This is a genomic window from Vibrio sp. JCM 18905 (genome assembly GCF_055393305.1).
This window is the reverse complement of the sequence record NZ_AP043879.1, coordinates 980,276-1,037,946: the sequence shown is the minus strand read 5'-3', so window position 1 is coordinate 1,037,946 and position 57,671 is coordinate 980,276. Positions and strand designations below refer to the sequence as shown.

The 57,671-nt window shown below is 44.7% G+C and carries 47 protein-coding genes and 1 other RNA gene (2 of these 48 running past the window's edge); 21 read left to right on the top strand and 27 right to left on the bottom strand.

Going from position 1 to position 57,671, the window contains the following annotated elements:
* From dinG to xthA, 5 genes are all read left to right on the top strand, one after another.
* On the top strand, positions 1-1,888 hold the 3' portion of the coding sequence (gene dinG, locus ACZ5ZC_RS13040) for an ATP-dependent DNA helicase DinG (protein ID WP_464931968.1). 188 nt of this gene lie to the left of the window's left edge; the window shows 1,888 of its 2,076 coding nt (coding positions 189-2,076); its start codon lies off the left edge, out of view; the stop codon is at positions 1,886-1,888.
* A 14-nt stretch (positions 1,889-1,902) separates the two neighbouring features.
* On the top strand, positions 1,903-2,688 hold the full coding sequence (locus ACZ5ZC_RS13035; RefSeq protein ID WP_005390688.1) for a sulfite exporter TauE/SafE family protein: 786 nt from the start codon (positions 1,903-1,905) through the stop codon (positions 2,686-2,688).
* Positions 2,685-3,230 (top strand): primosomal replication protein, encoded by a 546-nt coding sequence (locus ACZ5ZC_RS13030; RefSeq protein WP_012841995.1) that lies wholly within the window; start codon positions 2,685-2,687, stop codon positions 3,228-3,230. The genes ACZ5ZC_RS13035 and ACZ5ZC_RS13030 overlap by 4 nt, the downstream gene beginning before the upstream one ends.
* Positions 3,230-3,394 (top strand): pleiotropic regulatory protein RsmS, encoded by a 165-nt coding sequence (rsmS, locus tag ACZ5ZC_RS13025; RefSeq protein ID WP_005378432.1) that lies wholly within the window; start codon positions 3,230-3,232, stop codon positions 3,392-3,394. The genes ACZ5ZC_RS13030 and rsmS overlap by 1 nt, the downstream gene beginning before the upstream one ends.
* 94 nt (positions 3,395-3,488) lie before the next feature.
* Positions 3,489-4,295 carry an exodeoxyribonuclease III gene (xthA, locus tag ACZ5ZC_RS13020; protein WP_258432300.1) on the top strand — a complete coding sequence of 269 codons (807 nt, stop codon included), beginning with the start codon at positions 3,489-3,491 and terminating at the stop codon, positions 4,293-4,295.
* Between the two features lie 97 nt (positions 4,296-4,392).
* Here xthA and ACZ5ZC_RS13015 read toward each other — a convergent pair whose 3' ends face one another.
* From ACZ5ZC_RS13015 to ACZ5ZC_RS12990, 6 genes are all read right to left on the bottom strand, one after another.
* A complete protein-coding gene (locus ACZ5ZC_RS13015) occupies positions 4,393-7,113 on the bottom strand; it encodes an ImpA family metalloprotease (protein ID WP_464931967.1) in 2,721 nt (906 codons plus the stop codon).
* Positions 7,114-7,268: 155 nt separating this feature from the next.
* Positions 7,269-7,946 (bottom strand): ABC transporter permease, encoded by a 678-nt coding sequence (locus tag ACZ5ZC_RS13010; protein WP_005390676.1) that lies wholly within the window; start codon positions 7,944-7,946, stop codon positions 7,269-7,271.
* A gap of 3 nt (positions 7,947-7,949) precedes the next feature.
* A complete protein-coding gene (locus ACZ5ZC_RS13005) occupies positions 7,950-8,690 on the bottom strand; it encodes an ABC transporter permease (RefSeq protein ID WP_006742137.1) in 741 nt (246 codons plus the stop codon).
* Between the two features lie 81 nt (positions 8,691-8,771).
* The gene (locus ACZ5ZC_RS13000; protein ID WP_054867730.1) at positions 8,772-9,542 is read right to left on the bottom strand and encodes an ABC transporter substrate-binding protein; all 771 of its coding nucleotides are present in this window, start codon (positions 9,540-9,542) and stop codon (positions 8,772-8,774) included.
* An 82-nt stretch (positions 9,543-9,624) separates the two neighbouring features.
* Positions 9,625-10,395: an ABC transporter ATP-binding protein gene (locus ACZ5ZC_RS12995; protein ID WP_005378438.1), complete on the bottom strand. Its 771-nt coding sequence runs from the start codon at positions 10,393-10,395 to the stop codon at positions 9,625-9,627.
* A gap of 241 nt (positions 10,396-10,636) precedes the next feature.
* The gene (locus ACZ5ZC_RS12990; protein ID WP_054867728.1) at positions 10,637-12,100 is read right to left on the bottom strand and encodes a hypothetical protein; all 1,464 of its coding nucleotides are present in this window, start codon (positions 12,098-12,100) and stop codon (positions 10,637-10,639) included.
* A 456-nt stretch (positions 12,101-12,556) separates the two neighbouring features.
* Here ACZ5ZC_RS12990 and ACZ5ZC_RS12985 point away from each other — a divergent pair, with 456 nt between their 5' ends.
* From ACZ5ZC_RS12985 to ACZ5ZC_RS12945, 9 genes are all read left to right on the top strand, one after another.
* The gene (locus tag ACZ5ZC_RS12985) at positions 12,557-14,104 is read left to right on the top strand and encodes a DUF3360 family protein (RefSeq protein ID WP_005390668.1); all 1,548 of its coding nucleotides are present in this window, start codon (positions 12,557-12,559) and stop codon (positions 14,102-14,104) included.
* A 305-nt stretch (positions 14,105-14,409) separates the two neighbouring features.
* A complete protein-coding gene (gene pflB / locus ACZ5ZC_RS12980; RefSeq protein WP_114322523.1) occupies positions 14,410-16,686 on the top strand; it encodes a formate C-acetyltransferase in 2,277 nt (758 codons plus the stop codon).
* A 152-nt stretch (positions 16,687-16,838) separates the two neighbouring features.
* Positions 16,839-17,816, top strand: coding sequence for a lipid A deacylase LpxR family protein (locus ACZ5ZC_RS12975; RefSeq protein ID WP_464931966.1), 978 nt, complete (start codon positions 16,839-16,841; stop codon positions 17,814-17,816).
* 211 nt (positions 17,817-18,027) lie between these two features.
* Positions 18,028-18,768 carry a pyruvate formate lyase 1-activating protein gene (gene pflA, locus ACZ5ZC_RS12970; RefSeq protein ID WP_005390663.1) on the top strand — a complete coding sequence of 247 codons (741 nt, stop codon included), beginning with the start codon at positions 18,028-18,030 and terminating at the stop codon, positions 18,766-18,768.
* Between the two features lie 154 nt (positions 18,769-18,922).
* Positions 18,923-19,588: an energy-coupling factor ABC transporter permease gene (locus tag ACZ5ZC_RS12965; RefSeq protein WP_054867727.1), complete on the top strand. Its 666-nt coding sequence runs from the start codon at positions 18,923-18,925 to the stop codon at positions 19,586-19,588.
* Between the two features lie 136 nt (positions 19,589-19,724).
* The gene (locus ACZ5ZC_RS12960; RefSeq protein ID WP_005390659.1) at positions 19,725-20,225 is read left to right on the top strand and encodes a YfbU family protein; all 501 of its coding nucleotides are present in this window, start codon (positions 19,725-19,727) and stop codon (positions 20,223-20,225) included.
* A gap of 486 nt (positions 20,226-20,711) precedes the next feature.
* Positions 20,712-22,646, top strand: coding sequence for a PrkA family serine protein kinase (locus tag ACZ5ZC_RS12955; RefSeq protein ID WP_005390658.1), 1,935 nt, complete (start codon positions 20,712-20,714; stop codon positions 22,644-22,646).
* Between the two features lie 47 nt (positions 22,647-22,693).
* Positions 22,694-23,965 carry a YeaH/YhbH family protein gene (locus tag ACZ5ZC_RS12950; protein WP_005390656.1) on the top strand — a complete coding sequence of 424 codons (1,272 nt, stop codon included), beginning with the start codon at positions 22,694-22,696 and terminating at the stop codon, positions 23,963-23,965.
* Positions 23,966-23,976: 11 nt separating this feature from the next.
* A complete protein-coding gene (locus ACZ5ZC_RS12945; protein WP_226422019.1) occupies positions 23,977-25,536 on the top strand; it encodes a SpoVR family protein in 1,560 nt (519 codons plus the stop codon).
* A 77-nt stretch (positions 25,537-25,613) separates the two neighbouring features.
* On the opposite strand, the gene kdsB is transcribed toward ACZ5ZC_RS12945, so the two are convergent.
* From kdsB to ACZ5ZC_RS12920, 5 genes are read right to left on the bottom strand one after another with little or no spacing between them, the layout of a single operon-like run.
* Positions 25,614-26,369 carry a 3-deoxy-manno-octulosonate cytidylyltransferase gene (gene kdsB / locus ACZ5ZC_RS12940; protein WP_104974308.1) on the bottom strand — a complete coding sequence of 252 codons (756 nt, stop codon included), beginning with the start codon at positions 26,367-26,369 and terminating at the stop codon, positions 25,614-25,616.
* Positions 26,369-26,548 carry a Trm112 family protein gene (locus ACZ5ZC_RS12935; RefSeq protein WP_005390649.1) on the bottom strand — a complete coding sequence of 60 codons (180 nt, stop codon included), beginning with the start codon at positions 26,546-26,548 and terminating at the stop codon, positions 26,369-26,371. The genes kdsB and ACZ5ZC_RS12935 overlap by 1 nt, the downstream gene beginning before the upstream one ends.
* The gene (gene lpxK, locus ACZ5ZC_RS12930; RefSeq protein ID WP_395200614.1) at positions 26,529-27,536 is read right to left on the bottom strand and encodes a tetraacyldisaccharide 4'-kinase; all 1,008 of its coding nucleotides are present in this window, start codon (positions 27,534-27,536) and stop codon (positions 26,529-26,531) included. The genes ACZ5ZC_RS12935 and lpxK overlap by 20 nt, the downstream gene beginning before the upstream one ends.
* 5 nt (positions 27,537-27,541) lie before the next feature.
* Positions 27,542-29,290, bottom strand: coding sequence for a lipid A ABC transporter ATP-binding protein/permease MsbA (gene msbA, locus ACZ5ZC_RS12925; RefSeq protein ID WP_005390646.1), 1,749 nt, complete (start codon positions 29,288-29,290; stop codon positions 27,542-27,544).
* Positions 29,291-29,321: 31 nt separating this feature from the next.
* Positions 29,322-31,580 (bottom strand): DNA internalization-related competence protein ComEC/Rec2, encoded by a 2,259-nt coding sequence (locus ACZ5ZC_RS12920; RefSeq protein WP_464931965.1) that lies wholly within the window; start codon positions 31,578-31,580, stop codon positions 29,322-29,324.
* Between the two features lie 8 nt (positions 31,581-31,588).
* Here ACZ5ZC_RS12920 and ACZ5ZC_RS12915 point away from each other — a divergent pair, with 8 nt between their 5' ends.
* Positions 31,589-32,098: a DUF2062 domain-containing protein gene (locus ACZ5ZC_RS12915; protein ID WP_005390643.1), complete on the top strand. Its 510-nt coding sequence runs from the start codon at positions 31,589-31,591 to the stop codon at positions 32,096-32,098.
* A gap of 148 nt (positions 32,099-32,246) precedes the next feature.
* Here the strand turns inward: ACZ5ZC_RS12915 and lolE are convergent, their stop codons facing one another.
* From lolE to lolC, 3 genes are read right to left on the bottom strand one after another with little or no spacing between them, the layout of a single operon-like run.
* Positions 32,247-33,491 (bottom strand): lipoprotein-releasing ABC transporter permease subunit LolE, encoded by a 1,245-nt coding sequence (lolE, locus tag ACZ5ZC_RS12910; protein ID WP_464931964.1) that lies wholly within the window; start codon positions 33,489-33,491, stop codon positions 32,247-32,249.
* Positions 33,492-33,493: 2 nt separating this feature from the next.
* Positions 33,494-34,201 carry a lipoprotein-releasing ABC transporter ATP-binding protein LolD gene (lolD, locus tag ACZ5ZC_RS12905; RefSeq protein WP_053807148.1) on the bottom strand — a complete coding sequence of 236 codons (708 nt, stop codon included), beginning with the start codon at positions 34,199-34,201 and terminating at the stop codon, positions 33,494-33,496.
* A complete protein-coding gene (gene lolC / locus ACZ5ZC_RS12900) occupies positions 34,194-35,402 on the bottom strand; it encodes a lipoprotein-releasing ABC transporter permease subunit LolC (RefSeq protein WP_464931963.1) in 1,209 nt (402 codons plus the stop codon). The genes lolD and lolC overlap by 8 nt, the downstream gene beginning before the upstream one ends.
* Positions 35,403-35,651: 249 nt before the next feature.
* Here lolC and ACZ5ZC_RS12895 point away from each other — a divergent pair, with 249 nt between their 5' ends.
* From ACZ5ZC_RS12895 to ACZ5ZC_RS12880, 4 genes are all read left to right on the top strand, one after another.
* Positions 35,652-36,221, top strand: coding sequence for a hypothetical protein (locus tag ACZ5ZC_RS12895; protein WP_006742154.1), 570 nt, complete (start codon positions 35,652-35,654; stop codon positions 36,219-36,221).
* 5 nt (positions 36,222-36,226) lie between these two features.
* Positions 36,227-39,688 carry a transcription-repair coupling factor gene (mfd, locus tag ACZ5ZC_RS12890; protein ID WP_464931962.1) on the top strand — a complete coding sequence of 1,154 codons (3,462 nt, stop codon included), beginning with the start codon at positions 36,227-36,229 and terminating at the stop codon, positions 39,686-39,688.
* Positions 39,689-39,695: 7 nt separating this feature from the next.
* Positions 39,696-40,466 (top strand): peptidoglycan binding protein CsiV, encoded by a 771-nt coding sequence (locus ACZ5ZC_RS12885; RefSeq protein ID WP_074191059.1) that lies wholly within the window; start codon positions 39,696-39,698, stop codon positions 40,464-40,466.
* Positions 40,467-40,629: 163 nt separating this feature from the next.
* Positions 40,630-41,178, top strand: a complete 549-nt coding sequence (locus tag ACZ5ZC_RS12880; RefSeq protein WP_048626173.1) for a GNAT family N-acetyltransferase — start codon at positions 40,630-40,632, stop codon at positions 41,176-41,178.
* A gap of 84 nt (positions 41,179-41,262) precedes the next feature.
* On the opposite strand, the gene ACZ5ZC_RS12875 is transcribed toward ACZ5ZC_RS12880, so the two are convergent.
* The 7 genes from ACZ5ZC_RS12875 to hinT all read right to left on the bottom strand — a co-directional run bounded on the left by ACZ5ZC_RS12875 (position 41,263) and on the right by hinT (position 47,482).
* Positions 41,263-42,552: an NAD(P)/FAD-dependent oxidoreductase gene (locus tag ACZ5ZC_RS12875; protein ID WP_006742157.1), complete on the bottom strand. Its 1,290-nt coding sequence runs from the start codon at positions 42,550-42,552 to the stop codon at positions 41,263-41,265.
* A gap of 539 nt (positions 42,553-43,091) precedes the next feature.
* Entirely contained in the window at positions 43,092-43,631 is a 540-nt protein-coding gene (gene ycfP / locus ACZ5ZC_RS12870; protein WP_012842003.1) for an alpha/beta hydrolase YcfP, read from the bottom strand.
* A gap of 75 nt (positions 43,632-43,706) precedes the next feature.
* Positions 43,707-44,588: a thiamine kinase gene (thiK, locus tag ACZ5ZC_RS12865; protein WP_203342231.1), complete on the bottom strand. Its 882-nt coding sequence runs from the start codon at positions 44,586-44,588 to the stop codon at positions 43,707-43,709.
* Positions 44,589-44,612: 24 nt separating this feature from the next.
* Positions 44,613-45,203 (bottom strand): penicillin-binding protein activator LpoB, encoded by a 591-nt coding sequence (gene lpoB, locus ACZ5ZC_RS12860; RefSeq protein WP_005378467.1) that lies wholly within the window; start codon positions 45,201-45,203, stop codon positions 44,613-44,615.
* Between the two features lie 66 nt (positions 45,204-45,269).
* Positions 45,270-45,662 (bottom strand): YcfL family putative periplasmic lipoprotein, encoded by a 393-nt coding sequence (locus ACZ5ZC_RS12855; RefSeq protein WP_054867719.1) that lies wholly within the window; start codon positions 45,660-45,662, stop codon positions 45,270-45,272.
* Positions 45,662-47,059: a COG3014 family protein gene (locus ACZ5ZC_RS12850; protein WP_258643911.1), complete on the bottom strand. Its 1,398-nt coding sequence runs from the start codon at positions 47,057-47,059 to the stop codon at positions 45,662-45,664. Before ACZ5ZC_RS12850 ends, ACZ5ZC_RS12855 begins: the two co-directional genes overlap by 1 nt.
* Before the next feature lie 72 nt (positions 47,060-47,131).
* Positions 47,132-47,482: a purine nucleoside phosphoramidase gene (gene hinT, locus ACZ5ZC_RS12845; RefSeq protein WP_005390611.1), complete on the bottom strand. Its 351-nt coding sequence runs from the start codon at positions 47,480-47,482 to the stop codon at positions 47,132-47,134.
* Positions 47,483-47,749: 267 nt separating this feature from the next.
* Between hinT and ACZ5ZC_RS12840 the strand changes: the two genes are divergently transcribed.
* Positions 47,750-49,741 carry a methyl-accepting chemotaxis protein gene (locus ACZ5ZC_RS12840; RefSeq protein WP_005390610.1) on the top strand — a complete coding sequence of 664 codons (1,992 nt, stop codon included), beginning with the start codon at positions 47,750-47,752 and terminating at the stop codon, positions 49,739-49,741.
* 163 nt (positions 49,742-49,904) lie between these two features.
* Positions 49,905-51,065 carry a DUF1887 family protein gene (locus ACZ5ZC_RS12835; protein WP_005390608.1) on the top strand — a complete coding sequence of 387 codons (1,161 nt, stop codon included), beginning with the start codon at positions 49,905-49,907 and terminating at the stop codon, positions 51,063-51,065.
* A gap of 156 nt (positions 51,066-51,221) precedes the next feature.
* On the opposite strand, the gene udp is transcribed toward ACZ5ZC_RS12835, so the two are convergent.
* The 6 genes from udp to ACZ5ZC_RS12805 all read right to left on the bottom strand — a co-directional run.
* Positions 51,222-51,980 carry a uridine phosphorylase gene (gene udp, locus ACZ5ZC_RS12830; RefSeq protein ID WP_012842006.1) on the bottom strand — a complete coding sequence of 253 codons (759 nt, stop codon included), beginning with the start codon at positions 51,978-51,980 and terminating at the stop codon, positions 51,222-51,224.
* Positions 51,981-52,286: 306 nt separating this feature from the next.
* Positions 52,287-54,593 (bottom strand): zinc/cadmium/mercury/lead-transporting ATPase, encoded by a 2,307-nt coding sequence (locus ACZ5ZC_RS12825; RefSeq protein WP_464931961.1) that lies wholly within the window; start codon positions 54,591-54,593, stop codon positions 52,287-52,289.
* A gap of 180 nt (positions 54,594-54,773) precedes the next feature.
* Positions 54,774-55,193 (bottom strand): CBS domain-containing protein, encoded by a 420-nt coding sequence (locus ACZ5ZC_RS12820; RefSeq protein ID WP_005390603.1) that lies wholly within the window; start codon positions 55,191-55,193, stop codon positions 54,774-54,776.
* 245 nt (positions 55,194-55,438) lie between these two features.
* Positions 55,439-56,173, bottom strand: coding sequence for an RNA methyltransferase (locus tag ACZ5ZC_RS12815; protein WP_005390601.1), 735 nt, complete (start codon positions 56,171-56,173; stop codon positions 55,439-55,441).
* A 208-nt stretch (positions 56,174-56,381) separates the two neighbouring features.
* Positions 56,382-56,478, bottom strand: an RNA gene (gene ffs, locus ACZ5ZC_RS12810) — signal recognition particle sRNA small type.
* A 137-nt stretch (positions 56,479-56,615) separates the two neighbouring features.
* A protein-coding gene (locus ACZ5ZC_RS12805; protein ID WP_464931960.1) for a diguanylate cyclase crosses the window boundary here: on the bottom strand, positions 56,616-57,671 show its 3' portion. It continues 948 nt past the right edge of the window; the window shows 1,056 of its 2,004 coding nt (coding positions 949-2,004); its start codon lies beyond the right edge, outside the window — the gene reads right to left on this strand; its stop codon occupies positions 56,616-56,618.

Genomic DNA, 57,671 nt, shown 5'->3' with positions numbered 1-57,671 from the left:
GCTCTCCTATCTAATGGCTGCCATCCCCGTGGCTGTACATAACAATAGAAAAGTGGTTATCTCAACGGCGACCGTAGCTCTGCAAGAGCAGCTCATAAATAAAGACCTCCCTCTTTTTCGTCGGATTACCGACCGAGAGTTTTCTTTTATTCTGGCAAAAGGCCGTCAACGCTATTGTTGTGCAGAAAAACTTGCTTCAGCTTGTGGTGCTGATGGTGGTCAGTTAGCCATGTTCGAAACCAAGCCTAAGCAAAAAGATATAGAGCTGTTGGAAACAATGCATCGCTCTCTTGCGCAAGGTAAATGGGACGGTGACCGTGATTCTTGGCCTAAAACCATCGATGATAAGCTTTGGCAACTGATTGTTAGTGATAAACACAGTTGTAATAACAGCTTACCCGGCCATCGCGGATGCCCATTTCAAAAAGCGCGCTCGGAGCTGGATAAGAATGATGTCATCATTGCGAACCACTCTCTCGTCATGGCAGACGCAGACTTGGGGGGCGGAGTAATCTTACCTGAGCCAGAAAACACGATATACGTCTTTGACGAGGCACATCACTTGCCTCATGTCGCCCGCGATCATGCTTCAGCATCTGCGAGCTTAAAAGGTGCGGCAGCGTGGCTTGAGAAGTTAAATCAGTCGATTAGCAAGTTTTCATCGCTCGCACACGAGAAACGCGTAGCTCGATTTCGCAACGACCTTCAAGACGCGGTTCAGAACTTGATACCAGCACTGACTCAACTGCCTAAACAGTTCGATCCAGCTCAATTTGAAGAAGGCATCTACCGCTTTGAGCACGGTGAACTACCAGAATGGCTAGAGAACCAATCCAAAGAGTTAAAGCAGTTCAGTAAAAAAGCAAATCAAAGTGTGGCAAAAATTGCCGACCTTATTGCGGAAAGAGTAAAAGATGGGGAGCTTGCGACAAGATTGGCTGAACCAGCGCTTGCAGAGCTCGGCTTCTACATTCAAAGGTTAGAAAACCTAGCGCAAGTCTGGCACTTGATGGCTGAGCCAACTCGTGAAAAAGGTGCGCCTTTGGCTCGCTGGTTAGAAACCCACCCCGATCGCGAGGGTGATTTCATTGTGAGTGTTTCTCCGCTTGAAATTGGATGGCAACTCGACCAACAAATTTGGAGCAGGTGCATTGGCGCCATTTTAGTTTCCGCAACGATGCGTGCATTAAACTCCTTCCATTACTTTTGCCATCAGGTTGGTATTGATGGAAAACCAGAATCAGGCACACAGTTTTTAGCGCTTGCGTCACCATTCGATTACCAAAACCAGGCAGAATTGCTCATCCCTGCGATGAAATATGAACCACCAGCGCCTCAATTTACTGAATATCTTATCGAGATATTGCCTAAGTACTTGGAAGACAAGAAAGCCAACTTAGTATTATTCTCATCCTATTGGCAGATGAACCAAGTTGCGAAGGCGCTGTCTTCGGAGTTCATAAAAAAAGGCTGGGCGTTGCAAGTTCAAGGCGAAAGCTCACGTCAAGAAATTCTAAAAAAACATAAAAAGCTAATAGAATCAAATAAAACCAGCATCTTATTTGGTACTGGCAGTTTCTCTGAGGGGCTAGATTTACCTGGCGAATTACTTGAAAACTTGGTGATTACAAAAATTCCATTTGGTGTTCCAACCTCTCCTGTCGAACAGGCTCACTCCGAATATATCGAGAAAAAAGGTGGGAACCCGTTTATGCAAATAACTGTACCTGACGCAAGCAAAAAGCTGATCCAGAGCGTAGGTCGCTTACTGCGTAAAGAGAGAGATTCTGGTAGAGTAACGATTCTTGATCGACGCCTAGTCACTAAGCGATACGGACAAGCCTTAATCGACTCACTACCTCCATTTAAACGTAAAATAGAATATTAGAAGAATCACCATTTATGGAAATGATTGAGCCAACTATGCTGTTAGTGTTGGCGCTTGTCGCTTTTGTCGCTGGATTTATTGATGCAGTTGCCGGAGGTGGTGGCATGCTAACCGTACCTGCTCTACTATCGTTGGGCTTGCCGCCCCATATTGCACTAGGCACCAATAAACTTGCGGCTACCTTTGCCTCTTCTACTGCGGCATTTACGTACTACAAGAAACGTTTATTCAAGCCTCAATGCTGGGGAAGAGCATTTGTTGCGACGCTTGTCGGAGCAACATTAGGTACCCTACTTGTGGACGCGATTAGCACGGATTGGCTAGAAAAAGGGTTACCTCTTGTTATTTTAGCGGCGGCGTTATACACCGTCTTCCATAAAACACCGCACTCTCCTCATCAAAGTCCAATTCCCGAGCCTTGCCCAAAACTTCATAGAAAACAGTACATGCAAGGATTATCCATAGGGTTCTATGACGGGCTCGCAGGGCCTGGAACTGGGGCTTTTTGGACGGTAAGTTCAATGGCTCTGTATCGGCTGAATATCTTGCTCGCCTCTGGCTTAGCAAAAGCAATGAACTTTACCAGCAACTTTACCTCTTTGATCACGTTTGCAGTCCTCGGTCATATCAACTGGGTGCTAGGCTTAACAATGGGGGTATGTTTAATGGCTGGCGCTTTTGTTGGCGCACATTCCGCCATTCGGTTTGGTTCTAAATTCATTCGCCCTGTATTTGTTACTGTCGTCAGTATACTGGCCATAAAATTGGCTTATGACGCATGGTTTGTAGGTTTGTCATGAACATTTCTCAACTCCAGGAAAACCTAGAACAAATGGCGAAGCAAGCCGCTGTTCTTGACCGTCAAAGAGGCGAACACCATGTTCCGCTTTTTGATGAGCGCTTATTTGGTTGTCGCTCTCGCTTACTTACTCCTTGCGTAAAAGAAGCAAAAGCTACGCTGGATGCGATTGTGCGTGAGCAAAATGAAGGTAAGCTCACCGCTTTGCGTGCTGAGTACCTCACTGAACGGTTAGTAGCGCAAATCGGTGCGATTCAACGCGAGATCTCTACCACCAAAATTCGCAAGAATGAGATCAAACATAGCAGCCATTTCCGCAAGCCTATTAACGTGCTTTACCAGGAACTCGCTCAACACCAAGAGTGGGCAAGACGCTTGCGCGAAATGGTGTTAGAAAAAGAACGTGCTGTCGAAACCGCTCCTAGTTTTATGCGTGCCGAGGCTCAGAAAGTGTTACTAGCGACCGAGCAACGTTTGGCACGTTGTGAGGCAGCGCTTCTGAAACTAGAGAACCAAATTACACATAGGGAAAAACACCAATAATGGCCGATCAACCAACCTCGCCTTTAGATGACGCACCTGAAGAGATCAAATTGGCTGTCGATTTGATCTATTTACTTGAGAGCAATGAGATAGATCCAGAAGTTGCGCTTAACGCTTTGAAGATCGTGCAAAACGACTTAGAAAACAAATTAAAAGCAAAGTAGCCCAACGTTTCGCTCCTTTCACCGAGACTCGTTTTCAGTGCTCTTGCACAATGATACTATTCATAAAAAAGTACGCCCTCAAAAAGGATAAACAATGAAAGTAATCAGCTTTAACATCAATGGACTACGTGCGCGACTGCACCAACTCCAAGCGCTAATCGACAAACACCAACCAGATGTGATTGGCCTTCAGGAAATTAAAGTTCACGATGAAGCATTCCCGATTGAAGCTGTCGAAGCCATGGGCTACAAAGTGTATTTCCATGGTCAAAAAGCGCACTACGGTGTCGCAATGCTTTGTAAGCAAGAGCCTCTTCTCGTACAAAAAGGGTTCCCGACGGATAACGAAGAGCACCAAAAGCGCATGATCATGGCAACGTTTTTAAATGAAAACGGCGAAAAGGTCACGGTGCTAAACGGCTACTTCCCTCAAGGGGATAACATCAGCCACGAAACAAAATTCCCATACAAACGTCAGTTTTATAAAGATCTGATGACCTACCTAAACGATCATCACAATAGTGACGAGCAATTGATTGTTATGGGTGACATCAACATCAGCCCTATTGATGCAGATATCGGTATCGGCGAACCAAACCGTAAGCGTTGGCTAAAAACAGGTAAATGTTCATTCCAACCGGAAGAGCGCGAATGGCTGAAAACCTTGCTAGATTGGGGCTTTGAGGACACCTTCCGCAAGCTATATCCAGAAGTGAACGATCAATTCTCGTGGTTTGATTATCGCTCTCGCGGATTTGATGATAACCGAGGTCTACGAATTGATGTCATTTTGGCGACCCCTTCTCTCGCGCAAAAATGTATTGAGTCGGGTATCGATTATGAATTGCGCGGTATTGAAAAACCTTCAGACCACGCTCCAATTTGGTCGACGTTCAAGTAATACATAACTGAGCAATAAGCGGGACTCAACGCTAAGCTTAACCCATGAAAAAGGGAGACTCTGTCTCCCTTTTTCATGCAAGTTACTTTCTACTCAGCTAGTTCAGCGGCCAAACCGTTTGACCATCAACACTGACTGGCGTTTGAGCAAATTCGTTAAGACAGTAGCCGGTATTGCTGCTTGCAAAGTAAGTGAGAGGCATCGGTGGTAGATTCAGCGCCACAACCTGCTGTTTCGCTTTTTCTGTGAACGAGAAGCCCCACATATCTAAATAGCTCGTCATGTCTCGCTGAGAGATGTAGCTCAGAGCAATAAGCAACCAGTCGTTGTTTGAGATGCTATTTGCCTCTTCACGAGAGTAGTTGGTGAAACCAATACTCAATCGTCTCTCATTCCAAAGCGCATCATCCGATTTCAAGCGGTTAAACTCACGTTCAATCAGGTGCAATCGCGCCAATAAATGCCAACCATTTTGCAGTACACCTTCATGCTGCGTCGCCATCATCATTTGAATGTAAACGCGAGCTCCCCAACTCCAACCAGTTTGATTTTGCGCTGCCATGTAAGCGTTTGGATCCGCTTGAGTTCGGCTTGCTTGCAATAATTCAAACTGGCCTTTGAAATCTAAGCTTTGGCAAGTTGAAACTTTCCCCGTATTCTGGAAGAAACGAGACTTACTGTAATACGAGTAGTAATTAGTCGTTGAATGCCCTTCCCAGCCTGCAAATCGGAATCGACCTTTTTCCAAGCCATGACCAAGCTCATGTAAATCACCGTGACCGAGTGGGCTGAATGACCAGTAAGCATCGTATGGGTTACCAGAACAGCCGTAACCACACGTCGCTTGGTCAGCGTTCATATGCTTCACCATATCAATATTGGCGATTTCCCAACCTTGATTTTTGGCATACTGGATAATTTCCGGAACCTCATCGATACCCGGCCCTTGGAAACCAGCCAAGACATGTGGGTAGTTATGAACATACTCTTCTGTCGCCAGCGCCATTTCAGCTGGTGTCGACCACATCTCATCGTTGACAGATTCAAGCATTTTGTCACGTTTAGAATGTACCTCAAATCCAGGCGTGATCAGTTCAGCCCAATCGAACAAATTCGCTTCAAGCTCCTGAATAAACGCATCGTTATCCTTTTCACTTCTCCATACAGGGTGTTGCGCTACATGGCTAAATGTTAGAGCTACTGGTACATCATTATTGTTAAAGTGAACCTGGATAGGCCCGCCATAAGGTGAAGTCAGCGTGATGGTTTCACCCGGCTTCACCTCATAGGCGAAAGAAGTCAGCATTTTTGGTCGCGTGTATCCATCTTTGCTGAACTCATGAGTTGCGCCACTCCTTAAACTGTTGATGACAATTTTAGTCGTCACTTCACTACTGTCATTGCGCGTGACCGTAAAGGTCTCCCCAGGAAGCGCATACACACCAGCAGAGCGGAAGTTACGCTTTGATTCCATATTAATCGTTGCGCTGATTCTCTTTACTTCAGGGCTAAACTCACTACGGCTGAAGTTCCCCATATTTGGTTGTTTTGGGTTTACGCTTCGGCTGTTGTATTGCACGTAATCGGCAAAGTACGACTTTAGGAATTCGGTCGTTTGGGTTGACTGTTTGTCCATTGGGAAGACAACCGTTTGACGATAATGATCAGCCAGCAATACCATGAGTTTTTCGTATTGGTAGCCGTCTTGATTAAACAAATCTACTTTTTGTTCATCAAGCTTTTGCAACCGATGGCGAATACTGTTTGCCCCTGCATAAAATTGACTTTCCATATTCGCAGTGTCAGGACAAGATTTGTCATCACACTGTGACAAGTCAACATTGAAGTTTTGAGATTCAAAACGAGACAACAGCGCTTGTTGCGTAGCAACAGAGTCTGGCACGAAGTTCATGAGTGATGAAGGCGCCCAATCAACCAAGCCTAACTTACGCCAATAGTTATCTCCCACATAATCAACATGGAATTTTTCCAAAATGTCTCGGCCAAGTTCAGTTAGTCCTCCATCCCAATGCAGGTATAGAACAGGAATTTGGGCTTGCTCAGCGTATGCCAGAGCATCGAGTACTTGTTGGTTGGTGTCGCCAGATTGCAGATGCTGTGACAAGATCAATAAGTTTGGAGTATTGGTTTGCAAGCAGCTAAGTAGCTTCGAACCATCGCATAGGTTGGCCTCGTTAAACGCCAACTCTTGTGAAACATTGTCTTTCAGCCAATTCCGAGTCGCTTGCTCATCAGGGAAGTAATAAGACTGATCCATTTGCGCGATGACAACGTTTGAAGTAGTTCCGCCTGACAACCAAGTGACCATGTTGCTTAGCCATTGAGTCATCGCGGCATTCGAAGACTCGGGAAAGCGTTGTGCGGTTCTAAATGGGTTACTACCTAATAGCGCATAACGTTGACCATTAGCTTTTTCTCCAGCAACGCCAATTGACAACGCCTGATCTTTATAACCGCTAGCCATGGCCTTGTTGGTCATCAAGATGGTGTCGTTGAACCCATACTGAGGTGCCAAGATCGCTGCATCATGGGTTGGATCCCAATAAAGGCCAGAAAGGTTTTTCGCAATTGCAGATTTGATCGTATTCGACTGTTTCTTGTGCCCTTCCACAACTTGCCGACTTTCTCGAATGAAATCGTTCGGGTCAGAAACGAGCAGAGCATTACCAGTATCCAGAGCTTGTTGAACTGGAGCTGGCGTTGGTTTTACTTGAGCATTAGATTGTGACTCTCCCTCTCCCCCACCACATCCAGTGGCAACGGCGGCAAGGCCCAACGATAGAATTGTTTTTTTCATTTTTACTTACTAAACAATGGGTTTATCAAATATTAATGTAAGTACATGAATAAAAAGAAATAGTCCTTTGTATCGGTAGGAAAAATAGGAATGAAGATAACAAAATCATCAAAAAGCAATGGTACCCATTCCGATACCATTGCTGACATTAATTATTAACTTAAAGGACGTAGGTATGCCAAGAAGCGCTTCTCTGCCACTTTAAAGCACCACAAGATCATAAACGTCAGTGCCATGTAGAACAGCCCCGCCGTTAGGAAAGATTCAAATGGCGCATAGTAACGTGAGTTAACTAAGCGCGCAGCGCCAGTTAGATCCATAATGGTAACGATACCCGCGACCGCACTACCGTGCAGCATGAAAATCACTTCGTTTGAATAAGCTGGTAATGCTCGACGCAGTGCACTAGGCAAGATAATACGTCTGTATGTCATAAACTTACTCATCCCATACGCTTTGGCGGCTTCTACTTCACCTTTGGGCAAGCCATTAATCGCACCACGAATAATTTCTGCAGTATAAGCCGACGTATTAAGAATAAAAGCGACTAAAGCACAAAACCAGGCGTTTTCCCACAAGGTATCTTTCACAGGAAAGAACTGATCCATACCGTAATAAATCAAATACAACTGGACCAACAACGGTGTTCCACGGAAAAAGTAAATGAATCCCCAAGAAGGTAAGCTAAAGGCATAATTCGTACTATTACGTGCCACGGCTAATGGAATCGAGACACACAAACCGATAACCAACGCTAATCCTACCAGCCAAACTGTCGTCCAAAGTCCCTGAAGATAAGTTGGGAAGCTTTCAATAATCAAAGAAAAATCCATAACTCACCTCGCATGAATACTGAACTTACGCTCAACAAGCTTGAGTAGCCCGGTCGAAACGCTGGTAAAAAACAGAAAGATGAGCGCGACAGCCATGTAAAAGGTAAACGGCATTTTCGTCGTACCTGCCGCCAACGAGCTCATTCTCACCATGTCATCCAGGCCGATGATGGAAACTAACGCAGTGGTCTTGAGTAACACTAACCAGTTATTACCAAATCCAGGTAATGCATGACGAATCATCTGAGGCAGTAAGATTCTTCTAAACGATAAGGCTGAGCTCATACCATAAGCTTTCGCCGCTTCTAGTTCACCTTTGTCCACCGCCATGATCGCTCCGCGAAAAGTCTCCGCCATGTAGGCACCAAAGATAAAACCAATCGTGAGTACACCTGCAATAAATGGGCTGACATCAATATAGTCGGGTAAGTAAGACGTCCATTCATGGTTTGGATCACTCGAAGCAAACCACTCATTGAGCGTTTCGTTAATGGAGTACAGGCTATTGTTTAAAAGTATTTGTCCACCAAAGAAAATCAGCATCATCAGAACCAAATCTGGAATGCCGCGAATGACGGTGGTGTAAAGAGTGGCAATCGCCCTTGCCCATTTGTAAGGCGCTAACTTAGCTAATGCGCCAAGCATACCTAAGATCACCGCAAGAAGGAGTGAAAGCACTGCAACTTCTATCGTTACTAAAGCCCCTTTTAAAATCGAAGCTTCGTATCCTTGTAAATCTAGCATAGGTGAGTTCCTAATCCCTAAACTCAAAAAATCGACCGTTGACTACTTCTAGGAACAAGCCAACGGTCGCTTAATTACGGTTTATTCACCGTACACATCGTAGTTAAAGTATTTACCAGCAATTTCTTGATAAACACCTTTCTCACGTAGTGAAATTATCGCCGCGTCCAATTTCTTCGTTAGATCTTTATCTTGTTTACGCACGGCAATACCAAAACCTTCACCGAACCACTTAGGATCGGTCAATGACGGACCAACAAACTCGTACGCGTCGCCGCCCGCTTTATTAAGCACACCTTCTTCTAGAGCAGAGGCGTCGCCCAATACAGCGGCAACACGACCATTGGCTAAATCTAGGTAAGCCTCATCAAAAGAACCGTAACGAACAATTTCTACTTTATCGCCATAGTTATCTGTCAGATATTTGTCGTGTGTTGTTGCACGTTGAACGGCGATTTTCTTGCCATCTAGGTTTTCAAAATCCAGATTCGCACCCTTCTTGGCAATAAATTTGTTTGGAATCAGTGCGTATTTGCCAGTGAAATCGACTTTCTTCTTACGTTCTTCAGTAATAGACATCGCAGCGATGATTGCGTCGTACTTACGCGCTAATAGAGAAGGAATGATGCCATCCCAATCTTGCGCGACAATCTTACATTTCACTTGCATTTCTTCACAAAGCGCGTTGGCCATGTCTACGTCGAAGCCTTTCAGAGAACCATCAGTTTCTGTCCAGCTAAACGGAGGGTAAGCACCCTCAATGCCGAAGCGAACTGTTTTCCATTCTTTCGCTTGAGCGACACCAGATACTGCCGTTGCAGCGATCGTTGCTGCTAATAACCACTTTTTCATTTCCATACTCCTGTGATTGCTATTTTATTTCGTTTTGTTTGTTGTGCTGGCTTAGGAGGCAATAGTCTGCCGCCTAAAAATATTAGTAAATGGATGAGATAAACTGCTGTAATCGTTCTGAATCCGGGTTTGTAAATAGCTTAGCTGGATTTCCCTGTTCTTCCACTAAGCCTTGATGCAAGAACATCACATGGTTTGATACGTCTCGCGCAAATGCCATCTCGTGCGTGACCACCAGCATGGTTCGTCCTTCATCTGCCAAATCTCTCATTACCCCTAATACTTCCCCAACAAGTTCTGGGTCAAGCGCAGAGGTTGGCTCGTCAAACAACATCACTTCAGGGTCAACTGCTAGCGCACGGGCAATAGCGGCACGTTGCTGCTGACCGCCAGATAAGTGCCCAGGATAATAGTCTTTACGCTCATATAGGCCTACTTTCTTAAGCAAGACTTCTGCGTTTTCAATCGCTTGGGCTTTTGGTACGCCTAGAACATGAACAGGGGCTTCAATCACGTTTTCTAGTACTGTCAGGTGTGACCATAAGTTGAAACCTTGGAACACCATCGCTAGACGTGAGCGAATACGTTGCACTTGCTTTTCATTAGCAGGAACGGATTCCCCTGCTCGGTTGTTCTTCATTTGGATTAATTCACCATTCACCCAAATTTCGCCTGCGGTAGGCGTTTCTAGCAAGTTTATACATCTAAGAAAGGTACTCTTACCAGAACCGGAAGAGCCAATGATGGAGATGACATCTCCTTTGTGCGCGGCAAGAGAAATTCCCTTGAGAACTTCATTTTGTCCAAATGTTTTGTGCAGGTCTTTTATATCTAGCGCTGGTACATCATTCATGCGCTCTACTCCCTGTGTTTTTGTCACTGCAATTAAGGGACTCCGCCCTCTCTAATTCGGAACAAATTAGCACCACACCCTGAAACTTGCAACAAATTATTAACCTAAATAATTCGAATAGAAAGATACGATAGCCAAATTAATATGCAATATATAGCAACTTATTCTTCAAAAGCTGAATATTAAATATAAAAAAGCCCCTTTAGAAGGGGCTTAATAAATTTACAAAAGTGTTAAGACGCTACTTAACCAATACCATAAAATCAGATTTCTGAGCATTCGTATTGACCTTCTCAGAATCAACTTCACTGATCACAAGACCATCGTGATCCACTTTAAGATCGGTCACATCACCATGAGAGAAAAGAGAAACAAAGTCATAGCTATTTAGGTTTGCTTCAGCAGACTCCACGACAATAGATTGTGAGTAATCACTTGTAGAAGAAACTTTCAAATCTTGTTTCACACTGTCATCGAATGTGTAGTAGAACAACTCCGGAACAACGACATCACTCTCTAAAGTTGTAAATATCTTGTGTGTTACTCGGTGTAGTGTTCCAGAGTTAGACTCTGCACGATATGCAAGGCGGCTAAAGCCTTTATCTTGGTCAGTGAAAGCAAAACCAGTATCAATAGTTGAACCTCTCACCACATGCGACGCAGGCAGAGCATTTAGGTTGTAGTAAGCGCTTGGATCAATTGAGATATCCCAATTTGCGTCCTGATACATCTTTTGGTTCAGCGCTACCGTCCAACCATTGATAGGTTTTTCAGCTGCAACACTGTAAGTCCAAGTTTCCGTTTTTGGCTCAAGCGGGTGGTAGAACTTCGTCGTTGACATAGGTAGCTCTGCAACTTCGTAGTTGTAATCACCAACAAGTACACTGATGTCTAAAGTGTCATATTTGAAAGATGTTGGGTTCAAGATTGGAGAAGAACCATTCATGCCAACCAATGGCAATGGTGATTCACTCGACCAATCGCGAATACCATACTGGTGCAGTTCTGTTTTCGCTGCGTCTGCATATTGCAGCACGACTGTCGACTCCATCTTCGAACCAATTGCTCTTACATCTAAAGAATCAATAGAATAGGTAGGCTTAGACTCTTTCGCAATTTGAGATATGAAGTTGTACTCTAAGCCACCAGCCTCCGTTGCTTCATATTTAAGGTCAGTTCGGGTAGCCTTACGGAAGTTGCCATTTTTATTACAAGCAGACACCGCCTCTCGATTCATTGAGAACGTTGAGTTTCTAAGGTTATTGTCCTTTAAAAAGTCTCGACTGAAGCTGTTTGCCGTAAATACGGTTCCAGAAGCATCAAGCAACTGATAAGTAAAATAGCCGTCCTCAGGAATGTCTTCTAGAACAAATTTCAAAGTAGTGCCTGATGGGTAGATAAAGTCGCCTTGACGGACACCATTCTTGTCTGAATAGAAACCGACAACCTTACCTCCTGTTAGCTGTGCACTTACGGCTGGTTGATAGGTCAATACCTGCTCGATGCCATTGCCATCTACTCTACGGTCGTAAATAGTACAGCTGTCTTTTTGTGCATTTGTTTCACTAATGACATTTGGAGCTGCAAAAGTAAAAGTGAATGTAGTTCTTGGTGTGGAACCACCGCCGCCACCGCCACCGCCGCCACAACCGACCATTAACCCTGAGATGATTGCCACTAGTGGCAGTACTTTAAGCTGTTTCATGTCTTTTTCCTAAACTGAGCGGCAATGATTAGCCAAAAAAATCGTCTTTGCCCTGTAGAAAGCAAGAATAAAGCCAGCTTTATATAATCATCATGAATATTGATATTTACCCTGCATCCCAGAACGATAAGAGCAACAAATTCTAATTTTATGCAACTTGTGTAATGAAATTACACAAGATTTCACCATCTCATTCGCATGCCAGAAACTTTCTGTAGTTTTATTTCACAACCATTCTTAAAGTGATCTAAATCAATCACCCTAAATGGCTATCTTGCTAGACTCCTGCCAAAAGATGAGGATTTTTTTGTGCCTCAACACAATAAGTTATTAGCTATGCTTAGGCACAATGTCGACGTGTAACAAATCTAATAATAGCTAGCATAAGCGTGCCGCAGGATGCGGATTAACACAATTGAATGAAGAATTCATAACTTTTAAATATATGAGGAATCTATGTCAGACGCAGTTAACAAAACGCACTCTGATTCAGATATCGAGACCAAGAGCTACCGTGAGCTTCATCGTCCAGCATCTGAGTTCGCAAGCCGTTCAGACTACCTAGACCACGAACTACAAATTATGAAGCCGCGTCGTTTCGGCTTAAACTTGCCAGGTCGTGACTTCCGTTTTGAACTTGAAGATCTTGTTCCAGCACTTGCCGGTACGATTGGTATTATCGCGATGTACTCTGCGGTAATGATGTCTTGGGCTGAAGGCCTAACTGCCGCATGGGACCATGTTAACCTGGGCAAAGATTTCGCCATCGAAGTTGCCCGTGTAGAGATGCTCATCCCTGCACTTCTTTTCTGTGTACTTGCTTCTGGCTTTATTAACCCTAAAGCCAACCTAGCAGGTAACCACGGCCCAATGATCCCTCTTATTGGTACCATCGCGCTTGCTGGTGCTCACCCTCTTGCATTGGCAATTCTCATTGGTGTGTTTGGTTTAATTCTGAGCCTGTTAAAAGGTGGTTCAAAACTGGTTAACCTCACCTCTGAAGGTACGGCTGGTGGCCTTCTCATCTTCTTGGGTTTAACCGGAACGATGAGCCAAATTAATTCCATTCAAGCTTGGGCTGTTGGTTTGCAATCCGACACAGTTGCCGCAGGTAGCATGGGTTACATCGGTCTAATCGTTCTTGCGGTTACTATTGGCCTATACGCGTTCCTTGCTAAAGTGAACAAACGCTGGCTAGCAATCCCTGTTTGTGCCTTCACTGGCCTTGCAATCGCACTTGTTCTTGGCGCAGGCTTCGATATTAAATTCGTAACCGAGACGGGTCTTCCAAACCTAAACCCAATCTACTGGTGGGGTTCAACAGAAGAAGGTTGGATGCTTGGTCTTCCTAATATGGAACACTTCATTGCTTCTCTACCATTCGCAATTCTTGCTGTAGCAATGTGGTCTCCTGACTTCTTGGGTCACCGCATCTTCCAAGAAATGAACTACCCACGTAAGAGTGAAAAAGTACTGATGGACGTTGATGACACAATGACAATGTGTTCTGTGCGCCAAATGGTCGGTACCGCTGTCGGTGGTGGTAACATCACATCATCTTGGGGGACTTACATGATCCCAGCAGCAATCGCGAAGCGCCCTATTCCTGGCGGTGCAATCTTACTAGGTTCTCTATGTATTATTGTTGCAATCCTTGGTTTCCCTATGGATGTTGCTGTATGGCCACCAGTTATGCGCGTTGCTCTTCTCGTTGGTGTCTCTCTACCACTACTTGAAGCAGGCATGCAGATGGTGAAAGACTCAAAAGATTCACAAGCAGCAGGCATCTGTATCTTTGGTTCAGCAGTCGTTAACCCTGTTCTAGCTTGGGCACTAACTATGCTTTTAGATAACAACGGCTTAATTGGTGATAAAGAGCGCGCGTCTCGCTTGTCGTTTGTAGACAAGATTGTGATCCCAGTAAGCGTACTTATTATCTGTTTAGTTGCTATGCTTGCAGTTGGTATGCTTGAAGGCCAATATGGCATCCAAGCTTGGCTGTAAAGCTGACAGTTCAGAAAATGTGTGGGTAGCGCTAGTCGCTACCCCATTTTTATCGAGATTTTTGAGGATTTATTGATTTAGTTTAAGGTTTGCAAAAAAATTTTAGTTTAACCTCTAACTGTTGCTTAAAAAGAGAAACGTTAAAACTAGTGACAATATTTATAGTTTTGTAACTCGAACATTTAAATTTAAGACTATAAATATTGTTATTCATAAGAGTGTACTGTTCCCCTCTTTAACTTGGGGATAGCTGGCTCAACGGCGAAGCAGTACGTATTTTTTTCTACTAAAAAGGTAGGTATGTCATGGCAGAGCAATTTGCTAAAGCTTGGGAAGGTTTTGCTGCAGGCGACTGGCAAAACGAAGTAAACGTTCGTGATTTCATTCAGAAGAACTACACTCCGTACGAAGGCGACGAATCTTTCCTAGTTTCTGAAGGTACTGAAGCGACTAACAAGCTTTGGGCTAAGGTAATGGAAGGCATCAAACAAGAGAACGCGACTCACGCTCCTGTTGATTTTGATACTTCAGTTATCTCTACCATCACTGCTCACGATGCAGGCTACATCGAAAAAGACCTAGAAACTATCGTAGGTCTTCAAACTGACGCTCCTCTAAAACGTGCGATCATCCCTAACGGTGGTATCCGTATGGTTGAAGGTTCATGCAAAGCCTACAACCGCGAGCTTGACCCACAAGTTAAGAAAATCTACACAGAATACCGTAAAACTCACAACCAAGGCGTTTTCGACATCTACACTCCACAAATCATGGCGTGTCGTAAGTCTGGCGTATTGACTGGTCTTCCTGATGCATACGGTCGTGGTCGTATCATCGGTGACTACCGTCGTGTTGCTCTATACGGTATTGATTTCCTAATGAAGGATAAATTCGCACAGTTCTCTTCTCTACAAGAGCGTTTCGAGAACGGCGAAGACCTACAAATGACAATGCAGCTTCGTGAAGAGATCGCAGAGCAACACCGTGCTCTAGGTCAAATCAAAGAAATGGCTGCAAAATACGGTTGTGACATTTCTCGTCCTGCTGAAACTGCACAAGAAGCTATCCAGTGGACTTACTTCGGTTACCTAGCTGCTGTTAAATCTCAAAACGGCGCGGCAATGTCTCTAGGCCGTACGTCTACGTTCCTAGACATCTTCATCGAGCGCGATATCGCTGCTGGCCGCATCACAGAAGAACAAGCTCAGGAAATGATCGACCACTTCGTAATGAAACTACGTATGGTTCGTTTCCTACGTACTCCTGAGTACGATGATCTATTCTCTGGCGACCCTATCTGGGCAACTGAGTCTATGGGTGGTATGGGTCTTGACGGTCGTACGCTAGTTACTCGTACAAACTTCCGTTTCCTAAACTCACTATACACAATGGGTCCTTCTCCAGAGCCAAACATCACTGTTCTTTGGTCTGAGCAACTACCTGATGGCTTCAAGAAGTTCTGTGCGAAAGTGTCTATCGATACTTCTTCAATCCAGTACGAAAACGACGACCTAATGCGTCCAGACATGAACTCTGACGACTACGCAATCGCATGTTGTGTATCTCCAATGGTTGTTGGTAAGCAAATGCAGTTCTTTGGTGCTCGTGCTAACCTTGCGAAAACTATGCTTTACACCATCAACGGTGGTGTGGATGAGAAGCTAAAAATCCAAGTTGGTCCACAAATGCCGAAGATCGAAGGCGATGTACTGAACTACGATGAGTTGTGGGAGAAAATGGACCACTTCATGGATTGGCTAGCGAAGCAGTACGTGACTGCACTAAACGCTATCCACTTCATGCACGACAAGTACAGCTACGAAGCGGCACTAATGGCTCTACATGACCGTGACGTTAAACGTACTATGGCTTGTGGTATTGCTGGTCTATCTGTTGCGGCTGACTCTCTGTCTGCAATCAAATACGCAAAAGTTAAGCCAATCCGTGACGAAGACGGTCTAGCAATCGACTTCGAAATCGAAGGTGATTACCCTAAATTTGGTAACAACGACCCACGCGTTGATGATATCGCATGTGAACTTGTTTCTGTATTTATGGGCAAAATCCGTAAGCTTAAGACTTACCGTGATGCAATCCCTACTCAGTCAATTCTTACTATCACTTCAAACGTGGTTTACGGTAAGAAAACTGGTAACACACCTGACGGTCGTCGTGCTGGTGCTCCATTTGCTCCAGGTGCTAACCCAATGCACGGTCGCGATGAGAAAGGTGCCGTAGCATCACTAACTTCAGTTGCAAAACTGCCGTTTGCTGACGCACAAGATGGTATCTCTTACACATTCTCTATCGTACCTAATGCACTAGGTAAAGATGAGGGTTCACAACGCGCTAACCTAGCTGGCCTGATGGATGGTTACTTCCACCACGAAGCGGGTATCGAAGGTGGTCAACACCTAAACGTGAACGTTCTTAACCGCGAAACTCTAGAAGACGCCGTTAAGCACCCAGAGAAATACCCTCAGCTAACAATCCGTGTATCTGGTTACGCTGTTCGCTTTAACTCTCTAACTGCAGAGCAACAAGCTGACGTAATCGCACGTACATTCACAGAGTCTCTATAAGACTTTAATGAAATAACGTTTTAGTGATACAACAAAGGCTGATGCTTCTAAGCATCAGCCTTTTTTTATTGCTTGAATGAAAGTTGTGATATTACGAAAGATTTTGCCCACATTCTTACGTATGATGCGAAAAAAGTTAGTAAATAAAGTATATGAAACTCAGTAAATTAATTGTTCTTACTCTTCTTTCTCCAGTTGCGATGGCATCCACTAAGTCTACGGTCTCTTTTACACTCGACAATGATGGTATTTTCGGCGTCGACCAAGACTACACAAATGGTATTTTTCTTTCCTACGCAACAGGCCAACTGAAACAAGAAAGCCAATGGAAATGGCTGAGTCTGGCTGACTCAGAACACGCCAATATCGATAAAATAGAGTTGGTTCTTGGCCACAAAATGTGGACTCCGAGCGACATTGAAGCGGATTATCCACTGGTCAATGATCGCCCATATGCGGGTTATCTACATACTGAGATCAACTATCTTTCTTTGACTGATGATAAGGCCGTCCGCTACAACTTCACCATCGGTGCAACAGGTGAAAGTTCGCTTTCAGAAAAAGCGCAAGAAATCGTTCACGGCATAACAGGCTCGACTGACCCACAAGGTTGGGATTACCAGATCGACGATAAAGTAGCGTTTAGCCTTGGCTACCGCGTATTTAATAAATTGATGCGCAGCGAAGAACAAAAAACGCAATGGGAAATCACCAACATTAACGACATCAATGCGGGTAACTTCCGTAGTGATGTCTCTCAAGGCGTCATGTTTCGTTGGGGTACAAACCTAGCAAGCAACATCGGAGCCGCCAATATTAGTGTTGAGAGCCCGTTCTCAGCGAGTATGCTCGCACAGGATACTTCAAGCTGGTTCTTATTTACGGGGTTTGAAGGTCGTTACCGTTTCAATGACATGACCATCGAAGGCGATCGCCCTGGTATTCCTGAGCCATCCGCGCCATACGACGTCACACTGCAAAATTGGCAAGCAAGCGCCGTAGCGGGTGCAACTTGGTATAACCAAAATTACGGTGCAAGCCTAACCTTTACGATAAAAACGCCAGATTATGAAGAATCCCAAACTGATGTTTATGGGACAGGCTCCTTCTCTGTGTTCGCCTTTTTTTAAAAGCTGACTTATCCCTGTATCCACACCAATCTAAATACAAGGCAAGTTCTCTCGTTTGGTATTAACCAACCCTGTGATCAAGCATTTATTTAGATTGGTCTATCTATTTTCTTTCTTCACATAACCTTGCCTTTAGTACCGACAAAGCTGTTTTAACCCTGCTTTTTGTAATAAAATAACAGCTAGAATTTACTAGTAATGAGAGCAAAAGATGTCAACAACTGGTCGTATTCACTCATTTGAGTCATGTGGTACCGTAGACGGACCTGGTATTCGTTTTATCGTCTTCTTGCAAGGTTGTTTGATGCGCTGTAAGTATTGCCACAATCGCGATACATGGGATACGCATGATGGCAAAGAAGTTACGGTTGAAGAGATCATTTCCGAAGCGAAAAGTTACCGCCACTTCATGAATGCATCAGGTGGTGGCGTTACTTGTTCTGGCGGCGAAGCGATGCTTCAACCTGAATTTGTACGGGACTTTTTCCGCGCAGCTAAAGCAGAAGGTATTCATACGTGTCTAGATACGAACGGTTATGTTCGTAAACACACTGATGTTATTGATGAAGTACTGGATGCAACAGACTTAGTAATGCTTGATATCAAGCACATGAAAGATGAAGTGCACCAAGATCTCATCGGCGTATCGAACCGACGTACATTGGACTTTGCTCGTTACTTGCAAAAAATCGGAAAGAAAACTTGGATTCGCTATGTAGTCGTGCCTGGTTACACAGATGACCCTGAAGCAGCACACATGCTTGGTGAGTTTATTAAAGATATGGATAACATCGAAAAGGTCGAGTTACTTCCTTATCACAAATTGGGTGCCCATAAATGGGAAGCATTGGGCTTAGAATACCCACTCGAAGGGGTAAACCCTCCACCGAAAGAAACTATGGACGAGATTCAATCCATTCTTGCGCAGTACAACGATAACGTAAAATACTAAGTGAACAGCAAGACTAACCTCTTTAAAATACCAGCATATTGCTGGTATTTTTTTAACTATACCTAAGTACCTTCAATGAATCTCTATGAGTTGATTTAGGTATAAAAAGAACAATAGAAATGATTGCGTCATGATCGCATAGGAAGGAAGTAACATGGATTGGTTTAACTTGGGCTCTCTGGTTGTCATACTTTGGATAGTGCTCGCCTACTGTCTACCAGATTGGAAAAAAGTAGTTTGGCCCAAGCTTGAAAAGGAAAAAGCATTTCAGCACCTCGTTTTTGCAACACTCTTTTTTTTCAGCATCCTATGGGCAGCTCAAGCAGGCGTAAAAGAAGGACTACAGATTCATTTTCTCGCGCTAACAACGCTGACGATGATGTATGGTTGGCGTATGGCCTTTCTAATCAGTATCCCCGCAATGCTGGTCAACCACCTGCTACATGATGTGTCGTTGTTGCAGTTACCCACGTCTTTAGTATTGTCTGCCCTGCTTCCTATCTTCATTAGTTACCTCGTCTTTCTTTTGAGTTATCACTACTTGCCAAGAAACATTTTTGTGTTCATCTTCGTTGCAGGTTTTTTCAACGGCGCGATAACAGGAAGCCTGCATCTGCTGATTAACTCCTTTTACCATTTATCGGTTGGTCATTACGATTGGGAAACCATTCAACATAACTACTTTATTTTTGTACCGTTGCTTGCCTTCCCTGAGGGCCTATTAAATGGTATGTCACTGGCGGTTTTAACCGTATTCAAGCCAGAGTGGCTAAGAGTATTTTCAGACCGAGACTACATATACAATCATTACCATAAATAAGTGTTTTTAAACTGGTCAAAAGTGACAGTTCTTGCCATTTTTTAGTATTAAATATGTGTTGAGATCATGTTTCACTCATGTCTTAAGCGTTAACCTAAGCACATTAAAAATGTATTAGATATCTAGTGAGGTCATCATGGAAATGTCAAACGCTCAACGTTTGATTCTATCAAACCAATACAACCTTATGTCTCAACTTGATCCAAGTAATGCGGCCAAATACAAACGCTTACAAACGATCGTTGAACGTGGCTATGAGCTACAAATGCGTGAGTTGAATAAAGATTTCGGCTGTCTGTCAGAAGCGGAGTGTCGTGAGATCATCGACGTTATGGAGATGTATCACGCGATGCAAGAATCTTACAACATGCTCGATACCGAAGATCGTAACAAAGTGGATCAGCGCCGCTTGCAGTTTCTTGGGTTTGATATTGCTTCGGAGGCCCAACAAGTCCATTACGTACGCTTCCTTATTGATTCTGAAGGTCTGTACCCTCAATTTGATAAAGCAGACCATCACTTTAACAGCCAAATGCCAATGCTGGATAAATACCGTCGTATGCTACAAACTTGGCGCAACTGCCCTCGTCAGTACCATTTATGCGAAAACGAGCTTGCACAAATCTTCAGCGCATAAAATATTCGTCTACGAAAAGGAAAGCACTCGCTTTCCTTTTTTATTTGCCCTGTCACAACCTTACCGCTGCTTTTTCACCTTCTTACGCTTCCCTTGTGCGATGTAGAGCAATGAATCACTGAGACCCTTCTGTCTTTGCCAAATATCTGATTTCTATTGCACCTATTCACGACATAAATTCATCTTCAGTGAAAGAGTGATTCAAATGTCACTTTTGCAATAAATTCATAATTGTTAAGCAAAATTGCAAATCCCCGACTAGGCTTAAGTAGAGAAAGGCTGTGATTGAAAGATTCATACCCACCGCTCACCGTTGTAATGAAAAAACTGTCCATAAAGCAAAGTCTTTGGTGTCGCCAATCTTACATTCTGTACGAACCAAATGTGATAACAGGACGTATATTCAAACAACAAGGAGCATAACAATAGGTGGGAAAGCCTGAATCAACGTTCGTCGGTAGACTGACTATTAAAGGGGAAAGCGACATGAGTATTTTCGACCACTATCAATCAAGATATGAAGCTGCAAAAGATGAAGAGATGTCGTTACAGGAGTTTCTAGCCCTGTGTAAGGATGACAAAAGCGCTTATGCTAATGCAGCAGAACGCCTACTGATGGCGATCGGTGAACCAGAGATAATCGATACGGCAAAAGACCCGAGATTGAGCCGCATCTTCTCGAATCGTGTTATCTCTCGTTATGAAACCTTTAAAGATTTTTATGGTATGGAAGATGCCATAGAGCAAATTGTGTCTTACCTAAAACACGCGGCGCAAGGTTTAGAGGAACGTAAGCAGATCCTTTACCTACTCGGTCCTGTCGGCGGTGGTAAGTCCTCACTTGCTGAAAAACTTAAGGCTTTGATGGAACAGATGCCTATCTATGTTCTTACTGCTAATGGCGAACGTAGCCCAGTGAATGACCATCCATTCTGTCTCTTCAAAGCCACGGAAGACGGCGATATTTTGAAAAAAGAATATGGCATCGAGCAACGTTATCTTCGCTCGATTATGTCGCCATGGGCCGCTAAGCGCCTTCATGAATTTGGCGGCGATATCACTAAATTTAAGGTAGTGAAAGTTCGCCCTTCAATTCTCGATCAGATCGGTATTGCTAAAACAGAACCTGGGGATGAAAACAACCAAGATATTTCATCACTGGTTGGTAAAGTCGATATCCGCAAACTCGAACATTATTCGCAAGACGACCCAGATGCCTACAGCTACTCCGGTGCGCTGTGTAAAGCAAACCAAGGTTTAATGGAATTCGTTGAGATGTTCAAAGCGCCGATCAAAGTACTTCACCCACTATTGACGGCAACGCAAGAAGGTAACTTCAACGGTACTGAAGGTCTATCTGCGATTCCATTCGACGGTATGATTCTGGCTCACTCGAACGAATCTGAGTGGCAGACTTTCCGTAACAACAAAAATAACGAAGCCTTCCTCGACCGTGTGTACATTGTAAAAGTACCTTACTGTCTCCGCGTATCCGAAGAAGTGAAAATCTACCAAAAACTACTTGAAAACAGTGAGCTGTCTCAGGCCCCTTGCTCTCCAAGCACGCTCGAAACTCTAGCGCAATTCAGTATTCTTTCACGCCTGAAAGAACCTGAAAACTCATCCATTTTCTCAAAAATGCGCGTCTACGATGGTGAAACGCTAAAAGACACCGATCCGAAAGCGAAAAGCTATCAAGAGTATCGTGATTATGCGGGTGTCGATGAAGGCATGAATGGTCTCTCTACACGTTTCGCCTTTAAGATTTTGTCGCGCGTATTTAACTTCGACCAAACCGAGGTGGCAGCCAACCCTGTACACCTGTTCTATGTGATTGAACAACAGGTTGAACGTGAACAGTTCCCTGCTGAAACGGCAGAGAAATATCTCGAGTTTTTGAAAGGCTACCTAGTGCCTCGCTACGTTGAATTTATTGGTAAAGAGATTCAGACCGCTTATCTCGAGTCTTACTCTGAATACGGTCAGAACATCTTCGACCGCTATGTCACCTACGCAGACTTCTGGATTCAAGACCAAGAGTACCGAGATCCAGAAACTGGTCAGCTATTTGATCGCTCTTCACTGAATGCTGAACTAGAGAAGATCGAAAAAACAGCTGGCATTTCTAACCCGAAAGATTTCCGAAACGAAATCGTTAACTTTGTGCTTCGTGCGAAAGCGAATAACAATGGTCAAAACCCGGTTTGGACCAGCTACGAAAAACTGCGCACAGTAATCGAGAAGAAAATGTTCTCCAATACCGAAGAGCTACTTCCGGTTATCTCATTTAATGCGAAAACCTCTTCTGAAGATCAGAAGAAGCATGACGACTTTGTCGCTCGCATGATGGAAAAAGGCTATACCGAGAAACAGGTTCGCCTACTTTCTGAGTGGTACCTACGAGTACGTAAGTCATCCTAACCCAGTATTGAGTTAGGTCGCTTGTGAAACATGAAGAGGGCTATTTCATGGCGCAATTTATAGACCGAAGGCTCAATGGCAAGAACAAGAGCGCTGTTAATCGACAGCGCTTCTTGAAGCGCCACAAAGAGCAAATAAAAGAGTCGGTAGCAGACGCAGTGAATCGACGCTCGATTACGAATACGGAAACGGGCGAAGACGTCTCTATCCCTCACAAAGACATCAATGAGCCGATCTTTCATCAAGGCAAAGGTGGTGTTCGCGAACGAGTTCATCCCGGCAATGACCAGTTCATTACTGGTGATAAAATTGAGCGTCCTAAAGGTGGCGGTCAAGGTAGTGGCTCGGGAGAAGGCAATGCCAGTCCAGATGGAGAAGGCCAAGACGAATTTGTATTCCAAATATCAAAAGATGAGTACCTAGATATTTTGTTCGAAGATCTCGAGCTGCCTAATCTAGAAAAAAACCAAATTGCCAAAATTACTGAATGGAAAACGCACCGCGCAGGCTTTCAAACTGCTGGTATCCCTTCAAACATTGCGGTAGTACGTTCGCTGCAACAATCTCTTGCACGACGTACGGCAATGACCGCGGGTAAGAAACGTCTTCTCAAAGAGCTAGAAGATGAACTTGCTCGCATCAAAAACATTGAACCCGCTCAGCAGTTTGAAGAGAACCGCTTGAAGGCTGAAATTGAAGAGCTGCGTAAGAAAATTGAGGGGGTTCCATTTATTGACACCTTCGACTTACGCTTTAAAAACTATGAAAAACGCCCTGTACCATCTAGTCAAGCTGTGATGTTTTGTTTGATGGACGTATCGGGCTCGATGGATCAAGCAACGAAAGACATCGCAAAACGTTTTTACGTTCTGTTATACCTGTTCTTAACTCGTACTTACGAGAATGTAGACGTTGTCTTTATTCGCCACCACACCCAAGCGAAAGAAGTGGACGAGCACGAGTTCTTCTACTCGCAAGAAACCGGGGGCACCATTGTATCCAGCGCATTGAAACTGATGGACGAAATCGTAAAAGAGCGCTATCCAATTGGACAATGGAACATTTATGCTGCGCAAGCATCCGATGGTGATAACTGGGCAGATGACTCGCCAAGATGCCGCGATCTATTAGTGAACAAACTACTGCCAAACTGTCAGTACTACTCCTACATAGAAATTACGCGACGCTCGCACCAAACTCTATGGCATGAGTACGAAAAGCTCACCGATGAATTTCCGAACTTCGCAATGAAAAACATTCGCTCTGTGGAGGATATTTTCCCAGTCTTCCGTGAACTATTCCAAAAAGAAACGGCGTAAGGAGGCTAGCGATGAGTACCGCAACGAAAAACCTCTCAGGAGAGGCGCCTAAGAAGCGTAATAGTAAAATGCTGCCAGATGGGCCGGATTGGACATTTGAGCTGTTGGAACGCTACCACAAAGAGATTAAGCGTGTCGCACAACACTATCGCCTAGACACTTACCCTAACCAGATAGAAGTGATTACTTCCGAACAAATGATGGATGCCTACTCAAGTATTGGTATGCCCATCAATTACAACCACTGGTCGTTTGGTAAGAAGTTCATCCAAACGGAGCAGAACTATAAGCATGGTCAAATGGGGTTAGCCTACGAGATTGTCATTAACTCCAATCCGTGTATCGCTTATTTGATGGAAGAAAATACCGTGACAATGCAAGCGCTGGTGATTGCTCACGCTTGTTACGGGCACAACTCTTTCTTCAAAGGTAATTATCTGTTCCAAACCTGGACGGACGCTAGCTCCATCATCGATTATTTACTGTTTGCCAAAAAGTATTTAGCTGAATGTGAGGAGCGATATGGAGTACAGGAAGTGGAAAAACTGCTCGACTCCTGCCACGCCTTAATGAACTTTGGTGTGGATCGTTACAAGCGACCAGAGAAAATCTCCATTACCGAAGAGAAAGCGCGACAAGAAGAACGCGAGGCATACTTACAGTCTCAAGTGAATGAATTGTGGCGCACGGTACCAAGAGCCAAAACCAAAGAGGAAGATCTTAAAGAGCGGTTCCCAAGCGAGCCTCAGGAAAACTTGCTCTACTTTTTCGAAAAGCATGCCCCACTACTAGAGCCGTGGCAACGTGAAGTCGTGCGGATTGTACGCAAAATCAGTCAGTATTTTTATCCGCAAAAACAAACGCAGGTCATGAACGAAGGCTGGGCAACATTCTGGCATTACACCATTCTCAACCATCTTTACGATGAGGGTTTGGTATCCGAAAAGTTCATACTAGAGTTCTTACATAGCCATACCAGTGTGGTAGCTCAACCGCCTTATAATAGCCCTTACTTTAATGGTATTAATCCATACGCCTTGGGCTTTGCCATGTTCCGAGATATTAAACGTATCTGTGAAGAACCAACTGATGAGGACAAGGAGTGGTTTCCGGATTTGGCAGGAACCGATTGGTTAGATGCGGTACATTTCGCGATGCATAATTTCAAAGATGAAAGCTTCATTAGCCAATACCTTTCTCCGAAATTAATGCGTGATTTCAAGCTGTTTGCGATCAACGATGATGACCACAAAAACTTTATTGAAGTCGCCGCGATACACGATGAGATGGGTTATAAACGCATTAGAGAAACCTTAGCCGCTCAGTACAACTTATCTAACCTTGAGCCAAACATTCAGGTATTTAATGTCGATGTTCGTGGGGACCGCTCACTCACGTTGCAATACGTACCTCATAACCGAATCCCGCTTGATGACAGTTACGAAGAAGTTCTGAAACACGTATACCGATTGTGGGGATTTGATGTCATTCTGCAAGAAGTAAAAGACACAGGTCACCGAGAAGTCTTAGCGACCTGCCCTAAACGAAGCCAATATGACACAAACATCTAACTAATACTTGGATATAAGCAACAAAAAGGCTCCTAATTCAGGAGCCTTTCTCGTTCTTAATTCAATGTGACCTTTGGTTATGCTTGCTTCGCCACAATAGCGCGCACCGCCTCTAGATCTTCTGGCGTATCAACGCCGGCTGCTGGCGCTTCTTTCGCTACCGCTACATGAATTTTTTCACCGTACCAAAGCACTCGTAGTTGCTCAAGGCACTCGATCTGCTCCAATGCGCTCGGAGCCCAGTTTACATACGTATTAATGAAACCAGCTCGATAAGCATAAATACCAATATGACGCATTAATGGGTTGGCAATGATTTTGTCTTGTTTGGCAAAGTTATCGCGATCCCAAGGGATAGTTGCTCGGCTAAAGTACATCGCATAGCCTTGCTCATTAGCCACAACTTTAACTGCATTCGGATTGAACACTTCTTCTTCCGAGTCTATCTCTACGGCTAATGTCGCCATCGGAGCGTCACACCCCGATAAGTTATCAGCAACCTGACGAATGATAGACGGTGGAATCAAAGGCTCGTCCCCTTGCACATTAACAATAATGTGGTCTGCAGGAATAGCCATCTTTTCAACAACTTCAGCAAGGCGTTCAGTACCTGATTCGTGGTTAGGAGAGGTCATACAGACTTTACCACCAAACGACGAGACAGCATCAGCAACACGCTCGTCATCAGTTGCCACGATAACATCTTCCGCACCCGCTTGTAGCGCTTGCTCGTAAACCCACTGAACCATTGGCTTACCGCCAATATTCGCCAACGGTTTACCAGGCAAACGGCTCGATGCGTAACGCGAAGGAATGACAACCGTAAAAGACATTAGCGTCCCTCATCCATACTCATAGTACGAGCCTCAGGCTCGAGCAGAACGGGAATACCCTCTTTGATCGGGTAAGCGAGGCGATCCAATTTGCAGATCAACTCTTGATTCTCTTTATCGTACGTCAGCTTACCTTTGCAAACAGGGCAAGCTACAATCTCAAGCAGACGGTGATCCATAAGCCGCTTTAACCTCTTTTATTCTATTTAAAATTTGCTCTGCATCGTTTGGTTCAAACTGGGCAGATACAGGCAGATACCACCAATTATCTTGCGCATAATGGCTGCACTTGACGGCATCTTTCTCGGTCATAATCACATTGGCCCCTTGTTGAGCCAATGCTTCTAATTCTTGTTGGTTAAAGTCTTGATGGTCAGCAAAACCTTTTGTGACTTTAACATCTGCGTTCATCGAGTTTAGTGTATGAAAAAATCGTGGTGGATGCCCAATCCCTGCAAATGCCACTAGCTCTTTTAATTCAGAAACGTCCACAAGTTGCTTAGTCTTGAGGTTAATGGCTTTAGATGGCGCTAAAGTCATTGCGATTTCGCCCGTATGTGCTTGACCGCCATTGGTGATGATAAAGTCGACTTCAGCAAGACGCTCGACCCCTTCACGAAGTGGGCCAAGCGGAATGAGGCTTTCATTCCCAAATCGGCGATTCCCATCCACAATCACTAACTCAATATCACGGCCTAACGCATAATGTTGCAACCCATCGTCCGTAATAATGATATCCACACCTAACTCTAGCAGTGCTTTCACTGCATTTGCACGCACCGGGTCTACCGCAACAGGCGCTCCTGTGCGGCGATGAATCAACTTAGGTTCATCACCACAATGTTTCGCAGGCGTATCTTCTTTTAGCACTAACGGATAGGCAGGAGCTTTTGCTCCATAACCACGAGAAACGACCCCTGGCTTAAGCCCAAGCTGTTGCAGTTGCTCAACAAGCCAAACCACAACTGGTGTTTTGCCATTACCACCAGCCGTGATATTGCCGACAACAATAACAGGGATAGGCGCGTTGTAGGCTTGCTTACGGCCTGTTTGATATTGCTTTCGCTTAGACTTACTTATTGCTCCAAATAATACACTCAGTGGCCACAAAAGCGGCCACAAGAGGTATTTTATTGGATGGTTTTCAAACCAGATTTTTTCAACCACCGCGTCTATTCACCAAACTGAATACGGTGCAATTGTGCATACGCACCATTTTTTGCAATAAGATCGGCATGGTTGCCACGCTCAATGATGGCGCCATCATCAACCACAAGAATCTCATCGGCTTTCTCGATAGTTGACAAGCGGTGCGCAATCACGAGTACCGTTTTGTCTTTCTGCAGCTCATCTAGTGCAGCTTGGATAGCGCGTTCTGATTCCGTATCCAAAGCAGAGGTCGCCTCATCAAGAATCAATACCGGTGCATCACGCAATAGAGCACGTGCAATAGCGACACGTTGACGTTGACCGCCAGACAGACTCGCGCCATTTTCACCAATCATGGTATCAAGTCCATCATCCATTTTGCTGATGAATTCCATAGCATGCGCGAGTTTTGCCGCTTTCTCGATATCACTACGCTCGTATTTTCCATCCGTTGCGTAAGCAATATTGTTTGCAATCGTGTCATTAAATAAATGAACATTTTGTGATACTAGCGCAAACTGCTGACGCAAGTTCTTTAACTCGTATTCACGAATATCATGTCCGTCTAATGTGATGGAGCCACTATCAACATCATAGAAACGATTGAACAAGTTCGCGATGGTACTTTTACCGGAACCGGAACGACCAACCAGCGCAACGGTCTTCCCTCTTGGAATATCGAAGCTGACATTTTCCAATGCTGGCTTTTCTGCGCCAGTATAAGTAAAGCTTACGTTTTTAACTGAAACATCGCCATTTGCGCGTTCAACTGTCAACTTACCTTCGTTTTTCTCAGGCTCAAGGTCAATCAACGCAAAGAGCGTTTGGCTCGCGGCCATACCACGTTGGAACTGAGAGGTAACGTTAGTAAGCGCTTTAAGCGGACGCATCAAACCAAACATCGCAGAGAAGACAACGGTAAATGTACCTGGAGTCAGTTGCTCTTTAATCGAGTCAATACTTGCTAAGTAAAGAACGGCAACAATAGCAAGTGACGCAATCATTTGGATGATAGGGTTAGCCGCCGCTTGAGCCGTCACCAACTTCATGCTTTGTTGACGCATTTGGTTGCTGACCTTCTCAAATCGTTTACGTTCTATATCCTGGCCGCCGTAGCTCAACACGACTTTATGGCCTTTCAGCATCTGCTCTGCTGACGCAGTCACGTTGCCCATCATTGTCTGCATATTTTTGGATATTTTTCTAAAACGTTTAGAAACGACACCAATACCCCACGCGACAACGGGAGCAACAGCAAACAGCACTAACGACAACTGCCAGCTGTTGTAAAACATCAGGACTAACAGGCCAATGATACTTGCACCTTCACGAACGATGCTCACTAACGCTTGGCTGGTTGCCGCAGATACTTGCTCTGAATCGTAGGTAATACGTGACAATAAATTGCCCGTCTTTTCCTTATCGAAGTAAGACACAGGCATATGCATAAAGTGATTGAATACCATACGGCGGACTTGCATAACCACATTGCCGGATACCCAGCTCAAACAGTATGTGGAGACAAATCCACTTATGCCACGGACAAACATCATGGCAAAAATAATCAATGGAAGCGTGCGTAGAAAATCAGATTCAGCGTTCCCAAAACCTTCATCTAGTAATGGTTTTAATAGGGAAATCATATAGGTATCTGATATAGCATTAATAACTAATGCAATGACTGCAACGACAAGACCTGACTTGTAAAGGCGAATAAATTGCCATAGACGCTTAAACGTCTGCCAAGTCGTTTCATCAGTATTTATCGACATAGAAGTGCTTTATTTTCTTACATTAAGACTCTCATTCTACTCCCTTACGCAGCATCTGCCTATACCAAGGCTCAAATGTATCGCTACGTTTGGTTTCTGAGCGCCAATTATCACGGTGAATAGAGAAGCTTACCTGACCATATTCCCCAGTATCAAGCCAAGTAATGTCAAGCTTGCGATATGCTGCAACAACATGTTCTGCCGGCATTCCCCATTGATTATTTTTTGCCAAAGAAGCAACGGCCACACTCGGGTTTACCGCCTCAATAAAGCGAGGATTCGACGAACTTTTACTACCATGATGAGGGACCAACATCACATCACTTTTTAACTTTTCAGGCTCCCTGAGCAAGATCCACTCGCTAATGGTCTCAATATCACCAGTAAAAAGCATACTGAACATAGAAATAGGGTCGGTAAGACGTAGTACACAGGAGTGCGGATTATATGCACGTTGAACAAGAGCATGAGGCCAAAGTACTTCTATATTTAACCCTTGCCATTTCCAATGATCGCCGCGAGTACAAGACTCATATCCGATAAAATTTTGGCTACTGAGTTTGCGCTGTGGCGAAAAGGCATCTTCAATGAACAAGCGCCCTCCTGCATGGTCATTGTCGGAATGGCTGAGGATCATCGTATCGATGCTTTCATAACCTCGTTGATGCAAGACCGGAGTGACGACCTGCTCCGCAATACTGCCATTTTGCCATGCTTTACCTGTATCATAGAGCAACACTTTATCGTCTTTTTCTACAATCACCGCAAGGCCATGGCCCACATCTAGTACATCAATGCGCCAATGTTGCTGATCATATTCCGATGTGAGCTTAATACTAATTACAATGCCAAGTAACAAACACCACGCGTACTGAAACATGAATCGTTGAAACACCAAGCAAATAATTCCCGCCAGAATCAACCCTGTCATTTCTATACTAATGGGTTGCCAGGAGCCTATCGCGTACTGAATTGACGTGCTCAATGGCTGCAATGACCAGTCCACCAACTGCCACAGAGGCTTTGCTATCATTTCAAGAAATAAAGATGAGAACAGGGCCAGAAACATCAAAGGCACAACGATAAATCCGAACCAAGGAATAAACGCCAAGTTGTATGCAATTGATGACAAACTGAAACCAGAAAAGTAATAGCCACTAATAGGCACGATTAACACACTCAACATCAATTGAGTAAGCAATAACACTTTTAACTTCGCCTTCCAGCCCCCGTTTTGATGCCGAATCAAATTGATTGCGAACAACACTGCACAAACTGACAAATACGATAACCAAAAACTCATGCTATACGATGCAAAAGGTTGAACAAGCAGTTGTAGCGCTACCGCGAGCAAAAGTACCCGCCAGGAAGCCCAGTGCACTAAGGTATATTTGAGAACGACGTAAATAATACATACCGACACCGCACGGGTGGTAGGTAATGAGAAGTCCGCTAACCAAGCATAGGCAACGGCAAACATCAGCCCACATAAGCTAGGCAATAGCTGGTATTGAGGTAACGCATAACGAATGGCACCGCCCACCACTAGCCCAAAAGTGAACGCCATACCAATATGTAAGCCCGAAATCGAGACCAAGTGCAGTAAACCACTGTCTCTGAGTGCTTGCCAATCTTCCTTAGATAACCAAGAGCGATCGGCAAAAACTAACGCATTTATTAACGAGAAATGATGAAGGGAGGACACATCCTCCGAAACATCAGCGATAATGGCTTGGCGCAAAGATGCCGTAGAGCGAATAATCCAGGTAACATCCTTGTTAACAACACCACGTGCGATAATGCTTTTACCCATTGCGTGCTTTTCGGCATCAAAACCAGCTTCGTTGCGTAGGCCTGTAATCGGCTTTAACGAGACGGATGTCGTAAACTCACTGTTAACATCGAGGGGAAAAGTCGTAATAAGACGGATTTTAGGTTTAAGAAAAGGTAACAGAGTTTGAGAATTTACCTTTTTTAGAGCCACAATGCCTTCATACCCGTGACTTATTTGCGTAAAAGGGCTGTCAACTTTACCAATTATGGTAGTATTCTCCCCTGCTTGAAAAAGGGCTTGTCTCTGAGACTCCAATACATTGCCGTGGACGATGACAACCATAAAGCCCGCGATTGCGCCTATGCTAATTAAGCCACGACGTAATTTGATTATTGAGCCAGTGGTTATTATTCCCAGCAGCAACCAACGCCAATCTGGTATTGTCGGCCACCAAGCTGACGAAATTACGCTCGCTACAAATAACGCCAAGGTCCAACTTTTTTCTGAGAGAGTCATGCTGTCCTATGCCTAGAAAGCTGATAAAACGCTTCATGCCAGATCATGAATTGATCAAACGCCAAAAAGCATTGAAGGTCTTCGGCAATGTGTTGTACAACCCGAACTTGTGGTGTTTAAATCGTCGCTCTGCGTCCGGGGCTTTTGCTGTCGGGTTATTTATGGCATTTGTTCCGCTACCAAGCCAAATGATCATGGCTGCTGGTTTGGCAATCATGCTTGGCGTCAATTTACCTCTCTCCGTCGCTTTGGTATGGATAAGCAACCCCATCACCATGCCTGTGTTGTTTTATTTTGCGTATAAGCTTGGCGCTTTAGTGATGCATGTTCCTCCGCAACCTTTCCACTTTGAACTTTCGTGGGAATTCATCATGCAACAGATGAGCACTATTGGCCCTCCATTCTTATTAGGCTGTGCTATCTGTGGTGTCGTATCCGCGATTATTGGCTACTTCGGCATTAGAGGACTTTGGCGCTACTCAGTGGTTCGGAGCTGGCAAAAACGCAAAATAAGATAAGACGTTACTGCATAAAAATCAGCATTTGCGCTATCAGTTGAGGGGCACCTAACAGTTAGAATGAAACACGATGTCGCTCAAGTTGGACAAATACAAAAAAGGACCGAATTCGGTCCTTTTTGCTTTTCTCGTATTGTAAAACGGTTGGTTATTTAGAACTCAGCACCGCTGCTGGATTTAACTTCGCGGCGCGAGAAGCGGGATACCACGTTGCAAGCAAACTCAGAACGATCGCCGTCATCGATACCAATGATACGTCTGGCCAGTGTAACTGTGATGGTAAGAAGTCAACGAAGTAAATATCACCCGATAAAAACTGATGTCCAATTAAACTTTCTAGCCCTTTTATTAACGGGGTTAGATTTAATGCCACTAATACACCGATAACACTGCCGACGAGACTGCCGAATACACCAGAGAACACACCTTGCCAAACAAAGATACGTTTGATTAGGCTATCTTTTGCTCCCATAGTTCGCAAAATTGCAATTTCTGCGGCTCGATCTTTCACTGCCATCATCAGCGTAGACACAATGTTAAAACACGCCACGCCAATCACCAGTACCATCACCAAGTACATAATAGTGCGCACGAGTTGTATATCGCGATATAAAAAACCAAACTTTTGCTGCCAGCTTTTCAAATACACGTAAACATCCACCATGCTACCTACCTCACGAACAATAGAAGGTGCATTGAGAACATCATCCGTTTTTAGTGAAATGCCAGTGACCCCTTCCCCTAACCTCGCGTATTGCTGAGCATCCGCTAATGGCACTAACGCTAAAGAATGGTCTATTTGGCCATTCAACGTTAAGAACCCAGACACCTTCACGCGCACACGCTTGGGAGCCTGCACTTTGTTTGCGCCGCCTGTTTGCGGAATCATCAACGTAATGTAATCCCCCACTGCGACATTTAGCTCGTTTGCAACACCTCGGCCTAAGATCACTTGCTTCTGACCGGCATAAAAGTTTTGCCAAGCTTCTTGGTCAATAAAATTCGATAAGCTCGACACCGCTTGCTCGAAAGTAGGCTCTACGCCACGAACTTCTATCGCTTTTAGCTTACTGCTTTTTTCTGCTAACCCCGTAAAACGAACGTACGGCGCTGCCGCAACAACATCTTCATGGTTTAGGGCTTGATTCATCGTTTTGGTGTAGTTATGAAGCGGACCATTAACGCCTTCCAACTCACCGTGTGGAATAACTGACAACACACGCGATTGCAGCTCGCGCTCAAAGCCATTCATTGCAGAAAGACCGATAATGATCACGGCTACACCAACCGCAATACCAATCGTTGAAGAAAGCGAAATGAAAGACACCATCTTGTTGCGCTTTTTCGCTCGACTGAAGCGACCACCAATCATCAATGCTAAAGAGGTAAACAAAATTAGCCCTCCGCAAACGCAGTATCAGTCACAAAACGATCTACGAGCAAACCATCTTGCATGTGCATTTGACGATCCATTTTCGCTGCCAGCTCTTTGTCATGCGTGACAACCAAAAATGCAATGTTTGACTCTTTATTGAGCTCGCGCATCAAATCATAGATAGACAGTGCCGTATTGTGATCTAAGTTCCCCGTAGGTTCATCGGCCAAAACCAGATCAGGTTTATTCACCAATGCACGCGCAATCGCAACACGTTGACGCTCACCGCCCGATAACTCAGAAGGCCTGTGTTGCATCCGATGACTCAAACCAACTTTATCTAACAACGCTTTAGCCGCCTGTTTTGCATCCGCTACTTTAGCGCCGCCAATCATCAGTGGCATCGCCACGTTTTCAAGCGCAGTAAAATCAGCTAACAAGTGATGGAACTGGTATACAAAACCAAGGTGCTTGTTGCGTAAAGCCGCCTGTTTATTCGAACTTAAAGCCGATAGGTTTTGCCCTAGAAAATCAACTTCACCATGAGTTGCGTCATCTAACGCCCCTAAAATATGCAATAAGGTACTTTTTCCCGAACCAGAAGAGCCAACAATAGAAACCAACTCCCCTTTGTCGATATCGAAACTTACGCCTTTCAACACTTCCGTATCTAACGAACCCTCTCGGTAGACTTTACGAATATCACGACATTCTAATAGCTTATTCATAGCGAAGTGCCTCAGCAGGTTTAACAGAAGATGCTCGATAAGAAGGATAAAGCGTAGCAGCGAGGCTAAGAGCAATCGCCAACACCACCACTAAAAGAATTTGCAGTGAATCAATCAAAATAGGTAGATGGCCACCGAAACTGAATAGCGCCACACCGGCAGATTCAAGAATCGCATTCAGGTTAAGTGACAAGATCACGCCCGCAGCGCCACCGACAATCGCGCCAATTACACCGCTGCTCGCCCCTTGTACCATGAAAATGGTCATCACTTGAGATTGAGTCATGCCTTGAGTTTTCAATATTGCGACTTCTGATTGTTTCTCCATCACCACCATGATTAAGGCGGAGATAATATTGAATGCAGCAACGCCCACTATCAGACCTAGCATGAGTCCCATCATGTTCTTTTCCATTTTCACCGCTTGGAAAAGCTCACCACGCTGCTCGCGCCAATCACTCCATTGCCACCCGTCAGGCATGGGTTGATCAGCAAAATCCGTCACCATAAATGGATCAGAGAAAAAGACACGCCAACCAGAAACCGTGTCTTTCGGAAAACGCATCAACTTAGATGCATCCGTCATGTTAACAATCATTAATTGACCATCAACGTCCGATCCCGTATTGAAAATACCAGCGACAGTAAAATTGCGCTGGCTAGGAATACGGCCAAGTGGGGTAAACTGCGTCGCGTTGGTCACCATTAAGCGCACTTTATCCCCCATTGATACCTTTAGCGAGCGCGCCAAACTATGACCTAAAAAGACATTGTAATCGCCCGCTTGAAGTGACGATAATCGCCCAGCAATCAAATGGTTGCTAATCGGGTCGCCTTTCTTTGGTTCAATGCCAATGAGGTAACCTGCCGTCAGTTGCGCAGAACTCTGAATTACAGCCTCTCCACGAACGATAGGCTCCGGTTCAGATTCACTCGACATCGCTTGAACAAATGGAGGAGCAGACTCGGTCATAGGCGTTTTTCCATCGTGTTGCGAAACAACGGCATGAGGTAGCACACCTAAAATGCGTTCTTTTAACTGCGATTCAAACCCGTTCATCACAGAAAGAACCGTCACCAACGCCATTACACCGATCGTAATACCCGCCGTCGACATATAAGAAACAAATCGGCTGAACCTATCTCCAGAGCGTCCCCGAAGATACCTTAAGCCAATAAACAATGAGATAGGATGATACATATAAGACAAACCAACTGGTTGTTTTGATATAAAGCTTTAGCAGATTATCTTACCTTACTCTTCTCATTAAGAAGACAAGAGAATCGCTAAATTTGTCAACGACATGCAATAAGTCTGTATTTAGGGCAAAAAGTTCAAGGACAAATCAGGTAAACTTGATAACTTCATTCAGTTAGCGATAATCAGTGCCCTACTTCTCTTTGTTTGTTGAGTGAACAGGGAGCGCTCGCTGGCAAAAGGACCGACTATATGACAGAGCAAGAATACTTTACCGTCCATCATAATCTCACTATCAACGTCGAAACGTTGAGTGCGGATTTTGCTTTGCCAGATGAAGAAACCTTTGTCTCCGAAATTCCAGCACCGTTTATTGTTGCCAGCGAATTTAGCCATCTAGATATGTTGGCAGACAATGCACGTCTAGAGCTAAAAAACAAAGATTTAAAGCATGTGATTAACTTGCTTGATACGCAAAACGCGAAACTTAACCTCTTGTTGAGCTTTATGCTTTCACAACAAGATGATGCCTCCATTCGATACCAAACCACGAAGTTTGGTGCCAGCCAACTCAGTTACCGTTCAGATACAGCGCTATCTGCCCAACAACTCGTTCGTGTTAAACTGTTTCTCGATCATCCTGCTGCAGCGATTTACGGTTACGCTCAAGTAGAAGAATGTGATGCTTCAGAGCAAGATTTCATTATCACTCTTAGATATAAGATGCTACGTGAATCTGACCAAGATTTGCTCATAAAAGCGGCACTATATCAACAACAAAAACTTTTACGTCAGCGCTCGATGGAGCGAGATAAAAAATAATTCCTATGACAAAAGCAACGATTCTTTCCGTCACCAATCCTTCTGAGCGTGGCGACAAAAAACAGCTAGGTAATTTACCGGGCGCGGCTCTACCTCTAGCTATTGCTGAGCTAGCCAAGCAGCATTCGAGTCACTCGCTACTCGTCGTGCCTGACCCGCAAATCGCTTTAAAGCTTCAAGCGGAGATTGAACAATTCACTGACCAAACAGTAAGCCTGTTCCCTGATTGGGAAACGCTGCCTTACGATAACTTTTCTCCGCATCAAGAAATTATCTCTGAACGTATCGCGCGCCTATACCAACTGCCAAGCCAACGTAATGGTATTACCATCGTGCCAGTCAGTACGGTGCTGCAGCGACAGTCGCCACGTGATTTTCTATTGCAACATACCTTAATGGTGAAAACCGGCGATCAACTCTCGCTTGAGAAACTACGTGTACAACTTGAAAATTCGGGCTACCGCCACGTAGACCAAGTATTTGGGCCAGGTGAATACGCGAGCCGTGGGTCGATTCTCGATCTATTTCCTATGGGCAGCGATGACCCGTATCGCATCGACTTCTTTGATGATGAGATAGATACCATTCGCACGTTTGATCCAGAGAACCAACGCTCTATCGACGATATTCAGCAAATTCAATTGCTGCCTGCACATGAATTCCCAACCACTAAAGAAGCGATTGAGGATTTTCGTACACGTTGGCGCACCCAATTTGAAGCACGCCGAGAGCCAGAGTCGATCTACATGCAAGTGACCAAAGGCACTTGGCCCGCTGGTATTGAGTATTGGCAACCGCTGTTTTTTGACCATACCGAGACTTTATTTGAATATTTGCCAGAAGACTCTCAAATCATCACATATGGTGATATTGAATCTGCGGTCGATACTTTCTTAACCGATGTCGAATATCGGTACGACCAGAAAAAAGTTGATCCACTACGTCCTCTTTTGACTCCTGAACAACTTTGGCTGAAAAAAGACGAACTCTTCAGCCAACTAAAACAGCTCCCTATGGCTCAATTGAGCCTAGATAAAGTGGTTAAGCGTGCTGGTCGTCAAAACCTACCAGTACAATCGTTAGCCGAGCTTGGCGTTCAGCAACAAAATAAAGAACCGCTTTCGCGTCTTCGTCAATTCAGTGAGCAATTCAGCGGCAAAATTGTTTTCTCGGTAGAGTCAGAAGGTCGTCGCGAAGCACTAACGGAACTGTTGCAAGGCATCAAAGTTCGCCCAGTCGTACATGGCTCACTTTACCAAGCTCTAGATTCGAGTGATCGCTTCAGTTTGATCTTAGGCGCTGCAGAGCATGGTTTCATTCACGAAGAGCTGAACTTCGCTCTGATCTGTGAAAGTGATCTACTTGGTGACCGCGTTATCCAGCGACGCCGCAAAGATAAAAAAGCAGTCAACAGTGACACCGTTATTCGCCACCTTGCGGAATTGAAACCCGGTCAACCCGTGGTTCATATTGATCACGGTATTGGCCGCTACATCGGTTTACAAACACTTGAAGCCGGTGGCATGAAAACGGAATACGTCACCCTTGAGTATCAAAACGATGCCAAGCTCTACGTACCAGTTTCATCACTAAACCTTATTAGCCGTTATTCAGGCGGTGCTGAAGAAAGTGCACCACTCCATAAATTGGGTGGCGAGGCTTGGGCAAAAGCACGTCGTAAAGCGGCAGAAAAAGTGCGTGATGTCGCGGCCGAGTTGCTGGATGTTTACGCTAAGCGAGAGTTAAAACCTGGCTTCAAATTTGAGCTAGATCGTGGGCAATACGCAACGTTTAAAGCAACGTTCCCATTTGAAGAAACGGATGACCAAGCGATGGCCATCAATGCCGTCTTGTCAGACATGTGCCAAGCAAAAGCGATGGATCGCCTAGTGTGTGGTGACGTGGGCTTTGGTAAAACAGAAGTCGCTATGCGCGCAGCATTTGTCGCAACGGATAACAGTAAACAGGTCGCCGTACTCGTACCGACAACCCTGCTTGCTCAGCAGCATTTCGAAAACTTCCGTGACCGTTTTGCCAACTTACCAATCCGAGTTGAAGTACTGTCTCGTTTTAAATCGGCCAAAGAACAAAAAGTCATTTTGCAAGACGTTGCAGATGGTAAAGTCGATATTGTCGTCGGTACGCATAAGCTGCTTTCAAGCGACATTAAATTCAAAGATTTAGGTTTGTTGATCGTTGACGAGGAACACCGCTTCGGGGTTCGTCAAAAAGAAAAAGTCAAAGCAATGCGTGCGGATGTGGATATTCTTACCCTCACCGCAACACCAATTCCACGTACCTTGAATATGGCCATGAGTGGCATGCGCGATCTGTCGATCATCGCGACACCTCCAGCGCGTCGTTTAGCCATCAAAACCTTTGTTCGTCAAAGAGAAGAATCTGTGGTCCGTGAGGCGGTACTGCGTGAAATCATGCGTGGTGGTCAGGTTTACTTCCTGCACAATCAGGTAGAGACTATCGAGAAAACCGCGGAAGACTTGCAAAAGCTTATTCCTGAAGCACGAATTACCGTGGCACATGGTCAAATGCGTGAGCGCGAACTAGAGCGCATCATGAATGCTTTCTACCACCAGCGCTTTAATGTGTTGGTGTGTACAACGATCATCGAGACCGGTATCGACGTACCAACGGCGAATACCATTATTATGGATCGTGCAGACAACCTTGGTTTAGCGCAACTGCACCAATTGCGTGGCCGTGTTGGACGCTCTCATCATCAAGCCTATGCTTACTTATTAACGCCACATCCAAAAGCCATGACCAAAGATGCTATCAAGCGTCTTGATGCGATTGCTTCACTGGAAGACTTAGGCGCAGGCTTTACTCTAGCAACTCACGACTTGGAAATCCGTGGGGCTGGTGAGCTGCTTGGTGACGAGCAAAGTGGGCAAATTCAATCGGTTGGTTTTACACTGTACATGGAAATGCTGGAACAAGCAGTCCAAGCATTGAAAGAAGGTAAAGAACCTTCTTTGGACGAGCTGCTTCGAGAACAAACTGAAGTTGAAATGCGAATCCCAGCGCTCTTGCCAGACGATTACATCCCGGATGTGAATACACGACTGTCGATGTACAAACGTATTGCGAGCGTTACGAGTGGTGAAGAACTCTCAGAGCTCAAAGTGGAACTTATCGATCGATTTGGACTGCTTCCAGACGCGACGAAGAACTTACTTGCTGTCTCAGAATTGAAAATTTCGGCTGGTAGCCTAAAAGCGAAAAAGATAGAAGCCCATGATAAGGGTGGATTTATCGAGTTTTACCCTGATGCTGACATAAATCCAGCGTATTTGGTTAAACTGCTGCAATCACAGCCGCAAAAATTTGCAATGGAAGGTCCAACTAAGTTCAAGTTTAGCGTACCATTGGCGGACCGACGTAAACGCATTCAGTTTGTTCAAGACTTACTGAATGATTTTAAACAGAATTTATTACCAACGAGCTAATAGTCGAATGAGAATACTGATCCCGTTATTGCTTCTATGTGTCTCAATGCCTTCTTGGGCACAGCGTCAATTTGATATTGAAGTGATCATTTTCAAGCGAGCAGTCGACGCTGAAAGCACCACTGAATCTTGGCCGAATCAACTGCCAAAAATCGATATGGAAAATGTCGGCAGCTTAGAGAGTGAATCATACCGTCGCTCTAAAGGCGTAACACTACTGCCACGCTCATCTTTCCGCCTGAATGCGCAAGAAGCAGCATTAAACAACCACGCTGGGTTTAAAGTGCTTAAACACGTAGCATGGCGTCAAGGTGACCGAGGCAAATCTAGCGCCCCAATTTTCCGTATTGTTGGTGGACGAGATTTCTCTGATTCTTATCACGCAGATGGTAGTCCAATCAATGGCAGTACTCAGACATTTTCCACTGACGGTTACAGTGAAGAGACAGTCAACGGTCCTTTGTATGAACTAGACGGTCGATTCCAAATTTACGTGCAGCATTATCTATTCGCTGAAACGACACTAGACCTGCGCGAGCCAAGTGTTAGAGAAGTGCGTTTTGAACCAACTTCAACCGAGCAATTGGCGGATGATTTAGGTGAGGTCGATGGTAATGTTCAAGTGGGTAACTTGGCGGAAATCTCCCCTACAATAACAGAAGAAAAGTTCCTCAAGAGCTACCGAATGGATCAAAAACGCCGTATGCGTAGTAGTGAGACTCATTACCTAGACAACCCATTGATGGGCATGATCATTCAAGTTCGTCGCGTTCGATAAGCACGAGTGATTCAACAAAGCGCAGCATTTGCTGCGCTTTGTTTTTATCTGTTATGTCCTCAGTTATTCCTAACCAACGCAGAGCAAGGAAAATAACTGCGTTACAGTATGAAATAGACAGTTTTCAAATTACTTACACTCAACATGGAAGTCGTATCAGTTCATGAGTCCAGATTTTGAAATAATTGCGCCCCGCTTAGCGCTCAAGCTCATCCCTTCTGAAGAAGCTCACTTACTACAACGTTTGCTTGCAGAGTCCCCTTCCCTACACCAGTGGCTAGATTGGTGTAATCAAAACGTTACGTTGAAAGATGCACAGGACTTCCTGTTGGCAACCCGACTTAACTGGGTAAAAACAGAAGCTTTCGGTTTCGGTATCTATGAGCGACAAAGTAACACTCTAGTAGGAATGGCCGCCGTAAACGAGTTATATCACACGTTTAATATGGCAAGTATTGGCTACTGGGTTGCTGACCGCTATCAACGACAGGGCTATGCTCAAGAAGCCGTTAGAGCCTTGGCTGAATTCTGCTTTGCAAAGCTGAGTTTAACTCGACTGGAAATTGTCTGTGACCCCGACAACGAAGCAAGCCAAACCTTAATTGAGTCAGTCGGTGCACAAAAAGAAACCATCGCCAGAAACCGGTTTATTTTTCATGGTAAGCCTAAGGATGGCGTTGTGTACTCACTTTTACCGGCAGATCTAACATAAATAAAAAGCCACCGACTTGCGGTGGCTTTTTATATTTCGAAGATACAGCATCCGCGCAATCCGCGTAGATGTGAATTTGGCGTCTTAGTGAAGCTTAAGGTTTGGACGCAGTACTCGGTTGATACGACCCACGAGCATCATCAGTCCGGTTTTAAATACGCCGTGCAACGCCATCAGGTGCATTCGATATAACGAGATATAAACGACACGTGCAATACGGCCTTCTACCATCATCGACCCTTTGGTTAGGTTGCCCATCAAGCTACCAACGGTAGAGAAACGGCTTAGAGACACCAATGAGCCGTGATCTTTATACACATAGTCTTTCAGCTCGCGTCCGTTGATCTTCGCAACGATGTTGCTGAATGCTTGGCTTGCCATTTGGTGCGCAGCTTGCGCACGTGGTGGAACAAACGAACCATCAGCCTGAGTACATTGTGCTAAGTCACCAATAACGAAAATGTCATCATCACGCGTCGTTTGTAGTGTATTTTTCACTACCAGCTGGTTGATACGGTTCGTTTCTAAACCAGCGATATCTTTAATAAAATCTGGTGCTTTAATACCCGCAGCCCAAACCATGATTTGTGCCGGGATCTTCTCACCATCTTTCGTGGTGAGGCCATCTTTTTCAGCTTTAGTCACCATGGTTGCCGTGCGTACATTTACGCCCAACTTCACCAGCTCCTGATGAGCAGCAGCCGAAATACGTGGAGGAAGCGCAGGTAGAATACGCTCACCCGCTTCAATCAGGTTGACGTTCAGCTTGCTAGAGTCAAGATCGCCAAAGCCGTAAGTACGCAGCTCTTTAACGGCATTGTGTAGTTCTGCAGATAGCTCAACGCCAGTTGCACCAGCACCAACAATGGCGATATCCACCGTACCGTTGCCGTTTTTCGCGTGCAGTTTTAGGAACTCATTGTTCATTTCTGTGCGGAAACGGTGCGCTTGTTCTGGACTGTCTAGGAAAATACAGTTCTCACGAACGCCAGGAGTGTTGAAGTCGTTTGATGTTGAACCAATCGCCATGACCAGAATGTCGTATTCTAGCTCGCGGCTTGGCATCAGAAGCTCACCATGCTCATCTTTAAGCTCACTTAAGATGATCACTTTACGTTCGCGGTCGATGTCTTGAAGGCTACCCATTTGGAAGTCGAAGCTGTGGTTTTTTGCATGAGCTCGATAACTCAGAGCATCCACCCCTTCGTCCAAAGAGCCAGTTGCAACTTCATGCAATAATGGCTTCCACAAGTGGCTCGCTTTACGATCTACTAGCGTAATTTGCGCACGGTTCTTGCGACCTAGAGTTCGGCCAAGCTTAGTTGCCAACTCAAGACCACCAGCACCGCCGCCTACAACGATAATGCGTGTCACAATGATTTTCCTCTACAAAAATGAATATATGGGGTTCAGCTCGACATATGGCTCACAGACATGCTGTGCCATACATCCAACCGATGAATTCTTGGTTCTTAGAGGTGTCTCAATTTATTTGGATTAAAAACTGCTGCCTAATTTTATTCTTTATCTATCAATAACTTGTTAGGAATCAGCATATTTGTCTGGTACGCATACGACGCCAGAGATTTTTGGGCAAGTTTATTACTCGCTCTCAATTTTTTTTGATATTTATCAAATTATTTTAGTCTGGTTCATTATATAGAGACGTACTTTGAAGGCAACCAAAATCCGTGTGACGAGTACGGATTGACTACTTTTCGACTACTCTACAACAAGGTATTCGTGCCACATAGGATGGAAGTAAGAAAACGGTAAGGAGAACACAATATTCTAAGCGCTAAACCAAGAAAATGAGGTCTTTAAAGAGAAAGGGACTCGGCATACTCACAAGAGGGGGTCGCAGCAAAGCAGCCGATAAAAAATGCCGCTTTACTGTTCACACTCAAACACTCTTAAGTATTTTTAAATGCCTTCATCGCTTGTAAATGGTGAGAGATCTTTTTGAACTTGTGGGACTGCGTTTCGTCCCAAATGATTTGATAGTATTTTTCTAACTCAGCTGCAGTTTTCGCATTGTCATGCACTTCATCATCTTTGGATAAAATCACCAAGCAGTGAGCTTGATTTTTCGCTCGAAACTGATCAACACATTTTGTTGCGATATCTTCGTACTCTTCTGGGCGATCGATTCGACCAGCCATCGTTTTTTCTGGGTGCAAGTTCGGGTTAAACATCACTTGTTTGATACCGCATAGAAAACCAATTCGTTCAGACCAATAACCACCTAAACCAACCCCACAGATTAACGGGTTTGGATCATCCGATTGATCGATAACTTTAGACACCTCTTTTAACAAGTGTTGCATGTCGTGCTTTGGGTGAAGGGTGCTGTAATTGATAAAACGAACGTCGTCGTCGATGAATTGCAGTTGAAGAACTTTTTCGTGGTTACCCGGGCTTGTACTGTCAAAGCCGTGTAAGTAAATAATCATGTGTACCTCTCCCTGTGTGTATCTGGTACTTTTATTAAAACTACCACTATTTCCTTACTGTTAAAGGGGAAAATATCACGAGTTCTCAAAACAGTGATCTTCCATACACAATGAGCCTTTCAACTCATACGCACTGTTTAAGTATTGCTCATCTCCCCACAATTTATAGGCCAGTAAATACCAAAGCATCGCCATCACTAGGGTTCTTGGCTGCCACGCCTGTACACCACTTAACCAAAGAGACGCATCTTCGATACCTCGAATTTGGCAATACTGTTTCACCGCCTCTTCCACAGGCGCATCCGCGACTTGAATAGTCAAGGTCAAATCAAGCCTAGGGTCAGCAATACCAGCATACTCCCAATCAATGACTTTCACCCCACTCTCTCCCCGAACGAGGTTGTAACACCCCAGGTCAAAGTGACAAAGAGCTAGTGGAATCGGCGCTACACTCGGTTCCGTGCGCCACTTCATGTATAGAGCCTCAAATTCCGTATCCGCATACTGACCATCAAGCTCAAGCCAATAATGATCGATGCGAGAAATATAAGAAAATGGAACCAAAGGGAGCGCGCTGATCGGGTGCTGATGAATGGTCGCCGCAATGGATAATAAATCTCTTACTGGTAGCCCTACATCTGAAAGTGCTTGCCCTTCGATCCATTCCACCAGTAAACCTTGCTCGTGGATAAACACTGGCTTGGGGCCAATTTCTAATGAAGAGATAGCATTCAGAACTTGATATTCATTGTGGCGAGAAATTGAAAAAGCCTTGCAAACATTACTGGTCGGTCGCCAGATGTATACAAGGCCTTGAGAGGATTCCAACCGCCAACAACGGTTGGTTAGCCCCCCGGTAACGGTTTGAACTTTTACCGGAGGCTCAGTAAAGAAGCCATCGAGAGCATTAAGACTCGGATCTAACTGTTTTGCTTGTTGCCAAGAAAACCATGCCATTGATGACTTCTCCATCAGTATCGATTAAAGACCGAATAAGCTCTTCGATTGCGCTTTACGAATTTCCGTTTCATCCGCCCACTCAATCAAACCTGTTTCTAGGTCCATTAGGCGCATGGTCATCTTGTAGTATACATCTTTATCGCTACCTGCATTTTTGACGATGCTAGATAGGTTACCGTAAAGCATGTATTGCGCACCCACCATTTTACCAAATTGGATCGCTGTGCTTTGGTTAACCAGCTCATCCGTGTTTTGGAAGTTAAGCTGTTCACGCACAGACTCAACACGGTCCATATCAACAAAGCGGAACTTACCAGAGTTCAGCATCTTAGTAGAAATAGTGTCGGTAATGGATTCAGTGTCAATGTGTTCACTGGTCTTGTTCTTAATTCGCTCAACAAAAACGATAGGACGTTGATCACGAGTAATTGCTGCTACAGAACCCGACATCATCATGCTATCCACCATTTCAGCCGCGATTTTTTGTAAATCTGTTGAGCCAAAATCGATAGTTGTGGTTTCTGTTGCTTGCGCATCGCCGTAAGAGACTTTGTTAGAACAGCCACCCAAAATGACGGCAAGACCTAAAAGAGCAATAATACTTTTTTTCATGAGAGTTCCTTAGTTTTTCAATACCAGCGCATCGTTAGCGCGGCAGCTTCGGCAAAGCCGTTAAGATTAATTGTCTTGTGCTTCTCTAATTTGAACACGGAATTTGGTGCCATTTGGATTCACAGTAACTTCAGATAACGTGACTTGCTCAAACCCTCGCACAATCATTTTGCGCCATGGGCCAGGCTTGGTATTCACTTCTAAACCATTATTGTAATACCAATAGAAGCGGTAAAGAATGTGCTGGTCACCTTTATAGTTACTGCTTAGTTGCACCACTCCACGTGGACGATCATCAACGTAAGTGGTGGTGATGTTGTCAACTAATAAGCGACTACCCAAAACGTTATCATTAAAAAATACTTTTTGCGTTTGACCATCAATTCGAATACCAGCCGTGTTTTCGGCGCATCCAACTAAACCAATAGCCATTGCTAAACAAATAAGCCATGCTTTCATTACAGTCTCCCTAGCTGTTTATGCCACACGGTTGAGTGTGTTCCCTGACGAGATACCCATACCAATGTAGTCTGCTGTGCAGGCACTTCAAACTGATAGGTTTGATCACCCAAGTTTAAACTTTGTGTTCCCGGTTTCACGACTTTTGATGCCGTTTTCACTTGCGCTGGTAATGTTTGCCAACTTCTCGTATCCGGCTGCTCGGTCAATGTGTTCCATACATTGAAAAGTATGTTACCCACATCATCGCCTTTTTTCGCCGCCTCTTTTCGGATTCGATCTTTTGCCCAAACGCGAAGAGCTTGACGGATCACCATTGTAGTCAGACGTTCATTAAGATCGTTTTGTGCCATCGCATTAACATCAGTCAGCGTGCTAGAAGGCAATACCTGACCATTTAAAACCACATCGCTAAAACGTTGAGCACCCCGATTCGGATAATAAGGAAGCGCCAACGAATAAATGGCCCCATTATCGCGACTGTCGTAAATCGGTAGATCAATACGCCAACCTTTCAAAGCCTCCACAACGCCTTGTTCATCAATAACGATGACTCGACCTTGAGACTGAGTTAACCCAGAAGGTGCTTTACCATACCGTTTCTCTAGCATGCGTAAGTCTTCACGCATGCCTAGTTTCTTAGCGGCGTACAACGTGCTTTCAACAACTTGTTTGTTGTCTGGCATCACAGCGAGTGCTCGTCGGTAATCAACATAAGCACTGTTTAAATCTCGTGACGCTTCATATAACAAGCCAGAAAGATAGAACAAATAGCCGTTTTGTACTGCGCTTAGTTTTTTACCAGCATCAGGGTAGCTCGCCAACACACTGCCTAAATTGGCAGACATGCCTTGCTTTTTCAGGTCTTTTTCTGCTGCTTTTAGTTCTTTTTCACGCGCCTTTCTTGCCGCTTCCTGAACTTGATTGGCTCGACGCACTTCAACAAGCGCCCCTTCCAAATCGTTTTTCTGTAAATAGTTTAGCCCGAGATAAAGGTGCAGAAAGCCAAGTTCATAATCGGCGGGATGATAATCTTGGAGATTGTCGTTCACTGCGAGAGAGCCGACGCTCGTTGCCGTTTCTGACACAGAAATAGTCGCGCGATCTTGCTGAACACGAACGGCACGTTCACCATTTTCCAGCGCTTTCAAACTTGTCGGGTAATCTTCAGCAAGAAAAGAAATACGGCCCTTTTCAAAGTTGCCAAGTATCTCGCCACCCACTTCGCTCGATTGAAGTTGTTTCGCTTTCGCATATTCCCCGGCAACAACGGCTTGATAAACTTCTTGATTCTGGTCGCTGTAGTGACTAAACAGATTGCCCGCAGACAAATTCGCGCAGCCAGAGGCCATTAAAGCCCAGCTCATCAGCCCTAACAGCTTTACACCTAGTTTCACATTTATCTCCACAAATGTGTCATTCGACAGGAAAAAGAAGTGGGTGAACTGCGCCACCCACTTTTTTAAAGCTTAGCTCAATACCATTGGACCTAGAGGACGACCGCCTAATAGGTGCATGTGAATATGGTAAACCTCCTGGCCACCGTGCGGGTTACAATTAACGATCAGGCGATAGCCGTCTTCCGCAATGCCTTCCTCTTTCGCCAGTTTTTTAGCAACAGTGAACAAACGCCCCATCATTGCTTCATCTTCAGCTTCAACATCATTCGTTGTTGGGATCAATTTATTCGGAATAATGAGAATATGGCTCGGTGTGCGCGGGTTAATATCGCGAAACGCAGTCACCAACTCATCTTGATAAAGAATATCGGCAGGGATTTCCTTACGAATAATTTTACTAAAGATCGTTTCTTCCGCCATGAGGACTCCATTTTATAAAGGTAATTAGACCCCAATTAGTATGCGCCAACCAAAAGCGGAGCTCAATAAAAACAGTGTTCACTTAACATTATTAATCAAACGCTAATTAACGAAGCTTTTTTTGTCGTGTGCGTCATAAAATGCGCGTCACAAACTCAATACAATCCAATGAATTTTGTTACTTTTTTAAGACAATTATTATTTTTATACCCAAGTAAGCTCAAAATTCTTGGGTAGCTTGTCTATTTTGGGAGAGGAAGCTCACTTATGCGAGGTTCAGTTATTAAAAGGATGTATGCGGGCTTTGCTCTGATCATCATCCTATTTGCCGTCACAATTGCCATTATGATGGGAGGAATGAGTGATATTCACGGGAAGTTTGGCACCGTGTCTAAATCATCCCTACCTCTGGTATCGTTATCTAACCAAACCAGTGTTGAACTGCTTTCTGCCGACAAATCGTTTAAAGATTTTCTGACGACAGAGAATAAACAACGCATGGATGAAATGCGTCAGGAATTTGCTAGATCTCAACAACGTTTCGAATCCACTTTGGCTCAACTGGAAACTGCAAGCCAAATCTACCCCTCTCTTGCCGAACCGTTTTCACAATTAAAAACGTTAGAGCAGAGCTATTTTACTGAAGCTCTTGAAGCCATGGACAACTACGAAGCAATGTTCGCTGCGCAAGAAAAAGTGCAAAAATCGTCACGTCGCTTCCAAAAGCTGAATACCGAGTTGTCGGTCGGCCTTAAAGAATATGTGGCAGATCAAACCAGCATTTCTGTCAAAGTCATGGCGAAGAGTTACTTCATTAAGCTAAAAGATGCCGAAGTGATAACCTCTGATGCCCTCGCCAGCTCTGATCCTGAGTTTGTTACGCAAGCCGTGACCAAAAACCGCAAAGCAGTGACTCATTTGAACTATGCTTTCCGTGGTTTAGTTACTCAATTACCTGAACTAAAAACAGCGTTTGGTGAGTCGGTAGAACAATTCACACGCGATGTGGGAATGCGTGGAGGGGTCTTAGACCAGCACAATAATTACCTCAATGCTCGTGCAGCGCTATACAACAACATCGCCAACCTAGCGAATAAAGTTGATTCAACGATGGCGATTCTTGAGCAATTTACGACAACCGCAACGGATAAACTTAATGAATCGTTAGCAGACGCTGGTGACATTTATTCTGCGGGTGTGACGAAAGCCATCATCATTGGCGTTGTTGTCGTGTTACTTGCCACAGCGATTGGCTACCACATCGCGCATAGCGTTCGCGAACCATTGACTCGTATTCTAAAAGTGCTTGAAAGCCTGACTGAAGGTGACATGACACAACGTATCGATATTCGCTATAACAACGAGTTCAGCCGAGTGAGTGGACACATTAACTCACTAGCCGACAGTCTTCACGAGATCTTAGTGAAACTCAACGAAGCGTCAGAGAACCTATCTTCGACCGCAGCAACAAACGAAAGCACGTCTTCGCAAGCGCAAAGCAAATTAAGCTCACAACGCGAGCAAACAGCAAACGTTGCGACCGCAATGACGGAAATGTCTCACTCAGTGCAAGAAGTCGCTCAAAGTGCACAAGGTTCACTAGAAATGGTGCAGCGTGTCGAATCTGCCTCTGAAGAAGGCAGAAATGTCATGAGCAGCAATATCTCGACCATAAATCAACTGGAAACGCGTTTGAACGAATCCGTTTCCGCTGTCTCTGAACTGCAAAAAATGAGTGGTCAAATTGGTTCTATCCTCGATGTGATTCGCAACATTGCTGAACAAACTAACCTATTGGCATTGAATGCAGCAATTGAAGCGGCTCGCGCTGGCGAGCAAGGTCGCGGCTTTGCGGTAGTGGCCGATGAGGTGCGTGTGCTTGCATCCAGAACCACTCAGTCCACCACTGAAATTGAATCGATGATCAGTAATCTGCAATCCAGCTCTCAGTCAGCAAATCAAGTAATACAAAGCTGTATGAGCGATATGGAGATGTCTGTTGAGCAAGCATCAAAAGCGAACAGCTCAATGGAAGAGATTCAAGCGCTAATCATCGAAATCAGCCAAATGAGTACGCATATTTCGCAAGCGGCAGCAGAGCAAAGTGAAACCTCAGCAGACATTGCACGCAGTATTGAAGATATCAATAGTATCGCCGATGAAAGCTTCCAAGCTATGTCGAGCATCGCACAGACCAGTGAATCCCTGACTCACTTGGCTCATCAACAGAATGAATTGGTTCACCGCTTTAAGTTATAAATAATTTATAAATTTGAGCATTAATCAGTGCAATCAACTGTATAAGGGCGACTTTTTGTTAAGTCGCCCTTGTTTTTTATCAGCCATGTCTACATATGATTAATATGGCCAGCTCATCCCCTTGCACATCTCTTTTCGAGCGGCCTCATAAAAAGGAAAATCTATGGCTGTTCATGTTGGTATTATCGACCAAGACCCAGTGAGATTGGTCACTCCTCTATTAGATAATCGTACGCTAAGCACACATATCGTCTTCATCGGAGACAAGAGCCAGTTAGATATATTTGACCGACTGAGTGCCGTTTTAGAGCAACGAGACATTACTTCCGAATTTTTTGAAATCCCATCCGCCGTCAATACTTCGCTGATCAAACAAGCGATTCAAAAACTGGCAAAAGATCTCCATGAACGCGGCGAAGATGTGAAATTGAACGCCAGTTGCGGTCTTCGTCATCGCTTATTGTCTGTGTACGAGGTTTTCCGTACCTATCGCTGGCCAATTTTTGTGGTTGAGCCAAGTAGCGATAAGCTTTGCTGGTTATACCCAGATGGCAAAGAAGATACTCAAGTCGAAGACCACATTACGATTGCTGACTACCTCACTATCTTCGGCGCACGCGGCGAGTTCCACCACGTTGATTTACCTCCTCTTCTTGATAAAAAACTGTATGAACTTGGTGAACGCTGGGCCTCAAATGCGCTTGAGCTTGGTCCGGGCTTAGCGACTCTTAATTACCTTGCAACCACATGCCGCAAAGAGCAAAAACTTGATGTGGAGCTTTCTGAAAAGCAACAAGGCTACCGTGAGCTCAACATGCTGCTTTCGGACTTAGTGGAAGCGCAAATCGCCACTTATGAGAATGGCGTTCTAACGTTTGCAGATGAAGATGCACGCCGCTTTTCAAACGGTGAATGGTTAGAGACTCTGGTACACAGCACAGTCAAGCAAATTCAAGATACGATGCCGACGATTCAAGATCGCTCTTTGAATGTTCAGGTTTATCGCAAACTTGGTGAAAGTGAAGTACGCAATGAGTTGGATGTTGCAACAGTGGTAAACAACAAGCTCCACATCATTGAGTGTAAAACCAAAGGCATGCGAGATGACGGCGATGACACCTTGTACAAGCTAGAATCCCTCAGAGATCTGCTAGGTGGTTTACAAGCACGTGCAATGCTGGTGAGCTTCCGACCGCTTCGTCACAATGACATTACTCGTGCAGAAGATTTGGGGCTAGCTCTGATTGGCCCTGATGAGCTTAAAGACTTAAGAACGCACCTAACGGCTTGGTTTAAAGACGCAGGTGGCTCGGACGAGATCTAGTATCAGTGATAAAAGCTAGAATTCAAAATGATCAAAAGCAGCGTTACAGGCTGCTTTTTTCATACCTAATTTTTAAGTGTGGGTTTAGATAGGTAGAAAAAAACCAGAGGCGTGCCTCTGGTTTTTCCGTTTGTTTAAAATGCCAATTACCGCGGCTTACAGCATTTTACGCGCTGCTTCTACTACCACCTTAATTGAACGAGCTTCCGTCTCTTTCAGAGTTGAATGATCTGGAATCTCTTTTTGTGTACGGTTGATGATTACACCCGCCACACAACCTGCTTTTAGACCAGAGCTCGCACACATTGTTAGCAATGTTGCAGACTCCATCTCAAAGTTAAGTACGCCCATGTCTTGCCATTCTTGCATAGAACCTTGGAAACGCTTAACAACGCGACCAGAGAACGTGTCGTAGCGCTCTTGACCTGGGTAGAACGTATCACTTGAAGCCGTCACACCCATGTGAACCGCAGCGCCAGACTCTTCTACTGCCGCTTTCATTGCAGTTGCTACTTCAAAGTCAGCAACTGCTGGGAATTCCATTGGCGCAAAGTGCAGGCTCGCACCGTCAAGGCGAACTGACCCCGTCGTTACGATCATGTCACCTACGTTTACATGCGGTTGAATTGCGCCAGTTGTACCAACACGTAGGAAAGTACGAACACCAAGCTGCGCGAGTTCCTCAACTGCGATAGAGGTAGAAGGGCCACCAATACCTGTAGAACAAACCACAACAGGTTTACCGTCTAATTCGGCACGGTATAGCGTGTATTCACGGTGACTTGCTAGAAATACTGGGTTTTCCATTTGTTCTGCGATTTTTTGAACGCGCGCTGGATCACCAGGAATGATGGCTAGAGTCGCACCATTGAGATCAGCTTCAGTAACACCTAAATGAAATACAGCTTGAGACATAAGTCGCTCCTTATTGTGGCTTATTTTATGAACAATAAGCTCATTAATCAGTTATTGGGTACAAATGCACTGTAGCGAACCTTTCACCAACATAGAGTGATCACAATCACAATGAGAAAATGTAATGAAACTATAATTTCACCCAAAACAAGCAATGATCACACTTTTGGGGAGTTTGGCTCATTTTGTTGCATAGCGATGCGTGATTTCAAAAACAAACTAAAACATATTATTAGATTTCGTCGATACGGTTAAAAAAGCCCGAGACACGAATGCCTCGGGCTTTTTATTAGCTAGTTAGGTAGGTCACTTGGCCTGCTTGGACTCAAAACGGAGCAATCTCAACGCATTTAACGTAACCAGTGCAGTTGCGCCGCTGTCAGCTAATACTGCCACCCATAGACCCGTAATGCCCAGTAAACTTGTCACCAAGAAAACGCCTTTCAAACCAAGCGCTAACGCAACATTCTGACGAATATTACTTAACGTCGCACGCGATAGTTCTATCATGGCAGGTAACTCAATCAGACGATTGTGCGTTAATGCCGCGTCGGCCGTTTCCAGCGCAACATCCGTACCGCCTCCCATCGCAATACCGATACTCGAAGCTTTCATCGCTGGCGCATCATTAATACCATCTCCCACCATTGCAACGGTGTGTTGCTGTGATAGTTTCTCGACGTAATGCACTTTATCTGCTGGTAATAAGCTTGCTTTATAATCCAAGCCTATTCTGGTCGCCATTGCTTCAGCACTTCTCGGGTTGTCACCGGTTAGCATCACCGACGTTATCCCAAGCTCCTTCAACGTAGCGATAGCTTCTTGGGCATCTGGGCGCAATGTATCTTGCCATGCAATCACGCCAATGACCTCGTAATCATAACGCACAATGACAACCGTTTTACCTTGTTGTTCCAACGTCACCACTCGCTCTTCGGTTTCTTGAGAAAGTGGGAAATCGGCCTTAGAAGGCGTGACTACTTGGACTATTTTCCCATCGACGTAACCAGTGACACCAGAGCCCACTTGCGCAGTTTTATCTAGCGCTTCAGGAATAGGAAGCCCCTGCTGTTGCACTTTATTAACTAAAGAAACCGCTAGAGGATGGCTTGAGCCAACTTCGATTGAGGCTGTCAGGCTAAGTAACTTGTCTTCATCTACATCAAAAGCAAAGACGTCGGTCACCTGCGGCTTACCTTGCGTCAATGTACCGGTTTTATCAAATGCGACGGACTCAACCTTACCAAGCAACTCAAGCGCCGCGCCACCTTTGATTAATGCCCCCCGCTTCGCCGCAGCCGCCAAGCCAGAAGTAATCGCTGCAGGCGTTGAAATAACCAACGCACACGGACAGGCGATCAGTAACAGGGCAAGTCCTCGATAAATCCACGTTTCCCACGGTTGAGCAAACAACAGTGGTGGCGTGACGATAACCATCAAGGACACCAACATCATCAGCGGCGTATACCAACGGCTGAATTTATCCAGAAAACGTTCTAATGGTGCCTTACGAGATTCTGCTTCTTCAATCAAATGGAGAATTCGGTCAATCGCATTCTCGCCTTGACGAGAAGTCACCTGTAAACGAACGACTTTATCGACAACCACAGCCCCGGCCATCACTTTGCCACCCGTTTGGTGCTCAACGGGAACGGATTCTCCCGTTAACGCACTTTCGTCAAAACTCGCAAGCGCATCTTGCAACACACCGTCCGCAGGCAAACGACCACCGGGGGCAACTTCTATAATATCCCCCGGCTTAAGCTGAGCTGCAGGCACCTCTTTACGCTCACCATCAACAATTAAAATTGAATTTTCTGGGACTAAGTCCATTAGCGCTTGGACACCACTTCGAGCGCGGGATGATGCATATGCTTCTAACTTTTCACCAATAAGGAAAAGCAATAACACCATTGCCGCTTCAGCGGTTTCACCTAAATATAAAGCGCCGAGCGCTGCCACACTCATTAACGTTTCAATCGCAAAAGGCGTACCGCTACGCGCCAACTTGAACGCTTTAAGCGCAATTGGGTATAACCCCAATAAACAGGTCAACGTGAATAACCAAGCGCTTATTTGAGGGTCGATCTTAGAAATTATTGCCGCGACAGCCATCGCACTAGCAATAGAGAGAATTTGAATGTTGTCTTTTACTACCCCACGCCAGCCTTTCGTTGCGGTATTTGGTTTTGGAGCATCGAGTGAAGAAAGCGGAAAACCTGTTTGTTGGGCTGCATGTTCTATCGTAGAGGTCAGCTCGTGATTATCAAAATCGACAACCAGTTTTTCTGTTGCAAACAAGACTTTTGCTTGGCTAACACCTTCCAAAGACGTAATAGCTTTTTCAAGCTTTTGTGCACATGAAGGGCAATCCATACCTGACACAAGCCACGAGTTTCGAATTGAGGAATCATTCTCCCTTGAGGGCTCTTCTTCCTCACCAGGATCGGCGCTACAACTCCCTCCGCTGCAACATGAACTTTCGGACACTTCTACGCCAGCTTGAGAAATGCTGAGTGAAGATTTTACTGGTGCGCAGCACGACTCGCTCGCGCCAAGCGGCACCGCAGTTTTGATTTTGCTGGATTGGCAACCTTGATGTTTCGTACACATAATTTATTTTCCTTATTGGTGTAGGCTCTTTGCCTATGACTAAGGATAAACCTTAGAGCTAGCTCCAAGGTCAAGGTGATTTTTTAAAAACTCGTCGATTGAAAATAAAAAAAAGACGCCGAAGCGTCTTTCCAAATGACTTATTTAAAATCAAGCACCTATGAAATTTGATCAGAAAGGTTAAACTGGATGCTTAAAACATTCATTTAAAGTCATCCCGATGGCGCGCAGCACATCTCGCCTAGTGATAACGCCAACCAATTTACCTTTGCCGTCAACCACTGGATACATTTTTGGCTTACCAATCTTCATCATGTCAGCCAACTCAATCACTGACATGTCTGGAGAAACAGATAACACATCGTCATGCATACACTCTTGAACGGTATGCGTATCTTGGCAGTGATAACTCGCTTTCACCAATTTATCTAACAAGTCTTGCTCTGATAAGAATCCAACTACCTTTTCATTCTCATCAATGACGGGCCCACCTAATGTGACGCTTTGCATGACTTTATTCAAAGCAGCCGAAAGTGACATATCTTTAGTGAAGGTCACCGCTTGCAACGTCATGTAATCTTTTACTTTTAATGAATGCATTCTTATCTCCTTAAGGGCATTTTATTGCGGCCTTTAGATAAGTGTCGCCTAATTTCCTGAATTTACTAAATGGAAATGAGTAATTTTATTTATAGGTGCAGCCTATTGATCTGAATCAAAATTAAGTCATCATCGGCATTCACTGTTGTTTAATTGAGTACAACTTGCAAATGGGCTCATTTTTAACAGGTGGTAAATACAACAAAGCCAGTCAAATTGACTGGCTTCATTGGCGCATAGTTACATTAACAATGATGTCGACGCATATTGTCTAAAATAATACCGGTTGCCATTGCGACATTCAGCGACTCAGCACCCCCAAATGCCGGAATCGTGATCTTATTTGTCACGAGCTTCGCAGCTTCTTCACGTACGCCGTGGGACTCGCTGCCCATCAACAAAATACCTTCAGCAGCGAATTCCGTTTTATGAACGCTCTCCCCTTCCAGAAACGCGCCATAAACTGGCAAGTTGGCTTCTTCTAAGTAACTTGGCAAATCCACCAGACTCACTTGTACGCGGCCAAAGCTGCCCATGGTCGCGCTGATCGTCTTAGGATTATACGGATCAGCACAATCTGTACTCGCAATAATGTGCTTGATGCCATACCAGTCTGCGACACGAATAATCGTTCCTAGATTACCTGGGTCAGATACGCCATCTAGCGCAATCATCAAGCCTTTTGCTTGAGGCACTTTTACACTCGGGATTTCAACCACTGCAATGGCCGCGTTATTGCTCACGAGAGTGCTCGCTTTGGTCAGGTCGTCAAGCGATGCTTCAATGCAATCAAAACCACTTAGCGCACTAGCGTTTTGTTCGAGAAATGCCTCGGTTGCGAAGACATGCTTCACCTTTAATGAACTGCTTGCCAGCTCTAAAACGTTCTTTTCACCCTGAACTAGGAATAAGCCATGCGCTTTACGCTGTTTCTTTTGACCTAAAGCACGAAGCAGTTTTAATTGGTTTTTTGAAATCATTAGAGTATCCCAGGTGAAAATGGTTATTCGGCGAATGTACTCGAAACAATCTTCACGACAGTTCGGTATCAAGCGCGTGAGATTATAAATTATACCTAAATAACCTCAAGAAACTTGATTCATCAGAAGACTTTGAAGAGCAAACGCAGTAAAAGAGGGTTCAAAAACGAAAAAAGCCCTGCGATATACGCAGGGCTTTTAAAGGGTGGGACCCCAGCCACATCCCGGCACACAAGTCACCCGCTGCGGCTGCTTCCTTCCGGACCTGACCGAGTTCACGAGCTATTGTTGCGAGAGGACCAGAGCCCCATAATTCTTTTCGAGAGGACTTGCCTCAATCGATGGGGCGATTATTCAGTATCAGCCCTCATAATGCAAGAGCAAAAGCCTTGAATTTCGTCATTTCATTACCGTTTGGACAAAACTCGATCAATTCATTCCTCTACGATTGAGCCACGTAACGATGCGAAGAAGGATAGCGGCGTGTTGACTGCTTACTTGAATACATATCTTCATCAGCTAAATGCATGGCTTGCTCTAAGCTCATGTGCTGTTCTCTTTTTGCAGAGACACCGATAGAGATACCCACAGACTCTAACTCACTACACAGTTTGCCTTTTACATCAATTCTGCTGAGCTCTTTCATTGCCCTATTTAATTCTGCTTGAGTCGGATAGCCCAACAGTATGAACTCATCTCCCCCTATCCGGTAACTTTTTCCTGACCATACATAATGAATTTTTAGCGCCAATAATTGCAACACCTCATCACCAGCACGATGACCGTACGTATCATTGATTCGTTTGAAGTGGTTAATATCCAAGTAAAGTATGGATAGCTCTTTGTTTACGCCTTTTCGATGTTTTACTTGCAACGCGCGGCGATTTCTTAACCCCGTTAAATTGTCGGTATTCGATTGACGGTAAAGATAAAGCGAAACGCAAATCGCAAACAACAATACAAAGACAAACACAGCCTGCGTTTGCGTTGCCAGCCGAACCTCATATTCAAGCGCGGTACGCCAATCTGGGCGCAGGTCGTACTGGGCAATGATCTTATCAACTTCCAACATCGCTATCGCTCGACTGAAAAAAGGAGCAAGCATGGCACCATTCTCGTTCGCCACCAATCCAACAGAAAGTTGTGACTGGTAAAACTCGCCAATCGCCGTGTCCTGCTCTATCGGAACCAACTCGCTCAGACGTAAAAAGTGGTTGAGCATCGCGGTATCCATCGGAATGTAATCGACTTCTTCATTCAATAAACCCTGAATGAGTTCTTGTTGGGTACGATAACGTTTCAGCTCTTTTAGCGGTAAAAGTTGCGTCATCATTTGGTCGAAAAAGTCGTCCTCAACCACACCAATCCGCTCAGAGATCAACTGTGACACATGAGAGTAAGTGTTCGGCTTGTAACCTAAACGCTTGACCATAACGGATGCTGGTGAGTAATGGGGCTTGGGAAAGTAACTAAATTCATGCCGCTCGCGACTGACCGT

What these genes read in the sequence shown, in the direction of transcription:
- ACZ5ZC_RS13035 (WP_005390688.1), top strand. Translation starts at nt 1,903, where the DNA reads ATGGAAATGATTGAGCCAACTATGCTGTTAGTGTTGGCGCTTGTCGCT.
- ACZ5ZC_RS13030 (WP_012841995.1), top strand. Translation starts at nt 2,685, where the DNA reads ATGAACATTTCTCAACTCCAGGAAAACCTAGAACAAATGGCGAAGCAA.
- rsmS (WP_005378432.1), top strand. Translation starts at nt 3,230, where the DNA reads ATGGCCGATCAACCAACCTCGCCTTTAGATGACGCACCTGAAGAGATC.
- xthA (WP_258432300.1), top strand. Translation starts at nt 3,489, where the DNA reads ATGAAAGTAATCAGCTTTAACATCAATGGACTACGTGCGCGACTGCAC.
- ACZ5ZC_RS13015 (WP_464931967.1), bottom strand. Translation starts at nt 7,113, where the DNA reads ATGAAAAAAACAATTCTATCGTTGGGCCTTGCCGCCGTTGCCACTGGA.
- ACZ5ZC_RS13010 (WP_005390676.1), bottom strand. Translation starts at nt 7,946, where the DNA reads ATGGATTTTTCTTTGATTATTGAAAGCTTCCCAACTTATCTTCAGGGA.
- ACZ5ZC_RS13005 (WP_006742137.1), bottom strand. Translation starts at nt 8,690, where the DNA reads ATGCTAGATTTACAAGGATACGAAGCTTCGATTTTAAAAGGGGCTTTA.
- ACZ5ZC_RS13000 (WP_054867730.1), bottom strand. Translation starts at nt 9,542, where the DNA reads ATGAAAAAGTGGTTATTAGCAGCAACGATCGCTGCAACGGCAGTATCT.
- ACZ5ZC_RS12995 (WP_005378438.1), bottom strand. Translation starts at nt 10,395, where the DNA reads ATGAATGATGTACCAGCGCTAGATATAAAAGACCTGCACAAAACATTT.
- ACZ5ZC_RS12990 (WP_054867728.1), bottom strand. Translation starts at nt 12,100, where the DNA reads ATGAAACAGCTTAAAGTACTGCCACTAGTGGCAATCATCTCAGGGTTA.
- ACZ5ZC_RS12985 (WP_005390668.1), top strand. Translation starts at nt 12,557, where the DNA reads ATGTCAGACGCAGTTAACAAAACGCACTCTGATTCAGATATCGAGACC.
- pflB (WP_114322523.1), top strand. Translation starts at nt 14,410, where the DNA reads ATGGCAGAGCAATTTGCTAAAGCTTGGGAAGGTTTTGCTGCAGGCGAC.
- ACZ5ZC_RS12975 (WP_464931966.1), top strand. Translation starts at nt 16,839, where the DNA reads ATGAAACTCAGTAAATTAATTGTTCTTACTCTTCTTTCTCCAGTTGCG.
- pflA (WP_005390663.1), top strand. Translation starts at nt 18,028, where the DNA reads ATGTCAACAACTGGTCGTATTCACTCATTTGAGTCATGTGGTACCGTA.
- ACZ5ZC_RS12965 (WP_054867727.1), top strand. Translation starts at nt 18,923, where the DNA reads ATGGATTGGTTTAACTTGGGCTCTCTGGTTGTCATACTTTGGATAGTG.
- ACZ5ZC_RS12960 (WP_005390659.1), top strand. Translation starts at nt 19,725, where the DNA reads ATGGAAATGTCAAACGCTCAACGTTTGATTCTATCAAACCAATACAAC.
- ACZ5ZC_RS12955 (WP_005390658.1), top strand. Translation starts at nt 20,712, where the DNA reads ATGAGTATTTTCGACCACTATCAATCAAGATATGAAGCTGCAAAAGAT.
- ACZ5ZC_RS12950 (WP_005390656.1), top strand. Translation starts at nt 22,694, where the DNA reads ATGGCGCAATTTATAGACCGAAGGCTCAATGGCAAGAACAAGAGCGCT.
- ACZ5ZC_RS12945 (WP_226422019.1), top strand. Translation starts at nt 23,977, where the DNA reads ATGAGTACCGCAACGAAAAACCTCTCAGGAGAGGCGCCTAAGAAGCGT.
- kdsB (WP_104974308.1), bottom strand. Translation starts at nt 26,369, where the DNA reads ATGTCTTTTACGGTTGTCATTCCTTCGCGTTACGCATCGAGCCGTTTG.
- ACZ5ZC_RS12935 (WP_005390649.1), bottom strand. Translation starts at nt 26,548, where the DNA reads ATGGATCACCGTCTGCTTGAGATTGTAGCTTGCCCTGTTTGCAAAGGT.
- msbA (WP_005390646.1), bottom strand. Translation starts at nt 29,290, where the DNA reads ATGTCGATAAATACTGATGAAACGACTTGGCAGACGTTTAAGCGTCTA.
- ACZ5ZC_RS12920 (WP_464931965.1), bottom strand. Translation starts at nt 31,580, where the DNA reads ATGACTCTCTCAGAAAAAAGTTGGACCTTGGCGTTATTTGTAGCGAGC.
- ACZ5ZC_RS12915 (WP_005390643.1), top strand. Translation starts at nt 31,589, where the DNA reads ATGCCTAGAAAGCTGATAAAACGCTTCATGCCAGATCATGAATTGATC.
- lolD (WP_053807148.1), bottom strand. Translation starts at nt 34,201, where the DNA reads ATGAATAAGCTATTAGAATGTCGTGATATTCGTAAAGTCTACCGAGAG.
- lolC (WP_464931963.1), bottom strand. Translation starts at nt 35,402, where the DNA reads ATGTATCATCCTATCTCATTGTTTATTGGCTTAAGGTATCTTCGGGGA.
- ACZ5ZC_RS12895 (WP_006742154.1), top strand. Translation starts at nt 35,652, where the DNA reads ATGACAGAGCAAGAATACTTTACCGTCCATCATAATCTCACTATCAAC.
- mfd (WP_464931962.1), top strand. Translation starts at nt 36,227, where the DNA reads ATGACAAAAGCAACGATTCTTTCCGTCACCAATCCTTCTGAGCGTGGC.
- ACZ5ZC_RS12885 (WP_074191059.1), top strand. Translation starts at nt 39,696, where the DNA reads ATGAGAATACTGATCCCGTTATTGCTTCTATGTGTCTCAATGCCTTCT.
- ACZ5ZC_RS12880 (WP_048626173.1), top strand. Translation starts at nt 40,630, where the DNA reads ATGAGTCCAGATTTTGAAATAATTGCGCCCCGCTTAGCGCTCAAGCTC.
- ycfP (WP_012842003.1), bottom strand. Translation starts at nt 43,631, where the DNA reads ATGATTATTTACTTACACGGCTTTGACAGTACAAGCCCGGGTAACCAC.
- thiK (WP_203342231.1), bottom strand. Translation starts at nt 44,588, where the DNA reads ATGGCATGGTTTTCTTGGCAACAAGCAAAACAGTTAGATCCGAGTCTT.
- lpoB (WP_005378467.1), bottom strand. Translation starts at nt 45,203, where the DNA reads ATGAAAAAAAGTATTATTGCTCTTTTAGGTCTTGCCGTCATTTTGGGT.
- ACZ5ZC_RS12855 (WP_054867719.1), bottom strand. Translation starts at nt 45,662, where the DNA reads ATGAAAGCATGGCTTATTTGTTTAGCAATGGCTATTGGTTTAGTTGGA.
- hinT (WP_005390611.1), bottom strand. Translation starts at nt 47,482, where the DNA reads ATGGCGGAAGAAACGATCTTTAGTAAAATTATTCGTAAGGAAATCCCT.
- ACZ5ZC_RS12840 (WP_005390610.1), top strand. Translation starts at nt 47,750, where the DNA reads ATGCGAGGTTCAGTTATTAAAAGGATGTATGCGGGCTTTGCTCTGATC.
- ACZ5ZC_RS12835 (WP_005390608.1), top strand. Translation starts at nt 49,905, where the DNA reads ATGGCTGTTCATGTTGGTATTATCGACCAAGACCCAGTGAGATTGGTC.
- udp (WP_012842006.1), bottom strand. Translation starts at nt 51,980, where the DNA reads ATGTCTCAAGCTGTATTTCATTTAGGTGTTACTGAAGCTGATCTCAAT.
- ACZ5ZC_RS12825 (WP_464931961.1), bottom strand. Translation starts at nt 54,593, where the DNA reads ATGTGTACGAAACATCAAGGTTGCCAATCCAGCAAAATCAAAACTGCG.
- ACZ5ZC_RS12820 (WP_005390603.1), bottom strand. Translation starts at nt 55,193, where the DNA reads ATGCATTCATTAAAAGTAAAAGATTACATGACGTTGCAAGCGGTGACC.
- ACZ5ZC_RS12815 (WP_005390601.1), bottom strand. Translation starts at nt 56,173, where the DNA reads ATGATTTCAAAAAACCAATTAAAACTGCTTCGTGCTTTAGGTCAAAAG.